Here is a 57,306-nt window from a genome sequence, read left to right as displayed (position 1 = left end):
TGCCACCACGTGGCCGCCGAGCTCACCTGCGCCGGGCCCCATGTCGACGACATGGTCCGCGGCGAGAATGGTGTCCTCGTCGTGCTCGACCACGATGACGGTGTTGCCCTGGTCACGCAGGCTCTTGAGGGTCTCTATCAGGCGGTCGTTGTCGCGCTGGTGCAGGCCGATTGAGGGCTCGTCCAGGATGTAGAGCACGCCCATGAGGCCCGCGCCGATCTGCGTGGCGAGGCGGATGCGCTGGGCCTCGCCGCCGGAAAGCGTGGCCGCCGCGCGCGAGAGCGTGAGGTAATCGAGGCCGACGTTCACGAGGAAGCGCAGGCGCGCCAGGATCTCCTTGACCACGGGCCCCGCGATGAACCGCTGGCGGTCGCTCAGCTCGAGCCCCTCGAAGAAGACGAGCGCTTCTTTGCACGAGAGGTCGCAGACCTGCTGGATGGACCTCTCCCCCACCGTGACGGCCAGGATCTCGGGCTTGAGGCGCGCGCCGTGGCACGTGTCGCACGGCACCTCGCGGATGTACTTCTCGAGGTGGGTGCGCATGGTCTCGCTCGTGGTCTCCTGGTACTTGTCGAAGAGCACCTTGCGCACGCCGGGAAACGTGGTGAACCAGTGCGTGTTGCGGCCGTCGCGCGTGAGGTAATCGACGCGGATCTTCTTGTCGCCGAAGCCGGAGAGCAGGGCCTCCTGAGCCTTTTTGGGCAGGTCGCGCCAGGGGGTCTCGTCCGAGACGCCCAGGTGCGCGCACGCCGCCGTGAGGACCTGCGGCCAGTAGTTGGAGTTGCCGAAGAGGCTACCGAAGACGCCATCGGCCACACAGAGCGAGGGGTCCTCGATGAGCGCCTCGGCGTCCACGATCTTGCGGAAGCCCAGGCCGTCGCAGTCGGGGCAGGCGCCGTAGGGGGCGTTGAACGAGAAGTCGCGCGGCTGCAGGTCGTCCATGGAGTGGCCGTGCTCGGGGCAGGCCAGGGCGAGCGAGTATTGCAGCAGCTCGCCGGGCATATGATCGGGGTCGTCGCGGTCGGGCAGCAGCCAGAACCAGACCTTGCCCTGGGAAAGCTTGGTCGCCTGCTCGACGGCCTCGGCGATGCGGCCCAGGCTGTTCTCGCGCACCACGATGCGGTCGCAGACGACCTCGATGGTGTGCTTGATCTGCTTCTCGAGGCGGATCTCGTCGCCTGTAAGCTCGTGAACCTCGCCGTCGATGCGGACGCGAGAGAAGCCCTCGCGCGCAAGGTCCTCGAAGAGCTTGGTGTACTCGCCCTTGCGGCCGAGCACGACCGGCGCGAGCACGAGGGCACGGCGGCCCTGGGCGTGCTCGAGCACGCGGTCGGCCACCTGATCGGTGGTCTGGCGAGCGATGACGCGCCCGCACTCAGGACAGTGAGGCGTACCTATGCGCGCGTAAAGAAGGCGCAGGTAGTCGTAGATTTCCGTGACCGTGCCCACCGTGGAGCGCGGGTTTTTCGACGTGGTCTTCTGGTCGATGGAGACCGCCGGCGAGAGGCCGTCGATGGAGTCGAGGTCGGGCTTATCCATTTGGCCCAGGAACTGGCGAGCGTAGCTGGAGAGGCTCTCGACGTAGCGGCGCTGGCCCTCGGCATAGATGGTGTCGAAGGCGAGCGACGACTTGCCCGAGCCGGAGAGGCCCGTGATGACGACGAGTTTGTCGCGCGGGATGTCGATGTCGACGTTCTGCAGGTTGTGCTCGCGCGCGCCGCGGATGACGATGGATTCCTGGGCCATGTGCTTCTCTCCCCACGTGTGATTTAATGGCCTGATTCTAGCACGGATGTTCGCAATTTCTGGCCGCTTTGCGCGAATGGGGCGCAAATCATCGCTGCACCACGGCAAAACGGCGGTGCCCATAGGCTGCCGTTCTGCGAAAAACAGGGATGGCGGCAGTTTTTCGCGCCCCGCCCGAGTAGGCTTCTCTTTACGCCGGACAAAACCGCAGGTAAACAGCCTGCACGAAAATCGGCTACTCGGACCAAGACCGGAAAACTGCCGCCATCCCTGTTTTTTGCGCGGATGGCGCGCCGCGGCGCACCTATACTTGCGGGCAAAAGCGCATTCGAGCAGTCGCCCGGGAGGAGCAGCCATGCCGTTTTCCATTGTTCGCAACGACATTGCGCGCGTGAGCGCCGACGTGGTGGTCAACGCCGCAAACGAACGCCTGCTCGCGGGCGGCGGCGTCTGCGGCGCGATCTTTGCCGCCGCAGGGCACGACGAGCTGCAGGCGGCCTGCGCCAAGGTTGCCCCCTGCCGCACCGGCCACGCCGTCTCGACCCCGGCCTTCGGTCTCGGCGCGCGCTGGATCGTACATGCCGTGGGCCCGCGCTGGGTGGACGGCAAGCACGGCGAGAAGGACCTGCTGGCCTGCGCCTATCGCTCGGCGCTTGCGGAGGCCGCACGCCTCGGGGCAAGAAGCGTCGCTGTGCCGCTCATCTCCGCAGGGATCTTCGGCTTCCCTCCCGCGGCGGTGCTCGGCATTGCCTGCGACGAGATCCACGCGTTTCTTGATGACGCATCGAGCAACGACATGCAGGTCACCCTGGTCGTCTTCGACCGCAAGGCCTTCGCGCTGAGCCTCGGCGAGTACGACGAGGTGGCGGCCCTTATCGACGACGAGTACGTCGACGAGCGAAGCATCCGCGACCGCGCGGCCGACCTCGAGTGCTCGATGGCGGTCTTCGTCAACGAGGCGATGCCGATGGCCGCCCCGGTCATGGGCGCCTTCGACAGCTCCGAGCTCGCCGACATGCTCGAGCACCTGGACGCCTCGTTTGCAAGCACGGTGCTCGCCCTCATCGACGCGCGCGGGCTCACCGACGCGCAGGTCTATAGGCGCGCAAACCTCTCGCGCCAGTTGTTCAGCAAGCTGCGAAAAGACAACGGCTACCGGCCCACCAAGCAGACCGCCGTGGCGCTGGCCGTGGCACTGGAGCTCTCGCTGGACGAGACTGAGGACCTGCTCGAGCGGGCGGGGCTCGCGTTCTCGCCCAGCAGCAAGTTCGACATCATCGTCACGTACTTCATCGAGCACGGCCGCTACGACATCTACGAGCTGAACGCCATGCTCTTCGCCTTTGACCAGCCGCTTCTTGGATCTGCCTAACGCACGTGCGGGCGCCGGCCGGCGGATTCGCGCAGATGTCGCTTGGCAGTTTACCTATGACACAGGACCGCCCCCTATCTTGAGGGTGTCGCGCGGGGATAGGCCCCGCCGCCCACTCAAAGGAGGCCATCATGGCAAAGGAGAACCTGACCGAGCTCGTCTTCATCCTCGACAAGAGCGGCTCGATGGCGGGCCTCGTCGACGACACCATCGGCGGCTACAACGCGCTTCTCGAGAAGAACCGCGAGGCCGAAGGCGAGGCGCTCGTCTCGACGGTGCTGTTCGACAATTCCTCGGAGGTGCTGCACGACCGCGTGGACATCGCGAAGGTGAAGCCCCTCACCCGCAAGGACTACCTGCCCGGCGGCTGCACCGCCCTCCTCGACGCCGTGGGCGGCGCCATCGCCTACCACCAAACCGTGAGAAAGATCCTGCCCGCCGAGCTGCACCCGGCGCACACCCTCTTCTGCATCACCACCGACGGCTACGAGAACGCGAGCTGCCGCTACGACTACAAGCAGGTCAAGCGCATGATCGAGGCCTCCAAGGAGCGGGGTTGGGAGTTCATGTTCCTAGGCGCCAACATCGACGTGGCGGCCGAGGCGGGAAAGCTCGGCATCGACGCGGACTGCGCCGTGGCCTTCGAGGCGTCCGTCACGGGCTGCGCCATGGCCTACGACGAGCTGTGCATGGCCAGCATGGCCGTCCGCGACGGCCGCGGCGCCAAGAATCGCCGCGCGTAGGCTGTGCGGGGCGGCCTCAGTTGCGCCTCAGTTGCACCTCACTTGCAATTGCAAGTGAGTCGAAGTGAGATTGAAACTGAGGACCAACGGAGCAGGTCATGGACGCAGAAACCTTTGAAGCCATAGTCGAGCGCCTACGCAAGCAAGGCACCGACGACGGCGAGTTCGAAGTCAAGGAAAGCGCGGCGAAGCTCTCGTCCGACATCTGGGAAACCGTGAGCGCATTCGCCAACACGACGGGCGGCGTCATCATTCTGGGGCTGAGCGAGCGCAACGACTTCACGCCCGTCGACAACTTCGACAGGGCTGCCGTTGAGGGCGCATCGGAGGCCGACTTCGGCAAGACCCTCATCGCGCGGACGTTCGACAGGGCCTACGACCTGGCCCCGCGTTCCATGAAGGGCGCCGACAACAACTGGGAACGGCTTGAGCGGCTCAATTTCATCGACGAGAAGGGGCACGTCACCAAGGCGGGGCTTCTCGCCGCCGGCAGCTACCCGCAGCAGTTCTTCCCAAGGCTCGTGGTCGATGTCGAAGTGCACCCCCGGGCTCGAGAAGGGCACGCCCGGGGCACCGCGCTTCACCGACCGAACCGTTTGCGAAGGCACGATCGGCGAGATGGTCGCGGACGCGGTTGCCGCCATCGCCAAGAACCTGCACAGGCGGTCCATTGTCGTTGGCGCCAGCAGAATCGATGAGCTCGAGATCCCCGAGGAGGTCATCCGAGAGGCCGTTGCGAACGCGTTGGTCCACCGAGACTACAGCCCCCGCCACGACGGCCAGGCGGTCTCGGTCGACATCTTCGACGACAGATTAGAGATCCTGAACCCAGGGGGCCTCTACGGCACAAAGACGCGCGAGAACCTCGCCGACGGCACCTCTTGCTGCCGCAACGCAACGCTCATGAAGCTGATGAGCCTGGTGCCCCTCCCCGCGGGAGCCGGATTGCCCGCAGAAGGCAACGGCTCCGGCGTGCCGATGATGATCCGCGAATGCGAGCAGCGCGGCATCCGAGCGCCTGAGTTTAGACCCGCGCTCGACAGCTTCAAGGTCGTGCTGGCAAGGCCGACGTATGAAGGGGGCGACTCGAAGCTGCGCGCCTACGACGGAAAAGACCTCGCCTCCGTCTTTGGTCCGGATGAGGAGCTCTCCTCCAAAGAAATCCAGGAACGCACCGGCCTGAGCATCGGCCAAGTTCGGTATAGGGTCAGGACGATGGTCGAGTCCGGCGAGCTGGCGGCCACCGCTGCCACCACCAGCAGGGACAGAAGATATCGCCTGGCATAAACGGCCGCCTGCCACGAGCGACAGTCATTGGTGACAGATGGCCAACACCGTCTGCAAAACGATGCGTCAAACCCCGAACGGCGACGAATCGCCCGTGAACGGCGAATTGATATGTGATTTCTCGTTGCAGGCTTTACAAGGTGAACGTTCACTCTATACTGAAAGTCAACCTTGCGCGACAGGATGCGACTCCGCAAACGTGAGGAACAAGCAGACCGCGGGCCCGCCCCTCGTAGGCCGTGCACGGACTCTCCCATGCCATGCGACCCGTACACGGTATCTCCGACTCCCCCGACGAGGGGCGGGAAGCGGCCATTTCTATGGCGAATCAAAGCTCCTGGCAAACTGGTTTACAATTTAGGTTCCCAAGCCGCACCCCAGGAGACCACATGCCCCAGAACCCGACACCCGCGAAGAAGCGCCTCACCATCAAGCAGATCGCCGAAATGGCGGGCACGTCGAAGACGACCGTCTCCTTCTACCTCAACGGCAAGACCGACCGCATGTCGGACGACACCCAAAAGCGCATCGCCCGCGTCATCGAGGAGACCGGCTACGAGCCCTCCCCGCTCGCCCGCGGCATGAACGCCAAGGAAAGCAAGCTCATCGGCGTCATTATCGGCGACATCACCAACGCCTTCGCCAACCAAATCGTCAAGGGCATCGACGAGGTCATCTCGGCCGAGGGCTACCGCATGCTCGTGTGCAGCTCCAACTTCAGCAAGCAAAGCGAGCTCGCCTACATCGACCGCCTGCTCGCACTGGGCGTCGACGGCTTCATCGTGCAGCCGACCGCCCAGTTCAAGGAGATCACGCGCCAGATCAGCGACGCGAAGAAACCGCTCGTCTTCATCGACTCCAAGCTCTACGACTTCGCGTCCAGCTGGGTGAAGACGGACAACTACGAGGCCTCTTACCGGGCCATCGAGGCCTGCGTCCAGAAGGGCTACCGCCGCTTCCTCGTGGTCACCGCCGAGCCCGGGCTCATCTCCAGCCGCGTCGAGCGCATGAGCGGCTTCGTCGACGCGCTGGAGAGCCACGACATCGGGTTCTCGCAACTCGTCATTGACGACGAGCGCGTGGACGAGGAGAAGCTCGGGGCGTTCCTCAAGGCAAACATCGACGGCTCGACGCCGACGCTCGTCTTTGCCCCCAACTGTTGGGCGCTGCCGGAAATCTACAAGTATTGCCGTGACTACTACGGCCTCATGCCCGAGCACGTGGGGCTCCTCGGCTTCGACAACACCGAATGGGCGAGCGTGGCCTCCCCCTCGGTCTCAGTCGTCGTCCAGCCCGCCCGCGAGGAGGGCGCCACTGCCGCGCACATCTTGCTCGACGCCATCGGCGAGAAGGGCGAGGCGGACCCGCACCAGGTACTCGACTGCCAGGTCCAATGGGGCGACACCACGCTGTAGGCGAGCCGCGGGTTGCGGGTCGCAGCGCAAACGTTTATAAACCGTTTTACCGCGAAATTATGAAGATGTCGCAATCTGCGAAGTAAACCGTCACTATTTTCCCTGCTAGTTCTTGACAAAACCGGTTTACCATTCGACACTGTTTCCAGTAACCTATTTTCACAGCAATTGATTGGAAGGATGAACATGACAAACGTTCTCGACAGCTTCCGTCTCGACGGTAAGGTGGCCCTCGTCACCGGCGCTACCTACGGCATCGGCATGGCCATCGCCGAAGCCCTCGGCCAGGCCGGCGCAAAGATCGCCTTCAACGCCCGCCACGCCGAAAAGGTCGCCGCGGCCGAGGCCCACTACAGGGAGGCCGGTCTCGAGGCCAAGGGCTTCGTGTGCGACGTCACCGACGAGGCCCAGGTCGTCGAGCTGCTCAACAACATCGAGCACGCGCTCGGCTCCAAGCCCGACATCCTGGTCAACAACGCCGGCATCATCAAGCGCATCCCCATGTGCGAGATGAGCGTCGATGAGTGGCGCCAGGTCGTCGACACCGACCTCACCGCCCCCTTCATCGTGAGCAAGGCCTGCATCCCCTCCATGGTCGAGAAGGGCCACGGCAAGATCATCAACATCTGCTCGATGATGAGCGAGCTCGGCCGCGAGACCGTCTCCGCCTACGCCGCTGCCAAGGGCGGCCTCAAGATGCTGACCCGCAACATCTGCTCCGAGTTCGGCGAGGCCAACATCCAGTGCAACGGCATCGGGCCTGGCTACATCGCCACCCCGCAGACCGCCCCGCTGCGTGAGCGTCAGGCCGATGGCAGCCGCCACCCGTTCGACGCCTTCATCGTGAGCAAGACCCCGGCCGCCCGTTGGGGCACGCCCGAGGACCTCATGGGCCCGGCCGTGTTCCTGGCCTCCGACGCCTCGAACTTCGTGAACGGCCACGTGCTCTACGTCGACGGCGGCATCCTGGCCTATATCGGCAAGCAGCCCCAGTAATCGACGCTGCCGCCGACCGCACCTCGTCACTAGTGGACAAAGGGACAATCCCTTTGTCCACTCCCATGTCAAAGGAGATATGCAATGAAGATCGCCCTCATTAACGAGAACTCCCAGAACGCCAAGAACCCCATGATCGAGGCCGCCCTGAAGAAGGTCGTCGAGCCCATGGGCCACACCGTCTACAACTACGGCATGTACGCCGACGCCGACTCAAAGCCGCTGACCTACGTCCAGAACGGCATCCTGGCCGCCGTGCTGCTTAACTCCGGCGCCGCCGACTACGTCGTGACCGGCTGCGGCACCGGCGAGGGTGCCATGCTCGCCTGCAACTCCTTTGCCGGCGTGCTCTGCGGCCACGTCGCCGACCCCCTGGACGCCTACACCTTCGCCCAGGTCAACGACGGTAACGCGGTTGCCATGCCCTTCGCCCTCAAGAACGGCTGGGGCCAGGAGCTCAACCTTGAGTACACCTTCGAGAAGCTCTTCGGCTTCGGCTCCGGCAACGGCTACCCGGCCGAGCGCGTCGAGCCCGAGCAGCGCAACAAGAAGATCCTCGACGGCGTCCGCGCTGTGACCATGCGCCCGGTCGTCGACGTCCTCGGCGAGCTCGATCAGGACCTGGTGAAGGGCGCCCTGGCCGGCGAGCACTTCCAGGAGTACTTCTTCGCCAACGCCACCGACGAGGCCCTCATCGCCAAGGTCAAGGAGCTCCTCGGCCTCTAAACACAACCTCTTGCGGCGACCCCCGCCGCAGTGGCCCCCCACTGGTGCGCGGCACGCTGGAAACAACGTGCCGCGCACCTTTTTTGCGAGCCGCGAAGCCGCAACAAAGAAATGCGCCCGCCGGAAAGCCTCCGACGGGCGCTCAATTGCATGCAACGTTTGCGGAACGACCTATGCAGCCCAGACCGTGGCCTATGCGCGCTCCCCCACCGTGCCCATGATCGCGTTGATGGTGCGGCCGAGGAAGAGCGCTGACACGATGGTCATCGCGCCGAAACCCGAGATGTCACGTAAGATCAGCAGCGACCCAACGATGGACGCGACCACGTGGCTCACGTCGAAGACGACCTGCGGGTTCACCAAAATCGGGCTCGCGATGAAGTCGACCAGATACCTTATCGAGAAGGCGAGGATCACCTCGAGCAGAATGCGCGCCTGGAACTTCCGGTGCAGGATAAGCGCTTGGCAGCCGATGTAAATCGCGTAGCGAAGCGCCGTGTGGGCCCAGTCAATGGATTCTTCTTCGGTTTTGGTGACGAGCAGGGGTTTCAAAACGAAGGGTTGGCTTCCCGGTGGTTAAAGTCCGAGCAGGTAGTCGCGGCAAGAAGCGTTGGTCGCGGGCGTCGAGTTCTCGATGACGCAGTCGATGCCGGGGTGGTTCTTGCGAGCCCAGTCGGCTATCTGTGCGAAGTCGAACGCGCCCGTCTCGCCGGCGCCGTGGCACACGAGGCGGCTGCCGGAGCCGTCGCACCAGCCGTCCGAATCCTCATTATCCACGACCTCGTAGTCCTTCGCATGAAGGACGCGAATCGCGTCGCCGTTGAGCTCGAGCATGCGGGCCACGACGTCGGTCGACTTGGCCGCAACGGTGGGGTGCAGCAGAGAAACGCCGTCGTAGATAACGCCGAGCGAAGGCGACGACACGCGGTCGAGCACATCGCGGCAACGCTCGGGGGTGTTCACGACCTCGTTCCAACCCGGCTCGATAAGCATCGGCACGCCAGCCTCCTCGGCCATGGCGCACACCTTGGCGAGACCCGCGCAGAACGCGTCCATCGCCTCAGCGCTAAAACGGTCGTCGGCCACCTTGTTGCCAGTGTTGGGGCGGCCCGTCTCGGTGCCGACGGGGCAGCCGCCGAGAAACGCCGCGAAGTGCAGGCATGCGGCGTACTCCTCAAGGTTATCGGCGAGCTGGGCCGCGTCGGGAGTGGCGAGGTTCTTGTAGCAGCCGAAGACCGCCACGTGGACGCCCGCCTCGTCGAGAACGCCGCGCAGGTGCTCGGCGAACTCGAGCGTGAGGCCCGTGCGGTCGATGCCGTAGCTCTTGAACATGACCTTACTCGGCAGCTGGATGCAAGTAAAGCCCAGCTCACCGGCCATGCGGATGCGCTCCTCGACGTTACCTTCCGGCAGGTCGTGCAGGCGGACGCCGACCGAGAAGGCCGACGTCGGGTTGGTGTTCGTCTGCGCCACGACTAGGCCTTCTTCCCGTTGATGCCCGGGGTGTAGCCGCCCCAGGGGTCCTCGGTGGAACAGCAGCCGGCGGGGCTCGAGGGGTCGACGGCGCCGTCAAGCTTGTCGTGCTTCATGACCTCGATGTAGGCGAGAACGAGCGGGGCCACGCCCTTGGCGTCGTTCTTCACAATGGGCTCGCGCATGTAGTAGTCGAAGGTGCCCTCGCGGTGGGTGTTGTTGCCGAGGCCGGCGACCAGACAGATGTTGTCGAGCGCGAGCTGGCCGTCCTTCTCGGAGAGGCAAGTCTCGCAGACGCCGTCGAACGCGCGGCGGCCGTACTCGTAATAGCGCTCAGGCAGGACGCCAAGGCGGCAGCCCTTCATGATGGCGTTGGCGAAGATGGCGCTACCGGACTCTTCGAGGTAGTTCGGGGCGATGTTGGGCAGGTTGATGACCTGGTGCCACATGCCGGTCTTCTCGTCCTGATAGGGCAGCATGGAGTCGATGAGGTCGGCGAACATCTCGCGCAGGCCGTTCTTCTCGGCCGACATCGAGGGCGGCATGAGCTCCCAGGTGTCGATAAGGGCCATGGCGAACCAGCCCTCGGCACGCAGCCAGAAGTTCTGGGAGAGGCCGGTCACGGGATCGCACCAGAACTGCTTCTTGGAGGAATCGTAGGCGTGATAGTACAGGCCATTCTTCTCGTTGCGCATCAAGCTGTGAACCACCTGGAACATGTGGTAGGAGTCTGAGCAGGCGCGACGGTTGTGGAACGAGAGCTCATACTGCATGTAGAACGGCTGGGCCATGTACATGCCGTCAAGCCAGATCTGGTTGGGATAGACCTTCTTGTGCCAGAAGACACCCTCCTTGGTGCGGGGCTGGCACTCGAGCTGGCCGTAGATGGTGTCCATGGCCAGGCGGTACTTCTCCTTGCCGGTGAGCTCGTAGAGGCGATAGAGGGTCTTGCCAGCGTTGACGTTGTCGAGGTTGTACTCAAGCGGGTCGTAGTGCTTGATGGTGCCGTCTTCCTGCACGAAGAAGTCGATGTAGCTGTCGGCGAACTCGAGGTAGCGCTGCTCGCCCGTGATCTCGTGGAGCTCGATCAGGGCCTTGATCATGCAGCCGTCGATGTAGTTCCAGGTGTTCTCCTTGCCGGCGCGGATCTTCTCGATGTTCCAAGCGGGGGCCTGGGGCGTCGAGGTCTCGATGAGCTGGCTGATGTAGCGGTCCAGAATCTGGTTACAACCCATAGTGCTTTCCCTCTCCTCGTGGCGCAGTCGCGCCGTTAGGGTGAACGTTAACCCTAACTCTACGAGTTCGCCGCATCGAATCTACTCTCAGCAAAGAAACAACGGGGCAGACGGCATATTTGGACGGTAAACGGCAGGTGTCGCCTGCCGCGGCGGTCGAAACGACGGCCCAAAAATCCACTAGTCGAGGTTATGCACGATTAAATGCGAAATCGCTGAGTACATGGGCTAATGTCAATCGTGTTTCCGCAGGTAAATACTTTGGCTGTTTGCGGGTCTACTCGTCGCATTCGAACTAAATCGTGCATAACCTCGACTTGTCGCACAAAACGCCCGCCGAGAAGCGATTCGGCGGGCGTTTTGCGGCACTTCCCCGCGTGATTTGGGCGTCAGCGGCCTCTTGCCTAGAGAATCGCGCGCAGACCGGCGGCAATGCGGTGCGCGAGGCGCTCGTAGCCCGCCGGCGAGTAGTGCAGGCCGTCCGGCATGTAACGCTCACGGTGCTCCGGCAAAAAAGGAGAGACGCCACTGCCGGTGTACAGGTCGATGACGGGCAGCGAATAGTAGTCGGCCACCTCTCGCACCGCCGCTACGTAAGACTCCTGGGTAAGGCCGAGGTGGTTCTGCTCGAAGCTGCCGGGGATATCCTTCTCGTGCTTGCCGGAGGTCTTGCACGGGGTGAGGACAACGAGGCGCGCCTCAGGCGAGCGAGCCGAGATCTCGCGAACAAGCACATCGAGGGCACCGTAGAACTCGTGCGGATCGGTGGAGCCCATCTGGCCAAGAGGCACATTGCGACTGAAGTCGTTCACGCCGCCAAAGAGGATGTAGACGTCGGCCGTGGCGTCGATGCCGTCGAGACGCTCGACGAAGGAGTCGTCTCGGTCCGCCTTGATGGCCAAGCGCGAGCCCTTGATGCCGAAGTTCTCCACCGTGGCGCCGTCGAGCAGCGCGCTCAGGTGAGAAGTCCAGCTGATGGCAGGGCCGCCCTCGCCGGTGCCGTTATCGCCCCAGGTGGTGGAGTCGCCGAAGCAGCAGATGGTCAGCTCACTCAAGTTCTTCATCGTTCGTCGTCCTTTCTTGCCTGGCCGTCGAGCCAAGCAATTTCTTTCTCCAGGTTGTTAACACCGAGGTGGTGCCCGCCCGGGCAGACCTCGTGGGCCAGGTTCTCGCCATGGCCGAGCAGGGCATACGCCGCACGGGCAACGTCAAGCTGCTCATCCACATTGGCCAAGCCACGCGGGCCATTAAGGTGATCTTCCTCGCAGCTCTGCACCAGCAGCGGGCGCGGCGCGATAAGCGACGCGATGTCGCCCATGTCGAAGAGGCGCCAGAGCCCGGGCACGTAGTTGCACGCGCAGTTGCCGTTGAGGTGAAGCAGCGCATCGGCGTATCCGTACAGATAGCCCGAGATGAAGGCCTTCTTCACGCGTGGGTCGAGCGCCGCGAGGTAGAGGGTCTGTTCTCCCCCGCCGCTGAACCCGAAGCAGCCCAGCTCGCTCATGCAGACGTCGCCGCGCGCCGCGAGGTAATCCACGAGGCGCATGAGGTCCCAGGCGTTCAGGCCCGCGACCGAGAGGCCCAGGGGCTCGGCCATCTTCGCCTGGTTGGCGCAGGTGCCGCGCAGGTAGAGCTGCTCGTCGTCTCCCTGGCCCTTCCAGTCGCGGCGCTCGCCCCATCCGCGCGAATCGGGGCACGCGACCACGTAACCCATACGCGCGAGGCGCAAGCCGTAGTCGTAGTTGAAGCGGCGAACGGCGTCGTCGGCCGCGGGGACGCCCATCACACCCGCGATCGAGTCCTTGCCCGCACCTTGGTGGCCGTGAGGAGCGATCCAGCAGAGAGCGCGTCCGTCCTCGCCGCGTTTAGGCTTGGCAGGCTCGAGCAGGTAGAACGGCATCCAAACGCCGGGCTCGGTAAGAACGGCCATCTTGGTGCGCGTAATGCCGCCGCCGACCTGCGCATGCTCGAGCACCTGCGACTCAGCGTCGCAACGCTCCAGCAGCGAGACGCCGAGAAGATCTGCCAAGCGCTCGCGGCAACGGTCGCGCCACGCGAGCCAGTCGTCCGCCGATGAGCCCTCAAACGCCGCCGACCGGCCGTCGCGCGAAAAACGCCGACGCATCGCCGGCTCGTCCTCGAAGTACGTCTTTATATGCAGGGTGCGACCGTTGTCGGAGAGCCGCGCCGTCTCGACCGCCTCGTCCTCGCCCCCCACGGGGTCCCAGCCGTCGTCACCTGCGAGCACCGCCGATCGAGAGAAGCGCTCCTCGTCGGCAGGGGCAATCGCATGTGCCCACTCGGGCCACGCCGCCATGCTCGCGGACGGCCCGTAGAGCTTGCCGCCTGCGAGCAGGCTCGCCTCGTGTGCAGCCGGCTTGTTCCAGTCCCACCAGCCCTCAGCCTTGATGTGGGGCCCAAGCCAACAGTCGAGAAGCACCGTCTGCGCGAAGTCTCGCCAAGGACGTCCCAGGTAGACGGTGTCGTCGGCTACGCCCTCCCCGGCCGTAAAGGAGCAGCCTCGAAACACGAGGCCGTACGGCTCGCCCTCGGGCGTGGATGCCGCAGTCGCGTAGCCGTTGACGTCCATGTTTCGGTTCAGCGAGCGGATCTCGCAACCGTCGAAGTACGTGCGCCCGCCGCCGAAGATGAAGTCCACGTCGCCGGCGATGAGACAGCGGCGGAAGTACTGGCGCCCCACGACGCGCGGCGCGAACTGCTTGGGGCCGATGAACCCGCCCGGCTTGACCTCGCGCGGCGGCAGCGGTCCCACGAACAGCGTGTCCTGGCGCCCGAGCAGGCGGCAAGAATCGACCACGAGGCGGTCGCCGTCGGCGTAAAGCGCAAGTCCCTGTCCGACCTCGCGGCCATCGCCCGCGTCGTTCTCGATGGTCAGGTTGCGCAGCGTGACGTCCGCCGCATCGACGAACATCGTGTACGTGCGGAAGGTCCCGAGTTTGCCATCGATGCCCGAGCCGTCGCCGGACTCCATAAAGGCGCCCAGGCCATAGACGATGCGAACGCTCTCGGCCGTCTCGCCGACGAGCGTCACGTTCGGACGGGCGATCTCGACGCGCTCGCGGTACTCGCCGGGCGCAACGCGGATCTCAACGGGCACCGAGTCGTCCGGCACCTGCTCGTAAGCCGCCGAAAGCGCCGCGCTCACCGTGGGGTACGCGCCCGGTACCCCGGCGCGCCCCGTCGCAACCTTATAGACCGCCTTTTTTGACCCCATAAGCGTTCCTCTTTTCGCTTCGCGCGCCTTTTCCATTTTAAAAATGAGATGTGCGAGTAGCCCTCTTTGCTCAATTGGGCAAACGTGGCCAAAATCGCCTTGGCTACTCAGCAAACCCAAATTTATAGTGAGAAAAGTCGCTCGTCGATGCAAAATACCTTGCAAAAAGGGCGGCATGGCGCGATTTCCTCTCGCCATGCCGCCCTTAAACCAGCGCGGTTGCCGTCTTGTGCTACGAGCGGACGACCTCGTCGACGTTCTCGAGCTGCATCTCGTCGCCATCCTGGCCCTCGACCACCACGTTGTGCAGGTCGAGCACCTTGACGTTCTGGGCGATGATGCCCTGGCGGACCATCGCGTCAACGCCGCAAGCCATGGCGGGTACGGCCGGCTCGGCATCGGGCGAGAAGGTGACGTGCACGTCCTCAAACTGCAGGCGCGTGACCTTGCTCTCGGGCAGGCCGGTGATGTAGGCGGCCGCCGCGTGGCAGTTCGTGGCCTCGATGTCGCGGAAGGTCGTCACGCCGAAGCCCGGGGTGCGCTCGTCAACGGGCAGCGCCTCGCGATTCTGGACGTAGTCGGTCTTGCCGTCCTTGTCGCAAAAGTAGAAGGAGTTCACGACGAACGGGGTGAGGACCTCGTCCATGCGGATGTGCTCGAAGGTGATGCCCTCGTTGACGGCGTCCTTGCCGCGGCCACGGCGGGTCTTCACGCGAAGGCCACGGTCGGTGCGCTCGAAGAGGCACTTGCTCACGGAGAGGTCCTTGATGCCGCCCGCGGCCTCGGAGCCCAAGACGACGGCGCCGTGGCCGTCGTGCATATAGCAGTGAGCGACCAACATGTCGTGCATAGCCGGGCGCAGCTCAGGCTCGATGCCAAGCTTGCCGCTCTTGATGGCGATGCAGTCGTCGCCCACGGAGAAGTGGCAGCCGAGCACGCGCACGAAGCCGCAGCTCTCGGGGTCGAATCCGTCGGTGTTGTGCGAGTTCTTCGGGCCCTCGATGGAGAGGCAAAGGGCGTCGATGTGCTCGGAGAGGATCGGGTGGATGTTCCAAGCGGGGCTGTTGCGCACGGTGAAGCCGGCAAGGCCTATGTTCTCGCACTCAGACAGGAAAATCATGCGCGGACGTGCGATCTCGCGGCCCTCCTCCGGGCGATAGATGTTCTTGAAATCCTTGTTCCACCAGTTGTCCTCGGCAAAGTCGGTCTGGCCGTCGATGGCGCCGCGGCCGTAGATGTTCACGTCATGGACGCCCATACCGGTGAAGGTGGAGCAGTAGGTCGAGAAGCCTTCGCCCTCCCAGCGGCCCATCGGCGCGAGGCCGCTGCCGTTGTAGCCCTCGCCCTTGTTGCCGTGAAGGGTCTGCGGCAGGTACGCGAGCGCCGCGCGGTCGTGGCGGGCGAGCAGCTGGGCGCCCTCGGCGAGCTCGATGTTGATGCCGCTCTTGAGGAAGAGGGACTTGATGCGGTAGTTGCCGGCGGGCACGAGCACGCGACCACGCTCGGGGCAGGCCATAATGGCAGCCTGGATGTTGATGGTGTCGTCGTGCTCCCCGTCGCCCTTGGCGCCGCAGTCGCGGACGTCGATGGTGAAGGACTCAGAGGGCGTAGCCACGCCCACGGTGAGCTCGCGCTCGCCGCAGACAAAGCGCACGACGTTGCGGCAGCCGGGCTTGAGGCCGTCGACGTAGGTCTCGACGCGGTTCGTCTCACCGGCGGCCTCGTCGTTGACGAAGACCTGCCAGGTGTCCTCGGTAGTAAAGTACCCGCCGTCGTCAAGCTCGATCACGGCCGCGCGGGCGCAACGCCAGATAACGCTTGTTTCCATGTCCTTCTCCTTTATTTGGATGGTTGGCCGAATCCTATCGTCGGCCTTGATAAAAAAGGCCGCGCCGCAGGCAAGCGACGCGGCCAGTTGGTTTAGGCGAGACTCGTGTTAGGCAGCGGCCTGGATGGAATCCTCCTGGTAGCCAACGTTGTTGTGGCCGAAGCACTCCTCGTACTTGAAGCCGGAGAGCTCCTCGCAAAGCTCCTTGACCTCGGGCTCGACGTCGGACATGAGGCCACCCTCCTTGACGCGCTTGACCTCGGCGCAGAGCATGTCGCACTGCTCCTTCTCGATGTGGATGGTCTTGCCAAGGATGCAGGCGACGATGAAGCAGCCGGCGCAGCCGATCAGCATGAAGGCGCAGATGGAGACGGGCACAGAGATGGGCTGCACGATGTCGGCGGAGTTACCGGAGGACTTGATGAAGCCGCAGACACCGAGGACGAAGGCCCAGGCAGAGGTAGCAAAAGCGGAGACGATCTGGTCGACGAACTTCTGAGCGGCGGAGTAGATGCCCTCGCGACGACGGAGCGTGATGAGCTCGTCGATATCGGGCATGTAGTTCAGGGGGACGTCGAGCAGGTACTGGAAGCCGACGTAGAAGAACTTCCAGATGCCGAAGATGATCGGGTAGGCGATCATGCCCACGGCAGCGTCAGAGATGCCCATGATGTGGCCGGCAGCGAAGACGTTGTAGGCAATGATGCAGGCGGCGGCGCCGAGGGTAGAGACGTACCAAGGCTGGTGGAAGCCCTTCTTGGCCATCCAGGCAACCCAGACGACGGTGCAGACGATAGCGATGATCTTACCGGGCATCTCCATGACAGCCTCATAGGACTTGGCGATGCCGAGGGAGTAGACGATGAAGAACGAGAGGCACGCGGACCAGCAGGCAGCGGCGAGCTTCATGAACGCGTAGGGAGCAAGAACCTTGCGGAAGGAACGGTTACGGAAGGTGGAGAGAACGTCGACGACGAGTTTCTTGACGGCCTGGCCAACGCCCTCGATCTTCTCCTGAGCGACCTCCTCGGGGCCACGCTCCCAAGTGGAGCAGTAGACGATGATGAGGGAAACGACCATGATGGAAGCGTTGATGGAAGCGATGATGAAGTAGGGCTGGGGGCCGGTCTCGCCGAAGAGACCGAAGCCGAAGCCGACGAGAGCGGCCATGGCGAAGCCGGAGACGTTACCGAAGATGTGCTTGAAGCCGGTAAGGTAGGTGCGCTCCTCGTAGTCGTCGGTCATCTCGATGGTGAGCGGCGCGAGGTTGGAAGAAGCGAAGGTGTACGCGATGTTGTACACGATGTACAGGAACAGGTAGTACGGGAAACCGAACGGCGTGACCGTGAAGATCAAGGGCTCGGCGATCATCATCGGAATGGCGATGAGCAGCCAGAAACGACGGCGACCGAACTTACGACCCACCGCAGTGGAGTAGAAGTTGTCGGCGATGAAGCCCAGGACCGGGGCGAGGAACGCGTTCAGGTACACGGCGGCTGCGGCGACGGCAGCTGCCTCAGCGCCCGAAAGGCCGCACTCCGTGGACAGGAACATGACCATGTAGCTGTGCGTGAAGGTCAGGGCGCCGGAGTTGAGCATGCCGCCCATACCGAATCCCAGACGGGTCCAGAACGTAATCTTTCTCTTTTTGCCGAGTTTGTTGAACATTGGGGCCTTCCTTTCCTTGTTCGGCATTGCAATTGTTTACGGGGTGAACGTTAACCTTAGTATCCACGTTTCGAAGCTGAAGGTGAACGTTCACTTCACATTTCTCTGTGAACGGTAGGTGATATGCGGCGAACGTTAACCCACACCAGTAGCGAAACTTTTTCGCATACGGAGGGCCTGCAGCGCATTCGAAGGCACATTATGCCTTTTACATGCGCGAACAGGCCCTCTTAAGAACAAAACTCAGCGATCCGCGCGGCGCCTTAGAGGCAGACGCCGTCCTTCCAGATGCTGATCTCGTGGCAGCCGCGGCGCTCGGCACTCGTCAGCTTGCCACTCGCGGTCTGCAGCACGAGGTCCCAAAGGCCGCGCGCCGCCTCGTCGATGGTGGCCTCACCCGTCGCCGCTACGCCGGCGTTGAAGTCCATCCAGTTGGCCTTGTGATCGCACAGGCGCTGGTTGGTAAAGACCTTGAGCGTGGGGGCCGGCGCGCCGAAAGGCGTGCCACGGCCGGTCGAGAAGAGAATCACATGGCAGCCGGCGGCGGTGAGCGCCGTGGTAGAGACCATATCGTTGCCGGGGCCACAGAGCATGTTGAGGCCGTGCTTCTTCACGCGGCCGGCGTAGGGCAGCACATCGACGATGGCCGCCGAGCCGCCCTTCTGGACGCAGCCGCAGCTCTTGTCCTCGAGGGTGGTGATGCCGCCGTCTTTGTTGCCGGGGCTCGGGTTCTCGTAGACGACCTCGCCGTGGCTGATGAAGTAGTCCTTGAAGCCGTTGAGCATGTCGGAGGCGGCGTTAAACACGTCCTCGTCGACGCAGCGGTCAAGCAGGATCGACTCGGCGCCAAACATCTCGGGCACCTCGGTGAGCACAGAGGTACCGCCGCGGGCCACGACCATGTCGCTCACGCGGCCGATGGTCGGGTTGGCGGTGATGCCGGAGAGACCGTCGGAGCCGCCGCACTTGAGGCCGATGACGAGCTCGCTCGCGGGGATAGGCTCGCGGGAGGCCTTCTTGGCAAGATCGGCGAGCTCAGCGAGAATCTTGTGGCCCTCGACCTGCTCGTCGGCCACGTCTTGGCAGGTGAGGAAGCGCACGCGCTCGTGGTCGTACTCCCCCAGCTCGTCGAGAACCTGCTGGTGGGTGCAATTCTCGCAGCCGAGGCTGAGGAAGAGCACGCCCGCGGCGTTCGGGTGACGGGAAAGCGCCACGAGCAGGCGGCGCGTCTGCGCGTGGTCGGCGCCCGTCTGGGAGCAGCCGAAGGGGTGCGGGAAGTAATAGACGCCCTCGAGCGTGCCGTCCACGAGGTCCTGGGCGCCCTCGCACATGGCGTGGGCGACCTCATTCACGCAGCCGACCGTGGGGATGATCCACAGCTCATTGCGGGTGGCCACGGAGCCGTCGGCGCGACGGAAGCCGTCGAAGCACTCGGGCTCCACGGCCTCGAGCTCAGGGTGCGTCGGGTGGTAGCTGTACTCGACCTCGCCCGAGAGGTTCGTCTTCACGTTGTGGGTGTGCAGCCACGAGCCGGCGGCCACGTCGCAGGTCACGTGGCCGATGGGCAGGCCGTACTTGATGACGTCCTCCCCTTCCGCGATGGCGCGGACGGCCATCTTGTGACCCTGCGGGATGTCCTCGGCGGCGATCACGGAGCCGACACAGGGAACGTCCACGGAGGTGCCGGCGGGCAGCGGCGCCAGCGCGACGATCACGTTGTCGACGGGGTTAATCTGGATGGTGTTCATCTTCCCTCTCCCAATAAAGCGCAGATAAACAGCCGATTATTCGACGAGCGCGGCGGCGTAGGCGGCCTTGGCGCCCTGGGTGCGGGCAACGGCGAGCTGACTCGCGACGAAGTCCTCGAGGCCAGCGATGGCGGTCAGGTCCTCGCCCCACATCTGCTCGTTGGTAAGGACGCCGTGCACGAGGTCGGCGTCGGCATCGCCTTCGTGCTCGGCGTAGTAGTCGAGCACGAAGGCGTCGTCCTGGGCCACGTAGGCGGCGCCGTCGGGGCGGCGAAGGTGCAGGCCGTCGGCCTCGCGGCCGCTCATGCCCGTGGTGTAGAAGGCAATGAGGGTGGCCAGGCTCGTGGCGAGGCAGCGCGGAAGCTTGCCCTCGGCGGCCACGTAGTCTTTGAGGGTCGGCAGGTCGCGGGCGCGCCACTTGGCCGTAGAGTTGAGGCAGATGGAGAGCAGCTGGTGGTCGATGAAGGGGTTGTCGAAGCGGTTCTGCACGGCGGAGGCGAACTGCTTGCAGTCCTCGACGTCCAGGTCGGCGGCGAGCGTCGGGATGACCTCGCTATAGAGCATCTTGTTCATGAAACCGCTCACAACCTCGTCGTGCATGCAGTCGCGCACGATGTCGAAGCCGCCGAGCCAGGCGCCGGGGACGAAGCAGGTGTGGGCGCCGTTGAGGATACGGACCTTGCGCTTCTTGTACGGGGTCACGTCGGGGGTCACGAAGACGCCGGGCAGGCCCGCCTTGACGAACGGGAGCTTCTCGGCCAGGGACTCGTCACCCTGGATGCCCCACATCTGGAAGGGCTCGCGGACGGCCAGGAACGGGTCGTCGTAGCCCAGGCGCTCGGCCACGCGGGCGGCCTCGGCGGCGTCGCGGATGCGGCCGGGGACGATGGTGTCGACGAGGGTGGTGCAGAAGGTGCACTCGTTGTCTAGCCAAGCGTCAAAGTCGCTCTCCCAGCCCCAGTCCTCGATATGTTTCTTCACAATGCGCAGAAGCTCAGCGCCGTTATGGTCGATGAGCTCGCAAGAAAGGACGATGACGCCCGGCTTGCCCGCGGCATAGCGCGCGTGCAGCACCTGGGCGAGCTTGGCGGGGAAGCTCGCGGGCGGCTCATCATCGGCCTTGCAGGTATCGTCGTAGGCAATGCCGGCCTCGGTCGTGTTGGAAACAATGATCTCGAGGTCGTCGGAAACGGCGAGCTTCATGATCTCGGCGTAGTCCTCGGCACGGTAGGGGTTCACGCAGCGGGAGCAGGAGCTGATGAGACGGGTCTCATCGACGGTCTCCCCGTCCTGCTTGCCGCGGACGAGCACGGTGTAGAGATCGTCCTGGGCGTTGATGCCGTCGGCGAAGCCGTAGTTGCCGCTGATGGGCTGCACCATAACGATGCGGCCGTTCCAGCCGGTGAGCTCGTTGGCGATGTCGAAGTAGCGGTCGACGAAGGCGCGGAGGAAGTTGCCCTCGCCAAACTGTAGGACCTTCTCGGGGGCGTCAGCGGGAAGAACGTATCCGGTGTAGCCGATCTTCTCGAGCGTGGCGCGGCTCAGGGTATCCATGTGGTTATCTCCTCTGTGTTGGAAAGTCGGGGTCGAATTCGTGGCTTACGGCGGAATTAGGCCTGCTCAAGCGGCATATTGAAGTAACGGACGGCGTTGTTGTAGCTGATGTCCTTGACAATCTCGCCCAACAGCTCGAAGTCGGCGGGGTACTTGCCGGCCTCGACCCACTCGCCCAAAAGGCCGCAGAGGACGCGGCGGAAGTACTCGTGACGCGGGTAAGAAAGGAAGCTGCGGGAGTCGGTGAGCATGCCCACGAAGTTGCCGAGGACGCCCTCATTGGCCAGCGCGGTCATCTGGTCGCGCATGCCGGTCTCGTTGTCGTTGAACCACCAAGCGGAGCCGTTCTGCATCTTGCCGGCGACGGGGGCCTCCTGGAAGCAAGCCATGACGGTGTCGATCATCCAGTTGTCGGAGGGGTTCAGGCTGTAGAGGATGGTCTTGGGCAGGCCGGACTTCTCCTGGATGGAACCGAGGAAGTCGGCGAGCTGGTCGGCCGGGGTGTAGTTGGAGATGCAGTCATAGCCGGTGTCGGGGCCGAGCTTGGCGAACATGGGCTTGTTGTTATCGCGCTTGCAGCCGAAGTGGAGCTGCATGGCCCAGCCGAGTCGCACGTACTCGCTGGCGAGGAACTGCATGAAGGCGGTCTTATACTGCAGGACCTCGTGCTCGGTCAGGGGCTCGGCGGCCAGGCCCTTCTGGAAGATGGCCTCGACCTCGGCCTCGGTGGCAGGGGCGTACATGACATAGTCGAGCGCGTGGTCGGAGGCGACGCAGCCAAGGGTGGCCACGAAGTCGTAGCGCTTGGCGATGGCAGCCTTGAGCTCGGCGTAGTTGGTGACGGGCAGCTCAGCCACGCCGGAGAGCTTCTTCATGTAGTCGGCGAACTCCTGGCCGCGCTCGATGCGAAGGGCGGCGTCCGGGCGCATAGCCGGCACGACCTTGACGTCGAAGGTGTCGTCGGCGGCGATCTTCTGATGCCACTCGAAGGAATCGGCGGGGTCGTCGGTGGTGCAGATCATGCGGACGTTGGAGCGGCGGATGAGCTCGCGGCAGCTGAACTCGGGCGTGGCGAGCTTGGCGTTGGCGAGGTCCCAGACCTCCTGGGCGGTCTTGCCGTTGAGGACGCCCTCGTAGCCAAAGAAGCGCTTGAGCTCGAGATGGCTCCACTCAAAGACGGGGTTTCCCACGCAGCGGCCGAGGGTCTCGGCCCACTTCTGGAACTTCTCGCGGTCGTCGGCATCCCCGGTGATATAGCGCTCGTCCACGCCATTGGCGCGCATGAGGCGCCACTTGTAATGGTCACCACCGAGCCAGACCTCAGTGATGGACTTGAAGGACTTGTTCTCCCAGATCTCCTGCGGGGAGATGTGGCAGTGGTAGTCGACGATGGGCATGTCCTGCGCGTAGTCGTGGAAGAGCTTCTCGCCGGCGGCGGTGCTCAGCAGGAAATCCTTGTCGTCCATGAAGTTCTTCATCGCTCGTTCCTCCCCGCGCCCGGCGGGCGCAACGGTTTTGGTGTTCGGCCGTATGGTAGCAATTAATGGGTGAACGTTCACCCGTAAGTTGGATAAACGTTCACTCAGCGGCAAAACCATGCCGTTGGGGGGAGACGCCGCCACAATCGCTACACGAAAGAGAACTGCGCTTCTGGTTATGGGAGGTGTCGCGGGGCCGAACCGGAAAACCCTGCAGCTGGGGTCACTTTTAGCCTCGAAAGTGACCCCAGCTGCAGGGTTCTTTATGACGTTCCGGACAACAGCCCGAACGGCCGCCCAAAAGGGCGAGAAACTAGGCCTCGACGCCGGCCAGACGACAGTATTGGTCGAGGTTGCTGCGGAAGACGAGCTCGACCGAGCCGCGCTGGACGCTCTGGGCAGGCGCCTCGCCCTTGAGCAGGCAGTTCCCGAGCATCTGCGCGCCTCGGTAGGCGATGCCTACCGGGTCCTTGTACACGATGTTCGTAAAGACGCCGCGGCGCATGGCCTCTGCGTTCTCGGGAAAGAGGTCGCTCGCGATGACGGAGACCTTGCCCGCCAAGCCGAGCTCCATCAGCGTGTCGGCCGTGACCTCGGAACCCACGGCAAAAACGCTGCAAACGAGACCCGGCACGTCGTCGGCCGCAAGAAGCGAGTGGAGTTGGGTGCGCAGCTCATCGACCTGGGCATGGGCGCCGTGCAGGTCGTAGACCGCGTAATCGAGCCCCCGCTCGTCAAAATAAGCGTGGAAGGCGCGGGCCACGTCGGCGTGCGAGTCGGTGTGGGGGTCGCCCGCGAGCAGCAGGACCTTCTTTGCGCCGCGTACGCCAGGCAGGAGGTTCACGGCCTGCTCGGCCATAAGGTTGCCGGCCTCCGCATAGGCCGCGACGGTCGCGCCAAGCCGGCCCGTATGCGGGCGGTCGCCGTCGACCAACACGAGCGAGGCGCCCGCCTCGGCGATGCTCGTCACGAGCTCACAGGTACCGTCCTCGACAGGCGCATAGGCGATCACACCGTCGGGAACCCGCCCCTCCTCACACTCGGCGAGCACCTGCGAAAGGACTTTTTGGTAGCTGCCAATCTCGAAGGGGCGCAGCTCGAAGACCATACCGTGGTCACGGGTCTCGGCGGCATAGCGCTCGATGCCACGCCAAAGGTAGGCGAAGTAGAAGCTGCCCTCCTGCTCTGAGGACGGCAGGCACACGACGACGCGCAGGTCGCGGCGGCGCAGGATCGAGGCGCTCTCGTTGCGGCGATACCCCATCTCCTCGGCACACTGCATGATTTGCGCGCGAACGGCGTCGGACACGCCGGGTTTGTTGGAAATCGCCTTGTGTACGGTATTCACCGAGACGCCGACCTTGGCGGCGATGTCTTTCATGGTCACGCGAGAGCTGCTCATGGAAATACCTCGGGGTACTGGGCTTTGGTAAGAACGGTTCAATATCTTAGCGTTAGCCGCATGTTGGAGCACCTGTATTCGAGCATCATTCGCGCACGAAGGGCGACGAGCCGGGCATTGCGCCGGCGACGAGTTTACGTTGTCCGATGATATGCCCATGTGGGAGTACTTATCGAGCAGGAAGGAGGTAGCCTTGGTCAAGCGCATCTATCGCGGATCGGCCGCGCGCATCGAGCAGCCCGTGTTCGGCGCGGGCAACCCGTCAAACGACTACGGCTTGGGGTTTTATTGCACCGAGAGCCTGGATCTCGCGCTGGAATTGGCCGTCGACGACGAGCGGGGCGGGTTCGCGAACGCCTACGACATCCAAATGGACGGGCTCGACGTGCTCGACCTCAGCGCCGGGGGCACCTGCTGCGACCTGCAATGGCTCGCCGTCCTGCTCGAGAACCGGACCTTCGACACCGCGTCCGTCCTTGCGCGAGAAGAAAAGGACTTCCTGCTCGCGAACTTTCTTCCCGACTACCGCGACCGCGACGTCATCGTCGGGTACCGCGCCGACGACAGCTACTTTGCCTTCGCGCAGGACTTCATCAGCGGTGGCATCTCGTATCGCCAGCTCGGAAACGCCATGCGCCTCGACGAGCTCGGGCTGCAGTTCGTCGTGAAGAGCCGCCGCGCGTTCGAGCGGCTCGAGTTCGTGGAGGCCGTTGCCGCGCGCAGCGATGAATGGGCGGCATCGAGGCGCGCCCGCGATGCACAGGCGCGCCACGCCTACCTCGACGCGGAGCGGCACCGCAGGCAGCGCGGCGACCTGTTCATCGCGCAGATCATCGACGAGGAGATGAGGCTCGATGACCCCCGCCTACGATGAGGTGTACCTCGCGGGGGCCAGGCAGGCGCTCGGACGGGCGCTCGACTACGCGACGTGCGACTGCGGAATGGAACTCAATACGTTCTACCAGGCGTTTCTTGCTTCACGGTATGCGGGTATGCTCGAGCGCGGAGACTTCAGGGTAACCGCCGGCATGTCAGGCATCGAACTCGCGCGGCGAATCGCGGCGGAGGCGGGCCTGGAGACGAGCGGGGCGGCCGCACTCCCCGACCCGTCCGAACGAACCGGCCGCGGCGCCGAGTACTGGGCCGGCTGGGCGCTCGCCTGGTATCAATGGAAGACCACTGCGACCTTCGCGGAAATCGACGGCGTCGTGCCTATCGAGCGCGTCGTCGGCCTCTATTCGCCCTACCACGAGATGGACATCACCGCGTTCGGCGCCAAGATGGACGCCCTTCATCGAGAAGCCCGGCCAGAAACGGAGCTCAAGCGGCGCAGGCGCATGGTCGGTCTTACCCAAAAGAATCTCTCGGAGCGCTCAGGCGTCCCGCTGCGGAGCATCCAGCGGTACGAGCAGCGGCAGAAAGACATCAACAAAGCAAGCTTCGACACCGTGGTCGCACTCGCCGTCGCTCTGTACTGCCCAAACCCGCTGCAGCTCATGGAGCGCGTGCCCGCCGCGCCGGACCAGCGCTAGGCCCAAGGCAAGGCCTGTCCCAAAACTGCAGCGGTTTGGGGACTGTCCCCTTTCCGCAGCGGTTTGGGGACTGTCCCCTTTTTGCAGGGGCGCTAGCCCTTGGGCTTCCAGCGGCGGCGGGTGGCGTGGGCACTGCCCTTGCGTGCGCCGGCCTTGAGGCGGGCCATGACGTCGTCCGCGCTCGTGCCCTCCAGACGCGTCTTCACCTCGACGAGCTGGTCGCGGGCCGCGGCGGCGCGCTCGAAGTCCATCTCCTCGGAGGCACGTGTCATCTCGGTCTGGAGCCCCGCCGCCAGCTCCTCGAGCTCCGCGCGCGTAAGCTCGCCCAGGTCGAGCACGTGGCGATCCTCGGGCGCGCCCTGCTCATCGGCCCCCTCCCCCGACGCCGTGTAGAACGCGCCGTGCCCCAGCTCGTCGCCGCGGCTGCGCTTGCGCTTGCCCACGTTGTCGTCGGCCTCGGCGATAAACGCGCTGATGTCGTTGATGGCCTTGTGCACCGTCTTGGGCACGATGCCGTGCTCGGCGTTGTAGGCCTGCTGCAGCTCGCGGCGGCGCGCCGTCTCGTCGATGGCCACGCGCATGGAGTCGGTGATCACGTCGGCATACATGATGACCTGGCCTTTTGCGTTTCTTGCCGCGCGGCCCATGGTCTGGATGAGCGAGCGGCGGTTGCGAAGGAACCCCTCTTTATCGGCGTCGAGGATGGCCACGAGGCTCACCTCGGGGATGTCTAAGCCCTCGCGCAAAAGGTTGATGCCCACGAGCACGTCGATGCGGCCCTCGCGCAGGTCGCGGATGATCTCCACGCGGTCGAGCGTCGCCGTGTCGGAGTGCATGTAGTTCACGCGCACGCCCTCGTCGAGCAGGTGGTCTGTCAAATCCTCGGCCATCCGCTTGGTGAGGGTCGTGACCAGCACGCGTTCCTTCTTGGCCACGCGGGTCTTGATCTCGTCGATAAGGTCGTCGATCTGCCCCTCGATGGGCCGCACCTCCACCTCGGGATCGAGCAACCCCGTCGGGCGGATGATCTGCTCCACGCGCTGCTGCGAGGCGGCCTCCTCGTAGTCGCCGGGGGTCGCGCTCACGTAGATGAACTGCGGCACGCGGCCCTCGAACTCGTCGAAGCGCAAAGGGCGGTTGTCCAGCGCCGACGGCAAGCGAAAACCGTGCTCTACCAGCGTGATCTTGCGCGAGCGGTCGCCTTCGTGCATGCCGCGGATCTGCGGCACCGTCACGTGGCTCTCGTCGATGATGCACAGCATGTCGGACGGGAAGTAGTCGATGAGCGTGTAGGGCGGCTCGCCCGGCTTGCGACCGTCCAGGTGGCGCGAGTAGTTCTCGATGCCGTTGCAGAAGCCCATGGTCTCGAGCATCTCGAGGTCGTAGGCCGTGCGCTGAGAGAGGCGCTGGGCCTCGAGCAGCTTGTCGGCGGCCTTGAGCTCGGCCACACGACCCTCGAGCTCCTCGGATATGGTCCTGAGGGCGCGCCCGACCTTGGGCCGCTCCGTGACGTAGTGCGACGCCGGCCAGATGGGGATCGCGTCGAACTCGCGCACGACCTCGCCCGTCACGTTGTCCACCTCGGCGATCAGCTCCACCTCGTCGCCAAAGAAGCTCACGCGAAGCGGGTTCTCGGCGTAGGGCGGAAAGACGTCCACGGTGTCGCCCCGGACGCGGAACGTGCCGCGGCCGAGGTCGTAGTCGTTGCGGTCGTACTGGATGTCGATAAGGGCCTTTATGAGGTCGTCGCGCTCAAGCGGCTCGTCCTTGCTCACGTTTGGCGCGAGGCCCGCGTAGTCCTGCGGGCTGCCGATGCCGTAGATGCAGGAGACCGACGCGACCACGATGACGTCGCGGCGCGAGAGCAGGCTCGAGGTTGCCTGGTGGCGGAGCTTCTCGACCTCCTCGTTGATAGAGGAGTCCTTCTCGATGTAGGTGTCCGTCTGCGGGACGTAGGCCTCGGGCTGGTAATAGTCGTAGTAAGAGACGAAGTAGACGACGGCGTTGTTGGGGAAGAACTCGCGCATCTCGGAGGCGACCTGCGCGGCCAGGGTCTTGTTCGGCTCCATGATGAGGGTCGGGCGGTTCAAGGCCTCGATGGTCTTCGCCATGGTGAAGGTCTTGCCGGAGCCAGTGACGCCCATGAGCGTCTGATAGCGCAGGCCGTCCTCGACGCCTTGGGCGAGCTTGGCGATGGCCTGGGGCTGGTCGCCCGCCGGCTCGTAGGGGGAAGAGACGCGGAGGGCCTCGCCCCCGCCCTTGCGCCCGAAGCGCTTGAGTTCGCCGCCGAACCGCTCGTCTGCCATGCCGCGCCCCTCTCGTCCCCTGAACTCGTGCAACTGTACCAGCAATTCGAACAGCCGGGCCCGTGCGGCTGCGGCTTGGATAGAATAAGGGCATCTGGTTCGCATTGTGAGGTTGTTTTGGCAGATAAACGCAGGCATATGGCTCTTGACGCAATCCGCGCGCTCCTGGCACGCGCGGGGCGGCGGGCACAGGCCGGCGAAGGCAGTGCGGCGCAGGACGACGGCGCGGCGGGCGTGAGCAGCGAGGCGCAGGCCGTGGGCGCCGTCGGCAAAGCCGATACCGACGGCGCGGGCACTCTCGGCAAAGCCGAGGCCGCGCCCGCCCACGAGGTTGCGGCTGCACCCGAGGCCGCGACGGCCGAGCCCGAGGCCACGCCCGCCCACGAGGCTGCCCCGAGCCCCTGGGACGAGACCGACGTCCTCATCCTGCGCAGCAACGACGTGATCGCGAGCCTCGCCGACCTCGTGCGCCACGGCGACGCACCCACCGAGCTGCACGAGGCCGTCGAGCGCACAGGCCTTCTGAGCTGGAAAAACGCCCCTCGCGCCGAAGCCAAGCGCCTGCGCCGCAGCGGCCAGTGGCGGCTTTGGGCGGACGACGGCATAAGCGACGAGGCCTACGACCAGATGGTGGCCACGGAGCTCGCCCTCAACCTGGCGGACGACATCCGTTACGGGGTCGATTGCCTGGGCGACGACGCCGGCTTCGGCGAGCGCGCCGAGGCGCTCCTGCGTGCCGTGCTCCGCATGGAGCCACTCGGCATCCCCGACGAGGCGACGAGTTTCTTTGCGCAAGGCGCCGAGGAGGGCGGCGAGTGGGCCGCGCGCCTCTCGCTCGCCGAGTTCGCCCAAAGCCTGCCCACGCCCCTGCGCGTCGACATGGAACTGCAGGTCAACGTGGCAGACGGCATCGCCGTGGCCGATATCGAGGTCCCGCGGCCGGACGTGTTCGCGTGCGTCTCGGGCGACGCGTCCGCCCGCGCGGCGCACGCTCGCAGCTATGCGATGCGCCTGTGCCTCGCCCTCGGCCGCGGCGCGTTCGGCGCGAGCGGCCGCATCGAGCGCGTGGTGGTCAACGGCCACGAGCACGGCACCCGCACGCCCGTGATCAGCGTGGACCTCACCGCCGGCGGCCTCGAGCGCCTGGCTGCGGAGGTCGCGGACGCGCCCACAGGCGAGCTCCCGCGAGGCCTCGGCATCCGTTGGTTTGCCAGCGCCGACGGCCAACTCTGCCCTGTCGACCCCTTCATGGCCGTATGGGATGAGGGCGTAGCACCCCTCTCGCGCTGGAGCGGATTTGAGCTGACCAACAAGCCCGTAAGCGACTCACTTGCCAAAGCGACCAAAGCGAACACCTACGATGACCTGGCCATTAACGAGAAGTCCGTGCGCATCAAGGCATGGAACGAGGCGACGGGCTGGCTGGGATACAGCACGCGCCGCGCCGTCGCCGCCTTCGAGGCGAGGCGCCGCCGCGCGACCGACCTCACGGTCGCGGACGCCTGCGAGCGCGTGAGCCGGGCGCTCGTCTCGGGCGATGTGGACGTGTTCGACCGCCAGTCGATGGCGCTTCTCTTTGTTGAGGGAGGCGAGCTCACGCGCGCCGTTACCGACGTGGCCTGCCAGCTGAACGCGCGGCCCGGGCACACGGAAGAGGAGCTCGTCTGCGCCCTGCGCCGCCTCGACGAGGCGCTCGAGCCGGCGCAGCAGACCGCCCGCTACGAGGACGACACGCGAAACGTCTTTCGCTTCTTCAACTCGGTGCCCGAGCGCATCGTGTACAACCAGACCGTCGACGATCACGGCCGTGAGCTGCGGCTCGTTCCCGACGAGTACTATGCCGCGCACACCCAGGCCACCGTGATTCTCACCGCCTTGGGCCGCCACGAAGAGGCGCTCGCCCACGCCAACGAGCTCGTGCGCGTGGCGCCCGTCACACCCGACGCGACCCTCACGCGCGTCCGCGTGCTCGAGGAGCTCTCGCGCATCTACGAGGCCGAGGCCGCGCTCAAGGAGGCCATCGGCTTCGCAAGCTGCCTGCACGACCTGGCCGTCTGCGTTTATCGGCTGGCATTTATGGAGTGGAAGCTCGGCCGCGGGCAGCTAAGCGTGGCCTGCTACCAGCGCGCCGCCGAGCTGCACTCGAGCGTGCGCGAGCGGGCGGTCAAGGAGCTGCGCGACGTGCTCCGCGCGGGCGACGGCCTGCATCGCATGACCAACGAAGAGGCGCACCGGGCGATTCTGGACGCTGGGCTGCCGCTGGGCGACGTCGAGCGGATCCGCACGATGGCCCGCGACGCGGCCGTGGCCTGCGCGGATGCCGGGCTGCTCGGGGCAGCGCGCCCGCTCGTCGGCGTGCTGCTCGAAGCCGAGCAAGACGACGTCCTCATGGACGTCTACGGCTCGCTCGTCCCCGTGCACCCCGGCAACTAGCGCCTCGCGGCGTCGGGCGCGCCCCGAATTCGCGCCGTCCAGCAACCAGCTCCCCTTCCGCGCCCCGAATCGGCGCCACCCAGCAACCGGCCGCCCCTTCGCGCCCCGAATCGGCGCCATCCAGCAATCCCACGTTACTGGACGGCGCGGTTTCGGGGCTCGCGGCGGGCGGGCGTTGCTGGACGGCGCAGTTTTGGGGCTCGTGGCCCGCGACACGCCCACCGGAGCCCTACCCTGCGCCCTCTTTTTTGCGGTTGTGGCCTTGCGGCAGCTCGGCGAGCCCGCCAATTGACGGCTGTGGCTACTCTTGGCAGCAAATAGCCCTCTTCTTTACGTTTGTGACCACGACCGATAGCCACAAACGCAAAGAAGAGGGCAAGGTACGAAGTCCCGTAGCCACAACCGTCAAATCCCTGGCTCCTCAGGCGACGCGAGCGCAGAGCCCGGCCCCCCCGCGGCCGCCAACTCCTACTCGGTGCCCGCCCGTAGGGTCAGGCCATTGGGATAGCTCTTCTGGTAGCCCTCGTAAGCGGCCTTCACGCGCTCGAAGTAGTACTTCGTCTCGGAATAGCCCACATTCTCGGGCACCGAGCCGCCCTCCTCGAGCCACTTCTGCACCGCGCCGAGGCCGGCGTTGTACGCGCAGATAACCTCGTCTTCCGAGCTCAGCTCGTTCTGCAGAATGCCTAGGTAGGCGCAGCCATACTCGATGTTTACCGCACCGTCGGTCAGATCGCCCGCATCATAGGCCGCCCCGTCCACGAGCCCGCGCTCGGCAAGCTCCGCGGCCGTCGTCGGCATGACCTGCATGAGGCCCACAGCGCCCGCGCCCGACTCCGCCGCCTCATTCCAGTTGGACTCGCACTTGGCCACCGCGGCCACGAGCAGCGGGTCGACGCCGTGGCGCGCGGACGACTCCTCGATCTGCTCGGCGTACTTGACCGGATAGAAGACCTGCGCAACCAGCGTCGTCGGTGACGCCGCGAGCGTGGCCGACGCGGCCAACGCGATCACCAGCACGAGCATGGGCAGCACGCGAAACCAGCGTAAGAAGCGCGTCGGGTCCTTCTTACTCGCCATCGTTCGCCTCCCATCCGTTGGCCTCGCGGGCCACCCACCAAGCATCGATTCGCGCAGCCAAGTCTGACGGGCCGCCCGTGTTGTCCAGAATCGTCGTCGCATGCTCGCGCAGGTACCCGTCGCTTGGCTGGTTCGCGACGCGGCGGTCGAAGTCCACAGCTTCCATCCCCCGCCCAATCGCGCGAACGCGCCGCAGCTCAAGCGGGCAATCGACCACCAAGACCTCGTCGGCGAAGTCGAGCATCGACTCCATGCGGTCGAGCAGCGGCACCTCAACGACGCAGACGGCGGGCGAGGTCTGCCCGCACGGTCCGCCCTCGAGCGCATGGACGAGCAGCTCGCGGATGTATGGCAGCTCAATCGCCTCGAGGCGGGCCGCGGACTCGGCGTCCGCGAAGGCCCTCTTGGCAAGAAGCCCGCGCATCAGCGCGCCCGACGCCGCGTCGACGAGGTCCTCGCCGAACGCGTCGGCCACCTCGGCCACACACGGGCTGCCCGGCTCGAGCACCGCGCGCGAAAGCCGGTCGAGGTCGATCCGCCACGCGCCGCGCCGCTCGAGCGCGCGGCCGACGGTCGATTTTCCCGAGGCGATTCCCCCGGCGAGAAATACGGTGTACATTGCGTTGCCCTTTGCTACGGTTAAGGTGTGTTCAGAGCGTTGCGGTACCGGTCTAAAAAACGACCCGCCGGCGAACCGACGGGCCGTTGAATGTATGGTGGGCGTTACAAGATTTGAACTTGTGACCTCTTCCGTGTCAGGGAAGCGCTCTCCCCCTGAGCTAAACGCCCGAAGCTTGGGGTGCGCGTTTTGCGCAAGGAGTAATATATCGAAGCCTGCGCGCCGATGCAAGCTCTTTTTGAAAAAAATTCTCTCACCCGCCGACAATCGCGCGCAGTCGGCGCAATGGCGGCGCGGCAGCATAACGTGCCGCTCCCCCGCGCGGTAAGATGTGACCCGTCAAAACACATCGCCTACGAGGAGGAAACATGGACGAACAGCAGCTCAAGCGCGACGTCGACGCCTACGTCGACGAGATCTGGGAGGACGCCGTAGAGGACATCCGCACCCTGGTAAAGATCGAGTCCGTCGAGGACCGCGCGCACGCCGAGCCCGGCAAGCCCTGGGGCCCGGCCGCAAACGTGGCGCTTGTTGCCGCCGAAAGAATCGCCGAGCGCCTGGGCCTTGCCGTCACCGACCTCGACGGCTACATCGGCTACGCCGACCTCGCCGGCGCCTCAGACGCCTGCATCGCCACCATCGCCCACACCGACATCGTGCCGCTCGGCCTCGGCTGGAACTTCCCCGCGCTCGACGTCACGCGCAAGGACGGCTACCTCATCGGCCGCGGCGTGCTGGACGACAAGGGACCCTTCATCCTGTCGCTTTACGCCGCGCACTTCTTCGCGCGCCGGGTCGAGGCCACGGGCGAGAAGCTCCCCTACACCCTGCGCTGCATCATCGGCAACAACGAGGAGACCTCCATGGGCGACGTGCCCGTCTACCTCGAGCGCTGCGGCGAGCCGGCGTTCTGCTTCTCTCCCGACGCCGACTTCCCGCTGATCTGCGGCGAGAAGGGCATCACCCAAGGCCAGTTCCGCACCGCCGAGGCCGCGGCCGACGGCAGAATCGTCGAGCTCGACGGCGGCACCGTGGCCAACGCCATTCCCGGCCTCGCGACCGCCCTCGTGCGTGCCGACGCCGCAGCGCTCCCGGCAGCCGAGAACATCGAGGTCGAGCCTGCAGGCGAGGGCCTCGCGCGCATCAGCGCCCACGGCATCGGCGGCCACGCCTCGATGCCCGCCGGCACCGCGAACGCCATTGGCCTTCTTGCCCGCTACCTCCTGGACGCCGGTCTCGTGGACGACGCCAGCCGCGCCTTCGTCGAGCTGCAGCGCGAGCTCACCGAGGACACCGACGGCACCCACACCGGCATCGCCTCGTGCGACGACAAGTTCGGGCCTCTCACCTGCATCGCCGGCACCGTGCGCACCGTCGACGGCCACTTTGTGCAGACCATCGACTCGCGCTACCCCACGAGCACCACGGGCGACGCCATCGCCGCGCGCATGGGCGAGCTCGCGGCCGCCCATGGCTGCGCCTACACCAAGCTCGAGGACAAGGTCCCCTTCTACATCGACCCCGAGTGCCCCGAGATCTCGACCCTGCTGACCACCTACAGCGAGTACACCGGCAAGAAGGCCGAGGCCTTCTGCATCGGCGGCGGCACCTACGCGCGCAAGTTCAAGCGCGCCTGCGCCTTCGGCCCGCACGAGAACAACCCCGACGAGCCCGCCTGGGTCGGCATGGAGCACGGCGCCGACGAGGGCATCTCGGAGGCCGACCTCAAGCGCGCGCTCAAGATCTACATCGTGAGCATCGCCCGCCTCATGCAGCTCGACCTCGAAAGCAAGTAAACAAGCACGGCCCGCGGACGCCGGAGGCCGGCGACTGAACGAACGCCTCGGAGCAGCCCCCACAAGACGATTGACGGCCGCCTCGGAGCAGAACGGCGACGGATCTCTACAAAGGAGAGGATGTGGCTCACCACAAGCAGGAGTCCTACGCGCTGATAAACGCCACGCTGCTGGACGGCAGCGAGGGCATGGAGCCGCAGGCGAACATGGCCGTCATCACCGACGGGCAGAAAATCTCGTGGGTCGGTCCTTCCACCTGCGCGCACGTGCCGGCCGGCACCAGCACCATCGACCTCGCGGGCGCCTACCTCATGCCCGGCCTCATCAACATGCACGTCCACCTCTGCGGCTCCGGGAAACCCATCTCCAGCGGCAACGCCGGCAGCATCATGGGCAAGCTTGACAACCCGGTCGGCCACCTCGTGATAAAGAAGATCCTCAGCGGCAGCGCTCAGCAGCAGCTCGCGAGTGGCGTGACCACCATCCGCGACGCCGGCGACCCGCTCTACGGCGACCTCATGGCGCGCGACGCCGTGGAGTCCGGCCGCATGGAGGGCCCGCGCATCGTCGCCGCGGGCACGGGCATCACGGTGCCGAGCGGGCACGGCGCGGGGCTCTTCGCCCAGGTGGCGAACTCGCCTGCGGAGGCCGCCGCCATGGTGCGCGACCTCTTTGCCCGCAACGTCGACGTCATCAAATTGTTTATCACCGGAGGCGTGTTCGACGCCACGGTCGCAGGCGAGCCGGGCGTCGTGAAGATGTCGCTCGAGATGGCGAGCGCCGCCTGCGCCGAGGCTCACCGCCTGAACCTGCCCGTCATGGCGCACGTCGAGTCCACCGAGGGCGTCCGCCTCGCGCTTGCGGCCGGCGTGGACACCGTGGAGCACGGCGCGGCCATGGACGACCAGATCCTCGAGCTCTACCGCGGCTCCGCGCGCACTCAGCTCCCCGGCCGCGCACCGTCTGTGACCTGCACGATCTCGCCTGCGCTGCCTTTCTGCAAGCTTCCGCCCGAGAAGACCCGCTCCACCGAGGTGCAAAAGATCAACGGCGACATCGTGTGCGACGGCATCGTCAGAAGCGCCAAGCAGGCCCTGGCCGCCGGCATCCCCGTGGGCCTCGGCACCGACTCGTCGTGCCCGTACGTGACCCAGTACGACATGTGGCGCGAGCTCGCCTACTTTGCCAAGTACGTCGGGGCGAGCAACGCGTTTGCCCTGCACACGGCCACGCAGGTAAACGCCCGCCTGCTCGGGCTCGGCGACGTCTGCGGCGCCGTGGCGGCCGGCTACGACGCCGACCTTATCGTCTGCGAGAAGAACCCGCTCGACGACCTCTCGGCCCTGCGCGACGTGAGCCGCGTCTTTGCCCGCGGCCATCTTGTGCGCCGCGCCCGCGTGAAGCACCTCGCTGAGCTCGACGCCGAGCTGGACGCCATCATGGCCATGCCCGCGTAGCCTGCCTTTTGCGGACACACCTTTTGCGGACAGAAGGGACAGTCCCTTTGTCCGCAAAAGGTGTGTCCCCTTTCCGCAGCGGTTTGGGGACTGTCCCCTTTCCGCAGCGGGGCGGTTACCGGCCGAGGCCCGCAAGGACGAACCAAACGACGGTAAGAAGCGAGAACGCGAGGCCCAGCAGCGCTATGGCCTCCCCCTTCGTGTGGTCGCGGAAGAACGCGACGTTCTCCTCGAGCCAGCGTTTGTTCATGAGCACATAGGCGATGAGCGTAAAAAGCCCCGGCATCCACAGCAGGTACCCCACGATGTTGAACACGGGATGATCTTCCATGTTCGTGTCGGGCGAGAAAGGCAGCGTGACGCACATAACGGTGAACAAGGCCCAGATGGGAAGCACGATGACGTTGCGCGGGGTAATGAGACGGGCGGTCTTCTTGGCGAGCGGGGCGTCGGGTTCGGGCTCCGCCGCATCATCGTCGGCCTCGTTGCGCGCGGCCTTATCGGCAGTCGCTCGCGCCGCCTCGAGCAGGGCGTCGCGCAGCTCGCGCACCGACTGGTAGCGCTCCTCGGGGTCCAGCGCGCACGCCTTGGCGATAACCTTGCGCCACACGGCGTTGACCTGCGATCGGTTGAACTCGCGGGCGCGGTCCTCGGGCTCCGGGTCGCGCGCGACGAGGCAAAAGAAGGCCAACATGCCGAGGGCGTACACGTCGCTTCTCACATCGGTCTGGCCGAAGCCGAACTGCTCGGGCGGGGCGTAGGCGCGCGTGCCGAAGTGCGTCGTGTCGGCGGTCGCGTCGACCTGCCACTCCCGCGCGATGCCGAGGTCGATAAGCACCGGCGTCGCGGGCTCGGCCTCGGGGCAGATGACGTTGCCCGGGGTGATATCGCGGTGAATAACGGGCACGTCAAAGCCCTCATGGAGCTCGATAACCGCGCCGCATACGGCGGGCATGAGAAGTCCCGCGAGCGCCCATCGGTCGGCGGCGCGGGCCGACTCGACAACCTCGCGCAGGCTCGCGCCGGCCACGTGCTCCATAAGGACCTCGGCCATGCCGTCCTTCTCGGCGATGCTCACGACGCGCGGGAGCTGACGGAAACGTTTGCCGGCGCTCTGGGCATCATACAGGATCCGGTAGACGCCGCCGAGGCCGGAGTCCTTCTGTATAAGCTTGCGAACGTAGGGCCCGAGCTCGCCGCCGCCGGAAACTCGCAGGTAGACGAGCTGCGTCGTCTCGGCAGCAGAGACCTTGAGGACCTCTTCCACCCGATAAGCGCCCGGGGCCTTCGCGGCCTCGGGCGCCTCGAGCCGAGCTGCCAGCTCGTCGTGGATCGAATCTGTGGTCTGGGCGTCCATGCCCCTTATGGTAGCGGACAGCTCAGGCGAGCGGCGGCTGCGCGTGGCCGCTAGCAAAGCGTCTCTTCGCCGAAGCGGTAGAGCTCCTCGTTCACCTTCTGCAGCGAGCAGCCGCGGTCCAGACAAAAGATGATGATCGCGTCGCGCCGGTCCTTGCTGTAGAGGCCGCTCACGCCGGCCGCCTCGAGCGCGCGGTCGCATTCGCGCAGGCTGAGCGCCATGGCAAAGGCAATCTGCAGGACCTTATTGCGGCTCGGGTTGCGCGCCCCGGTAAAGATCTGGTAGCCAAACGTCTCGTTGAGGTTGGCCATGCGCACGACCTCGGAGCGCTTGAGGCGCTTCTCGGCGAGCAGACCGTTGAGGTAATCGCAAAGGCTGCGGTGACCGAGCCCGTTGCCCTCGACGAACTCGTCGAGGCTCGGCGCCTCAAGCAGCTCGCCCAAGAGCTCCTCAGTGAGTTTCTCGGCCATCGTCGCCTCCAAGTCGCAGTTGCCTACCAGGCGCTGACCTCGCTGAACTTCCACGTCGCAATCTCGTCGGCGCTCTTGAGGGTCGAGGCCTCGAACTTCCAGGTGCCGCCGTCATCCAGGTTGCTCGTGTTGGCAAAGGCGGTGCCGATCTGGTTGCCGTCGGCGTCGAATAAGGTATAGCTTACCTGCACGTAGTTCTGCTTGGCGCCGGACTTGTTCGTGTAGATGCCGACGATCTTGCAGTTGTAGGCGTCCGTGACGAACTCCTCGCCCTCGATGGAGTACTTCGCGGCGTCGCCGGAGGCGGGCTCGGTGCCTGTCGCGGCCGCGTCGGTGCCGGTCACGCTGGAGCCGCTGGAGCTCGAGACGGCGCCCTTGGTCGCCTCGTCGATGGCCTTCGAATAGGCGCTCTGGGTAGCGAGCACGATGGCGCAGGCTATCACGCACACGAGCAGCGACGCGATGGCCATAGCCTTGCCCGACTTCTTGCCGCGCAGGGTGCCAACAAGGCCGACGATGCCGAACACGATGCCGATGAGGACAAAGAAAAACGAGAAGTTGTTGACGATGGGCACCCACGAGCTCACGAGGCCGATGATGCCCAAAACAAGGGCGACGATGGCCGCGGCGGACTTGGGCTGGGGCTGCGACATGCTGTTTTGATCGCTCATAACGCTTCCTTCTTTCCTTAAGGCATGCTGACAACGCCCATGATAAGAAGCGCGCACTGCGATTTCATTAGCTCGGAGCTAAGGTCTTTTGGCCGCGCAGCCGTGCGGCCGCGCCGAGTAGAATGTGGCTATCGCACCCAACCAGAAAGGAACCACCATGGACGAGGTCCTCGCTTATCTGAAGGCAAACCCTACGTACTTCCTGGCCACCGTCGACGCCGAGGGCAACCCGCAAGTGCGCCCGTTCGGCACCGCCACGCTCTTTGAGGGCAAGATCTACTTCCAGACCGGCAAGGTCAAGGCCGTGAGCCGCGAACTGATGGCCCACCCGCGCTGCGCCATCTGCGACATGGGCAAGGACGGTTCCTGGCTGCGCATCGACGCCGACGCCGTGGAGGACGACCGCAACGAGGCGCGCCAGGCGGTTCTCGACGACAACCCCGGCCTCAAGAAAATGTATGCCGCCGACGACGGGAACACGCAGGTCTTCTACTTTGCCAACGCCCACGCGACCATCAGTTCCTTTACCGCCGAGACCAAGACGTTCGAGTTTTAGGGGGTCGCTGGCAAGCTGCTGGCTCAACCGCGCGTTTACCGTTCACGGGACTCGAACATCGTTAATTGATAAACGAGCCGCAGGAAGCGCCCGGAATCGTATGGCTAGGAACACGCGCGACACTTACGCCTACCGAAAGGAGTGCATCATGGCAGACGAAAAGATTGAGGAGCACGAGGAGAAGGCCGAGGAAGTCGTCGCCGACGTCGAGGCCAAGGTTAAGGAGGCCCTCGGCAAGTAGTCGAGGCCTTTGAGCCAAACCTCAGGGCGGGTCCCAGCGATGGGGCCCGCTTTTTTTGTTGCCGCGCGAGGGTGCGCGGGCCGCGTGCGCCCCGAACCGAAGCCATCCAGTAATCAGCAGGGGCCACGAGCCCCAAAATCACGCCATCCAGTAATCCCTTGTTGCTGGACGGCGCGTTTCCGGGGCGCGGGCGGCGGCGCGGTTGCTGGACGGCGCGTTTCCGGGGCGCGGGCGGCGGCGCGGTTGCTGGACGGCGCGTTTCCGGGGCGCGGGCGGCGGCGCGGTTGCTGGACGGCGCGTTTCCGGGGCGCGGGCGGCGGCGCGGTTGCTGGACGGCGCGTTTCCGGGGCGCGGGCGGCGGCGCGGTTGCTGGACGGCGCGTTTCCGGGGCGCGGGCGGCGGCGCGCTTATTACAGCTCGTGCCAGACGGGCTCAAAGTGCTCGAACGTGCAGAAACGCTCGTAGCCCAGCGCGCGCAGGCGCTCGCGGCACTCCCCGATGTGCGCCGCGAGGTGCGCAGGCTCGTGCGAGTCGCTGCCGATGGTCAACACCCGCCCGCCGAGGTCGCGGTACAGGCGCAAGATCTCGCAGCAAGGCTGCAGGTCGGGCAGGCCGTAGCGAAAACTCGACGTGTTCAGCTCGATGCCCTTGCCGTCGACAATCACCTGCTCAAGAATGGCCGCGATCACGTCGCGCGACGCCTCGAAGGACAGAATGCCCGCTGGGTCGTAGCGTTTGATCAGGTCGAGGTGCCCGAGGACCGAATAGCCCCTGAACCCCTCGACCACGGCGAGCATCTCCTCGTAGTAGGCCTGGTTATACTCGGCTTGGGTACGGCCCTCCTGGAACTCGCCCGTCCAGAACTCTTTGTCGCCCACCTCGTGGATCGAACAGATAACGAAGTCCATGCGCTCACCCCACGTGTCTACCAGCGCTTGGTTGCGCCGAATCGTGTGGCCCTGCACGCCGAGCTCGAGGCCGGCCTTGATGGCCAGCTTGCCTGCGAACTGCTCGCGCGCCTCGTCGATGGCCGCGAAATAGCGCGGGTAATCGACGTTGAGCACGGGCTGGTCCATCTCAACGCGCGCCAGCGAATGGTCGCGCTCGTACTCATCGACGTCGGGTTTAACGCCGTAATCGACGTGGTCGGTAAAGCACAGCTCGTCGAGGCCCAGGCCGACAGCGTCGCGGCAGACGTCGAGCATCGGGTAGTCGGAGTCGTCGGAAAACTCGCAATGCACGTGGTAATCGGCGTACATAACACCTCGATTCTTGAATAAACCCCTGTTTAAGGCCGTCGCACCTTACTACTTGGCCGAGAGCCGCGCGTTTGCCCGCTCGGAAAGAAGCACCATGGCGACTAGCACGACCACGAGGAGCCACGGCACGAACGCCGCACCGCCGGCGGCGACCAAAGCCGCGCAGAGCGGCGGTGCGAAGGTGGAGCCCACGTAGGCGCAGGCCATCTGCAGGCTCACCATGGACTGCGAGGCGTTCTCGCCGAAACGCTCCGGGGTCAGCGCGATGATGCTCGGGTAGATGGGCGCGCAGCCGAGGCCTATAAGCGCGAGCGCGACCGAAAGCATGACCTCGCCTTGCCCCGCGATCAGAGGCGCGATGCCCGCCACGGCGATTCCCTGGCCCAGGCGGATCATGTTCTTGCTGCCCACGTGCGGAGCGATAAAACCCGAGATCAAGCGGCCAACCGTAATGCCCATGTAGAAGAAAGAGGCCATCGTGGCCGCCTGCGCCTCGGTGATGCCGCGCGCCAGGACAAGGTGGCTCGAGGACCACAGGCCGCAGACGTACTCGAAGGCGCTGTAGCAGCCGAACGAGAAGATAGCGGACTTGGCGCCGGGCAGGCGGAAGGCGTCGGCGTAGGTGAACCTGCCGGCCGCGGCGCCAGCGGTGCCCTCGCCGGCCGCAGCCGCCTCGTCCTCGGCCACGGCGCCCTCCCCCGCCCGCTTCCACAGCGGCAGCGAGAAGACCATGACGCCCGTGATAACCGCCTGCATAAGCCCGACGGCCAGGTAGCCGCCGTGCCAGCTCATCGGCCCCGCAAGCGCCCGGCCCATGATGACCGGGCTCACGCTCGTGCCGATGCCCCAACAGCAGTGCAGCCAGCTCATGTGGCGCTCGCCGTAGTGGATTGCCACGTAGTTGTTGAGCGCCGAGTCGATGGAGCCCGCGCCCAAGCCGTACGGCACGGCGAGCAGGAGCAGCTGCCACAGGCTCGCGCTGGCCGAGAAGCCGAGGATGGCCAGGGCCGTCAAAGCGACGGAGCCCGCGACCAGCTTGCCCGTGCCGAGGCGGCGGACCAGCGGCGCCGTGGCCAGGCTCGAGACGACGGTGCAGGCGGTGATGATCATCGTGATGGCGCTCTGGGCGGCCACGGGTGCGCCCAGCTCAACGTACATGACCGGCCATGCGGAGCCGAGCAGCGAGTCCGGCAGCCCAAGCGAGACGAATGCGATGTAAATGACGACGAGGAGCAGTGAAGCCATGGGACTATTTCCTAACGAGATTTGACGCTGCAAAACTATTTGCAATAATACCGACAAGAATTTTAGAGATTAACCCGTCATTCGGACGAAAACTATACGGAAACGGACAAGCATGATTTACGCAGGGCCGCGTTGCAAGATGATTATGTCGGACAACGGCAACGAGGTCGCCTCGCACGGCGACGAATCGTTCCCCATCCTCGGCTACGACGAGACCTTGAGCGCCGCGCCGGGCGGCGGCGTGCCGTGGCACTGGCACGCCGACTTCGAGGCAATCCTGGGCGTTGAGGCGGACCTGACCGTCCACGTTGGCGAGAACTCGCTTGAGCTGGCGCCGGGCGACGCGGTCTTTGTGAACACGAACCGACCGCACGCCGTGGAGACCACGGGCACGGGCAGGCTGCGCTCAGCGGTTTATTCGGGCACGCTGGTGAGCGGCGGGCGCGACACGGCGATTCATCGGCGCTATGTGCAGCCAATCGTCGATGCCGATGGCCTTGACCTGGTTGTTTTTCGCAAGAACGATAAAGGCGACGCATCCGCGACCGCGCACCTGGCGCAGGCAATCGACGCACTGGAGAAAGAAGGCGACGGCTTCGAGATCGAGGCGCGCGAGCATCTCTCGCTGTTCATGGTTGAAATCTGGAAGCGGCTGGATGCCCCGAAGACGCGGCCCAAGGCGAAGTCGGTAAGCTCCGAGCGCGCGGCGCAGATGTGCGACTACATCGCCGAGCACTACGCGCAAGGCATTACCGCTGTCGACATCGCCGCAGCAGGCGGGGTGAGCGAGCGCGAGGCCCTGCGCTGCTTTACGCGCGAGTTCGGCGTGGGGCCCTCTCGCTACCTCATGATAAAGCGCCTAAGCTGCGCCGCTGAGCTCTTGGCAGGGACCCCGATGCCCATTTCCGAGGTGGCGCGGGCTGTGGGCATCCAGAGCCCGAGCAACTTCGCGCAGCTCTTCCGCCGCGATTATCACTGCACGCCGCGCGAATACCGCCAACACCTGCGGGGATAAGGCGCCGTGCAGCCCCTTTGCGGACAGAGGGGACAGTCCCTTTGTCCGCAAAGGGGCTGTCCCTGTGTCTTATGCTTGCCGGCGGATCTTCCAGGCCTGCCAGGTGCAGGCGCCCATGTAGACCAGGTCGAGCAGGATCTCGACGGCGGCCGTCCCCAGCTCTTGGTGCATCACGACGCCGATCACGACGAACGCCGCGTCGGCAAGAGACACAAGCCCGCTTATGACCAAAAACGGGGTGACACGCTGCGGCCGGTTGGAGCCCCAGATGCCGAGCATCGCCACGCCGATGTTGATCGCAGCGGTAACACCGTACGTTATGAGCGCGCGCTCGTAATCGGCCATGGCCACGCCGAGCTGCTCCGCGAGCTGACGGCCGCCCTGCGCGAGAAGGCCGATGGCCATGACGCCGGTGAACGTGCCGATGAGCGCGCCTTTTACAAGGATGACCTCGGAGAGCAGGTGAAGCGTCCGCTGGTCCGCGTTGAGCAGAAACACCTCGCCCGAGACGCCGCGCTCGTGCTCCTCGGCCACCTTGTCGGCGAGCTGCGAGCACACGAGCACATAGGTCACCGTGCTGAGCAGAACAAACGGGTTGAACAGCAGAAACGTGCCCATCCCCCAGCCCCAAACGATGGCGACCAGGGTGACGAGGCCGACGGAATAGCAGAGGTTGCGGTAGGGCGCCACGCGCGAGGAATCGTCGGCCGCGCGCAGCCCGAGCCAAGCCGTGACCAGCAGCAACGCCGCAACCCCGAGGATGATCCCGCCGTAGGAATACGCGAGCCACGAGAGCTCGTCGGCGAGGCCCAGGCGGTCGCGATACCAAAAAGCGAGGACGCCGCCGACGACCACGACGCCGCCGATGATTGCCATGACGATGGAGACGACTCGCAGCGTAGCCTGGGCGGGCGTGCGGGGGATGGATGGGCGAACGTCAGACATGGGGCTCCTCTCGCTTAGACACAGGCAGGATTATTGCCCAAAGGCTCGCGGCTATTACCCAAAAACCTCGCGGCTATTGCCCGAAGGCCTCGCGGCTATTGCCCAAAGGCCTCGCGCTCGAAGTCGGACTTCTCGGCTAGGAAACCCGCGTCGGAGAGCGCCTGCCAGATCTCGTCCAGGACCTCCTCGGAGTCGGCCGTCACGTGGTGGAAGTGGTAGCCGCTGGTGATGAGCATAAGCGGGCTCGACTTGCCGGAGCGGATGGCCTCCATATAGGCCTTGACGTCGCGGCGGCTGGCGATGCCCAGCTCACAGGAGAGCCGCCCGTAAACGCGGTGGTTGACCAGCACATCCTCCACATGACCGCCGAGGTCGACGATGAGGTTCAGCTCCTCGGGCGTCTGCTCGACGCTGTGGTGGCACTTGATCAGGCGGCTCGGGCGCGTTGTCTTGCGCTCGAGAACGTAGCCGCGGTTGGTCGACTGGATGGGCCAGCCCTGGCTGCGCAGAAGCGCGATGTCCTGCACCACGACCTGGCGAGAGACCCCGGCCTGCTCGGCGAGCGCGGTGCCCGAGAGCGGCGAGACGGCCTCGCTCAGGGTGCCGAGGATCTGCTCGCGTCGCTGGTTGCCGGGGATGCTCATGCAAGGACCTCCAGATGCTTGAGGGACAGGTCGAGAATGCCCGCGGAGTGCGTGAGCGCACCGCAGGAGACGATGTCAACGCCCAGGTCAGCATAGGTGCGGGCGTTTTGCGCCGTGACGTTTCCGCTGGCCTCGACGATCGCGCGGCCGTCGATGAGGGCGACGGCGGCGGCCATGGTCTCATGGTCCATGTTATCAAGCATGATGACGTCCGCGCCGGCGGCGATGGCCTCGCGCACCATGTCCATGGTCTCGCACTCAACCTCCACGCGCGCGGTAAAAGGCGCCGTTGCGCGGGCGGCGGCCACGGCGGGCGCGATACCGCCCGCGGCATCGATATGGTTGTCCTTGAGCATCACGGCGTCCGAGAGGCCGAAGCGGTGGAGCCCGCCGCCGCCCAAGCGCACGGCCTCGCGCTCAAAGATGCGCAGGCCGGGCGTGGTCTTGCGGGTGCAGACCAGGCGCGTCTTGGTGCCCGCGAACTCGGCGGCAATGCCGTGGGTATACGTGGCGACACCGCTCATGCGCTGCAGGAAGTTGAGGGCCACGCGCTCGCCCTCGAGAAGGACGCGGACGTCTCCGCGCACCTCGGCGAGGTGCTGCCCGGCCGTGACCTCGTCGCCGTCGGAAACCTCGGCATCCACGACGGTTGCGGAATCTATGAGCTGGAAGACGCGCGAGAAGACCGAGAGGCCCGCGATGACGCCGTCTTGCTTGGCAACGAGCTGCACCCGGCCGTAGCGCAGCTCGGGCATGACGGACATGGTGCTCACGTCGCCGAAGGGCATGTCCTCCTCCAGCGCAGCGCGGATAGCTGCGTCCATCCTGGCTTGAATCATCGGGTCGGTCATCGCAGGTGTCCTCTCGTTAGTGATGAAGCATGTCCTAGATCGCGCCGCACTGCAGCGCCACGTCGGTCACATCGCGCGAGCCCGCCACGAACCGGCTGCGCGCGGCAGCGGCTGCGGCGAGCCGGGCGGCGGTGTCGGCGGCGAAGCGGTCGCGCATGATCTTGTCGGCGGCGCGCTGGGCAAAGACAAGGCCCTCGAGCAGGCTGTTCGAGGCCAGGCGGTTGCGCCCGTGGACGCCGTTGCAGCAGGTCTCGCCCGCGGCGAAGAGGTGCGGCAGCGTTGTCTGGGAGTCGGAGTCCACGTGGATGCCGCCCATGAAGTAATGCTGCGCGGGCACCACGGGAATGGGCTCGGTAAAGATGTCGTAGCCCTCCGCGCGGCACTGCTCGCAGATGTGGATGAAGTGGTGCTCGAGCTCCTCGCGGGCCACGCGCTCGAAGCTTAGCCACACGTAGCTCGAGCCCTCGGCCTCCATCTGGCGCAGGATATGACCGCTCACCACGTCGCGCGGCTGGAGCTCGTCGCAGAAGCGCTCACCGGCGGCGTTGAGCAAGATCGCGCCCTCGCCGCGCGCGGACTCGCTGATAAGGAAGCTGCGTCCGGGCTTCTCGGTCCAAAGGGTCGTGGGGTGGATCTGCACGAAGTCCATGTTCTCCAGAAGCACGCCGTGCTCGGCGGCCACGCGGCAACCGTCGCCGGTGAGGCAGGGGTAGTTGGTGGAGTGCTTGTACAGGCCGCCCACGCCGCCGGTGGCCAGCACCGTGGCGTCGGCGTTTATCTGCAGCCGCCCGCCCGCGGCGTCCTCGGCAACGATGCCGCGGCACACGCGCGCGCCGGCCGCGTCGAAGCCCTCGAGAATGTCCGTCATGCAAGTGTTCTCCAGGACGGTCGCGTTCGGCAGCCCGCGCACGCAGGCGAGCAGGTGCGTGGTGATCTCCTCGCCGGTGATGTCCTCGTGGTAGACGATGCGCGGGCGGGAGTGGGCGCCCTCGCGGGTGTAGTCGAGCTCGCCTGAGGCCGTGCGCGCGAAACGGACACCGCGCTTGACCAGGTCGTCGATGATCGGGCGGCTCGCGCGGATCATCATGTCCACGGACTCAAGGCGGTTCTCGTAGTGGCCAGCGCGCAGGGTGTCCTCAAAAAACGACTCGTAGTCGTCCTCGTCGCGCAGCACACAGATGCCGCCCTGCGCGAGCATGGAATCGCACTCGTCCACGGTCGTCTTGGCAAGAAGCACGACCTTGAGCGCCCGCGGCAGGTTGAGCGCGCAGTACAGACCCGCCACACCGCAGCCCACAATGACCACGTCGGCATCAATCACCTTGCAACTCATCAAAACATCTCCTTACACCTGCATAGGGGACAGTCCCTTTTGCAGGTTCTCCCAGCGACCTGCAAAAGGGACTGTCCCCTATGCAGGTTATTTGGCGTAGTCGAGCATGAGGTCGAGGGCACGGGAGGAGCTCTCGGCCACGTCGTCGGGCGGAAGCGCGACCTCACCCGTGCCGTCGCGCAGGCACTCGAGGACCTTCTCGGCGGTGACGCGCGCCATGTTGGGGCAGACGGGGCAGGTCGCGGGGAACCAGAAGCGCTTGCCACTGCCTTCGGTTAGGCGCTCGAGCTCGTGGATCACCCCGTGAACCGTGGCGATGATGAAATCCGTGGCATCGCTCGCCACCGCCTCGGCGACGATCTGCGAGGTGGAGCCCACGAAGTCGGCCTCCTTGAGCACCCAGTCGCCGCACTCGGGGTGCGCGAGCACACGGGCGCCGGGGTGCTCGGCGCGCGCCGCCTGGACCTCGGCCAGCTCGATGGCCTCATGCGTGGGACAAAAACCGTCATTCAAAATGACGTTCTTCTCGGGGACCTGCAGCGACACGTAGTGACCGAGGTTCATGTCCGGGATAAACAGAACGTTCTTTTGCGGCAGCGCGCACACGATGGCAACGGCGTTGGACGACGTAACGCACACGTCTGACCAGGCCTTCATTTGGCTCGTGGAGTTGACGTAGCAGGCCACCGCGAGGTCGTCTCCGTACTTTGCGCGCGCGGCGTCGATCGTCGCCTTCTGCACCATGTGCGCCATCGGGCAGTCGGCCGTAGGCTCGGGCATGAGCACGCGCTTTTCCGGCGAGAGAAGCTTCGCGCTCTCGGCCATAAAGTGCACACCCGCAAAGACCAGCGTCTTGCAGTCGAGCGTCGCCGCTTTCTTGGAAAGAAAGAACGAGTCGCCGATATAGTCGGCCAGCTCCTGGGCGTCCGGCGTCACGTAGTAGTGGGCCAGAATAACGGCATCCTGCTCGCGTTTTAGGCGCTCCACCTCGGCGCGCATCTCGTCTGTGACCATGCGTTTCCTCTCCCCCATTGAGCAAATGAGCCTGCCATAGTATGCCACGTGCCTTTACAGGTGACAAGACACTTAACAAGACAATAAATGCGCCCACAAAGAAGGCCGCCCGAACCCGAGCGGCCTTGCTCGCTACTGCGTGATGGCCTCGATGGCCTCCTCGACCCGCAAGACGATGTTTTTCGCCGTGCCGCCGATTCCCTGGACGGTATCAACGAAGGAGCCCGCTGCATCGCCGACGCCGTAAGCGACGTCCTGGATGGTCTGGGCGACGCCGACCGCGTCCGAGACGGGCGACGAGCTCGAGGACTCACCCTCGGTCGTGGTGCCAGACGTGCCGTTTGACCTGCCCGAATTCGTCGTCGTGGTCGTCGTGGTCTGCGTCGCGGCGGTCGTGCCTTGCGCCTGCGCCGCCTTCTGCGCGGCGTTTCTCGCCTCCGTGTACACGAAACTCGCCACAAAGAGGACAACCAGCAGCGCGAGCAGGACGCCCGCGACCTTGAACCCGATGCGGCTCCCGCGGTCGAGCGTCGCCTCATAGGCCGCCGTGCGCGCCCCGGCGACCTGCCCCGCCTCGGCGTACTGCGGCGGCGAGGCGACCGGCTGCTGGACGTAACCGGTGTTCTGAGCTTGGTAATCGTTGCTGTAATCCATGGTCCCCCCACGTCGCGTTGTTCTGGCTCTATGGTTACCCACGCGCCGCCGCACCGCACGCCGCGCCACCGAAAGCACATGTGCCGTCTTTGTGTAGCGCAGGCAATTGGTTGAGCGACCGAGGTTTCGGGTAGAAACTTTCACAGAAAGTAGTTTCTATTAGAAGGGTTTTTGCTTTGAGCGACTCAACCCGCACGGGCTCCGTCGAGCACGACCTCGCGCATGACCTTTTTGAGCAGTTCGGACGCCTCGGGCACAACATGCACCCCAAGATGCACAACGCCGTGCGGGGCGAGATGGCGCTCGTGCACGTGCTCTGCACAGAAGGCCCGCAGACGCCCGGGCAGATCGCACGCCGCATCCGCCTCTCCCCTGCTCGCGTGGCCAATGTGCTGCGCGCGCTCGAGGAAAAAGGCTGGATCGAGCGCGAGCACTCCGCGGCCGACCGCAGGCGCGTCACCGTGAACGCGACCGAGGCTGGGCGTGCCGAATACCGCGCCCGCTGCACCGCGTTCGAATCCAGCACCGAGGAGTTTCTCGCCAAGCTGGGCGAGGACGACGCGCGCGAAGCCGTGCGAATCTTGCGCCGCGCGAACCAGATCCTCGAGGAAGAAAGAAACGGAGGCGAGCGATGAAGGTCATCAAGCTCTTCCGCAACCACATCCTGGCGTTCGTCATGGCCATGGTGCTTATCGCCGTGAGCTGCTACGCCGACCTGACCCTGCCCACCTACATGTCCGAGATCGTCGACGTGGGCATCCAGCAGGGCGGCATCGAGAGCCCCGTGCCCACGACCATCCGCGAAGACGCGCTCGCCGACCTCGAGCTCTTTATGGGCGAGGGCGACATCGCGGCCGTCGAGGCGGCGTACGGCCCCTCCGACGCCGCCGGCGTGCGCACGTACACGGGCATCGAGGCCGACCGCGCCGAGGACTCCGCCCTCGCGCAGGCCATGAGCCTGCCCGAGGCCGTCGCGCTCTCGCTCTCGCAGGGCGCCGACGCGAGCGCGCTCGGCTCCACGGGCGTGCAGGGAACTATCACCATGGACGACGTCCGCACGGCCTACGACGCCGAGATTATCAATAAAGACCAGCTCACGGCCGCGTCCGAGGCTATGGCGGACGCCATGGGCTCCATGAGCGGCTCTATTGTGGAGCAGCGGGCCATCAGTTACGTCAAGGCCGAGTACGAGGCGCAGGGGCTGGACCTCGGCGACGTGCAGAACTCCTACCTGGCAAACATGACGCTCAAGATGTTTGGTCTGTGCGCCGTGAGCCTCGTGGCCACCATCCTCACCGGCGCCGTGGCCTCTCACACCGCAAGCGTCATCGCCCGCGACCTGCGCCGCCAGACGTTCGCCCGCGTCATGAGCTTCTCGCCGGCCGAGGTCGGCAAGTTCAGCCAGGCGTCGCTGATCACCCGCTGCACAAACGACATCCAGCAGATCCAGATGGCCGCGACCATGTTCATCCGCATGGTCATGATGGCGCCGATCATGGCGGGCATCGCCATCGTCCGCGTGCTCGCGACCTCAACGGGCCTCGAGTGGACCATCGGGGTGGCCGTCATCGCCGTGTGCGCCGTCATCGGCGTGCTCATGGGCCTCACGCTGCCCAAGTTCCAGAAGATGCAGACGTTCATCGACCGCGTGAATCTCGTCGCGCGTGAGATGCTCGACGGCATCATGCCCATCCGCGCCTTCGGGCAAGAGGCCCACGAGCTCGAACGCTTCGACGAGGCCTCCAGCGACCTCATGAACACGCAGCTCTTCACCAACCGCGCCATGAACTTCATGATGCCGCTGATGATGCTCATCATGAACAGCGTCACCGTGCTCATCGTGTGGGTCGGCGCCGGCGGCGTGAACGACGGCGTCATGCAGGTCGGCAGCATGATGGCGTTCATCTCCTATACGATGCAGATCGTCATGTCGTTCATGATGCTCACCATGATCTCGGTCATCCTGCCGCGCGCCGAGGTGGCCTGCGAGCGCGTGGAGCAGGTGCTCGAGACCGAGAGCTCCATCAAGGAGCCGGAGCACCCCGAGCTGCCGGCGGCCGACGCGCCGCGTGGCCAGCTCGAGTTTTCCGACGTCGCCTTCCGTTACCCCGACGGCGACCAGGACGTGATCGAGCACGTGAGCTTTACCGTCGGCGCGGGCCAGATGCTCGGCATCATCGGCTCCACGGGCTGCGGCAAGTCGACGCTCGTGCAGCTCATCCCGCGCCTGTACGACGTGACCGAGGGAGCCGTGCTTCTCGACGGCGTGGACGTGCGCAAGATGCCGCTCTCGGAGCTCCGCCGCCGCGTGGGCTACGTGCCGCAGCAGGGCATACTCTTTTCGGGCACCGTCGAGAGCAACCTCAAGTTCGCAGGCGACGGCGTGTCCGACGACGATATGCGCGAGGCGGCGCGCGTGGCGCAGGCCACGGAGTTCGTCGAGGAGCGCGAGGGCGGCTTTACCGGCGAGATAAGCCAGGGCGGGTCCAACGTCTCGGGCGGCCAGCGCCAGCGTCTGTGCATCGCCCGCGCCCTTGCAAAGAACCCCGAGGTCGTGGTGTTCGACGATTCCTTCTCGGCGCTGGATTACAAGACCGACGCGCGTCTGCGCGAGGAGCTCGCGCGCACGCAGAAGGACACCGCGCTCGTCGTTGTGGCGCAGCGCATCGCCACCATCATGCACGCCGACCAGATCGTCGTGCTCGATGAGGGGCAGGTCGTGGGCCAAGGCACGCACGAGGAGCTGCTGCGCAGCTGCCCGGCCTACCTAGAGATCGCGACGTCGCAGCTCTCGGCAAAGGAGCTGGGGCTTGATGAGGGCGACGCGACGGCGACGGCGACGGCCGCGGCGGCCACGCCTGCGGCGGACGCACCAGCAGCCGCAACGCCCGCGCCCGCGACGCCCGCACCCGCGGCCATGCCCGCAACGACCACGGAAGGAGGTGAGCGCTAATGGCAGACGAGATGAGCAAGACCGAGGTGCCGAAGCGCCGCCAAGGAGGCCCTAGACGAGGCCACGGCGGCCCGATGGGTCGCCCGACCGAGAAGGCCAAGGATTTTAAGGGCACGCTGCTCAAGCTGCTCGGCTACATCGGCAAGCATAAGGTGGCCGTAATCTTCGCCATCGTGTTCGCTATTGCCTCCATCGTCTTTAACATCGTGGGCCCGAAGGTCTTGGGCCAGGTAACGACCAAGCTCTACGAGGGCCTCACCGCCAAGGTCGCGGGCACCGGCAGCGTCGATTTCGACTGGATCGGCCGCACCCTGCTGCTCCTGCTCGGCCTCTACCTCGCGAGCTCCGCGTGCAGCCTGCTGCAGGGCTGGCTCATGACCGGCGTCACGCAGCGCATCTGCTACCGCATGCGCAAGGAGATCGCCGAGAAGATCGCCGTTGTGCCCATGAGCTACTTCAACGGGCACAGCAAGGGCGACGTGCTCTCCCGCATCACGAACGACGTCGATACACTGGGGCAGAGCCTCAACCAGTCCGTGACGCAGCTCATCACGAGCGTCACGCAGATCGTCGGCGTTCTCGTCATGATGATCTCCATCAGCCTGCCGCTGACGGGCGTCGTCGTGGTCACCCTGCCCGCCGCCGCCCTGATCATGGGCGTGATGATGCACTTCTCGCAGCCGTATTTCCGCGCACAGCAGAAGGTCTTGGGCGAGGTCAACGGCATCATCGAGGAGGACTTCGCCGGCCAAAACGTTATCCAGGTCTTTGACCGCGCGGCCGACGCCGTGGCCGAGTTCGACGAGAAGAACGACCAGCTGTTCATCTCCGGCTGGCGCTCGCAGTTCCTTTCGGGTTTGATGATGCCTCTCATGAGCCTCGTGGGCAACGCGGGCTATGTGGCCGTGGTCGTTGTGGGCGCTCAGCTGGCGCTTTCCGGCTCCATCGGCGTCGGCGACATCCAGAGCTTCATCCAGTACGTGCGCAACTTTACGCAGCCGGTGCAGCAGATCGCCAACGTGAGCAACACGCTGCAGTCCATGGCCGCCGCCACCGAGCGCGTCTTCGAGTTCCTCGCCGCGCCGGAGGAGGAAAACGCCGCCGCGCCGCAGGTGCCCGCCGCGCGCGAGGGCCGCGTGGAGTTCGACCACGTGCGCTTCGGCTACGCGCCCGACAAGACCATCATCCACGACTTCAGCTGCGAGGCCCTGCCCGGCCAGACCGTGGCCATCGTGGGTCCCACCGGCGCCGGCAAAACGACGCTCATCAAGCTACTGCAGCGCTTCTACGATGTGGACGCGGGATCGCTACGCGTCGAGGGCATCGACGTGCGCGACTGGGACCGCGCCGAGCTTCGCCGCGAGTTTGCCATGGTACTGCAGGACACGTGGCTCTTCTGCGGAACGATCCGCGACAACATCCGCTACGGCCGGCCCGACGCCACCGACGAGGAGGTCGAGGCCGCCGCGCGCACCGCACGTTGCGACAGCTTTATCCGCACGCTGGCCGGCGGCTACGACTTTGTGATCAACGAGGAGGGCACCAACATTTCCCAGGGACAGCGGCAACTAATCACCATCGCGCGCGCCGTGCTTGCCGATCGCCCGGCGCTGATCCTCGACGAGGCCACGAGCAACGTGGACACCCGCACCGAGGAGCTCATCCAGCGCGCCATGGACGAGCTGATGCGCGGCCGCACGAGCTTTGTCATCGCGCACCGCTTGAGCACCATCCGCAACGCCGACGCCATCCTCGTGCTGCGCGACGGCGACATCGTAGAGAAGGGCACCCACGCCGAGCTTCTCGCCGCCGGCGGATTCTACGCCGAGCTCTACAACTCCCAGTTCGAGGAAGCCGCATAAGACGGGGGGACAGCCCCTTTGCGGACAAGTGGGGCAATCCCTTTGTCCACGTTCTTGGTGGACAAAGGGATTGCCCCCTCTGTCCGCAAAGGGCGGCCCCGTCTTATGCAGGAGACGGGACGAGGACGTCATATCGGACGGCCTTGCCGCAAATGCTGTAGGCGGGTTTTATGCCCGCGAGCTGGGGGCCCTTGGCGGGGCGCTTGATGATGACCTTGCTGGGATGGATGGCGAGCGCGGCGTTGACCAGGGCTTCTTCCTCCTCGCACGGCTGCTCCAGGTGATGCAGCAGCTGGAATTTCTTCTTTACTGCAGCGGATTTGGTGCGGGCGGGAAACATCGGGTCGAGGTAGACGACGTCTGGCGTAAAGTCGATCGCGGACAGGCCCTCGATGGAGTCGCCAGGCACAAGATGCATCCGGGACACGATACTTGCGAGCTGTGGATCTGCGGCCGCGCGCTCCAGCGCGTCGGCAAGCAGCGCCGCGATCGTCTCGTCGCGCTCAAAGAGGGTGACCTCAAAGCCGGCCGCGGCGAGCAGTAGCGAATCCTCTCCCAGACCAGCCGTGCAGTCCGCGGCTGCGGGAGCCGCGACGCCTTTTGTTCGCGCGGCGCGCACTAGCAGCTCTTTTTGGAGGCGGCCCGGCTTGAGTCGCGGCAGCATGCGCGAAAAATCGCCGCGCAGTTCCATACCGTCACCGGCGAGCGCGAGGCCCCGCTCGTCGCGGCGCAGCGCAACGCCGGAAACACCCTCACTCGGCTTCGCTGTGCCCATATTGACCTCCGAACTGCATAGTTTTGCCGCTCGTGCGACGTAAACGGTGTTGCCGTGCAAGGTTTTGCCGCTCGTGCAACGTAAATTCGAGACCTTGATTCGCAATCAGCTGCAAAACCGCAGGAAAGCAAAGCCCAAAGCCGCCGATTTTTCGATTTCGGCAGCAAAACACGTCGCACGAGCGGCGAAACTTTGCAGCCAAACCCCGAAAACGTCGCACGAGCGGCAAAACCTTGCAAGCCGAACGCTAGTCGAGCTGAATCTTCTCGACGCCCTCGCGGGAAGTCTCGCGGTACAGGGTGAACTTGCGGCCGATGACCTGCACGACCTCGGCGCCGAGCGCCTCGGCGAGGTCTTCGGCGGCCTCGTGCGGGGTCTGGGCGCAGGTGTCCAGCACGGAGCACTTGATAAGCTCGTGCTTCTCGATGTACTCGTTTGCCTGCTCAACGGTGTTCTCGGTCACGCACGACTTGCCCACGATGACGACGGGCTCGAGGTGGTGCGCGAGGCTGCGGAGCTGCCTGATCTGACGTCCGGCGAGTGCCATGTTCTACCTGCTTTCGTTGGCGCGACCGGCGAGCCGTCGCGCATTGATTCAAATTAGCCGTACTACCCTATCAAAAACCGCAGCTATAACTATTTGTGATACGGTTCACCACGCGAAATCTTGCATGCGCGGTACAGCTGCTCGAGCAAAACGACGCGCGCCAGGTTGTGCGGCAAGGTGATGGGCCCGAACGAGAGGGTCTCGTTCGCGAGGGCGCGCACCTCGTCCGAGACACCGTCCGAACCACCGATAACGAACACGATGTCGCTCTTTCCGCCGATCGCGAGCTCGTCCAGGCGCCGCGAGAAGTCCTCGCTCGAGCGCTCCTTGCCCTCGATGGCTAGCAAAATAACGTGCGATCGGTCGCCGATTGCGGCAAGAATCCCCTGGCCCTCGCGCCGGCGTGCAGCATCCACGCCGCCGGCCCGCGCCGGGTCGATGTCGGCGATCTCGCGCACCTCGACCTTGCCGTAAGCGCCCAGACGCTTGACGTACTCCGCGCACGCGGCGGCCCAGAACTTCTCCTTGAGCTTGCCGACGGCCACGACCGTATACTTCATTTCGGATTCCCATCCCTCGCGCGACCGGGCAGTCACGTGCGTATTTCCTAGCAGTAAAAGCCATTCTACGGGAGATGCAAGGGCGCCGCGCCTGCTACAATCGCTAACCAGAAACTTAAAACCTTTGGCGCCGAGGCGCCGCGAGGGGGTAATCATGGCTTGCTTCATCGTTGGCGGCGCCGAGGCCGTCGCCGTCACCGGCATCCGTTCCGCCGTCAAGAAGCACGAGATTGAAGCCGGCATCGTCGACGAGCAGGGCAACCAGCTCACGAGCGTGGCCGAGAACGGCTACAGCATGACGACCAAGCTCGGCTGGCTGCAGACCATGCTCGCCGGCGGCGCAGCGCTGCTGTGCGTCGAGCACATTTGGCACGGCGAGGTCACCTTCGCCTTCCCGTTCCTCACCGCGATGAGCAACGCGACCGACACCGCCGTCATGCTGCACGAGATGGCCACCGTGGGTGTCGGCATGGCTGCCCTTGTGACCTGCGCCTGGTTCGCCAGCTGCGTCATTGCCGACGCCGTTGCCAAGACGAGCGCCCGCGCCGCCCTGGAGGCCTAAACCTTGACGCTTATCATCACCGCCGTTGCGGCCATCGCGGCCGCCGGCGCCTGGTACGCAACTCGCAGCGAGCACGCCGACCTTCACCTCGGCGTGCTCGCCCTTATGTATGCGGGCGCCGCCCTCATGTGGTGCGTCGACGGCTTCGCGAGCCTGGCCGAGAGCGGGCCCTTCGTGGAGCTGTCGGATGCCGACGTCATGGCCGACGACGCCAAGCTGGGCGCGCTTATCGTGGTCTGCGGACTTGCCATCTGGGGCGTTTACCTGCTGGTTCGCCGCCGACGCACCGCCTGCGCCTAACACTTGGACTCAACTCCACGCCACAAACCCGCCATTTCGTGCTGCACGTGGCGACAGGTTCCCCGTGCAGCACAGAGAACCTGTCACCCGGTGCAGCACAAAATGAAAGGTTCGCCGAACCTCGGCCCAACGCCGTTGGGTCAACGGAAGCTTTCGCCTGCCGAGAAGTCATCGCCGCCCATAAACCCGCTGGTAGAACGAGTGAGTCTATGATAGGCCCTCAAGGAGGACGCGATACTTCAAAACGATAAGATCTGAACGACCCAGGGCGACAACCCCTGATATCTGCTGCTTAGCTAGGCGAACCGCCACGGCCTTATCGCCGAGGAGAACCAGGGCGGCGACACGTTCTTCGGCGAGCCGGCGCTCGACCTCAACGATTGGTTCGCGTGCGACGAGAAGGGCCAGGGCTACGTCAACATCATGAACACCGCCCAGCTAATCCAGCATCCGCAGATCCACTTTATGTTCCCGACGTGAATGCTCTCGGACCTCTTCGGGAAGCTCCCCGAGGTCGGCGACATAGACAAGCCCAAGTTCGTCTTCTTCAACGAGCGCGGATGGTCTTCAACGACATGCCCACCGAGCTGAACAAGGTCATCAAGGCCGTCAAACTGATTCGCTCCAAGGGCGTCGGCGTCTACTTCATTACGCAGAGCTCCTCCAACATCCCCGACTAGGTGCTGGCCCAGCTCTCCAACCGCGTTCAGCACGGCCTGCGCGCCTACGCTCCCGCCGAGCAGAAGGCCGTCAAGGCCACGTCCGAGGCTTTCCGCGCGAACCCGAACTTTAAAAGCGAGGACGCCATCGTGGCCCTCGGCACCGGCAAGGCCCCGACGAGCTTCCTGGACGAGAACGGCAAGCCGAGCGTCGTGGAGAACGCCAAGGTCTTGCCGCCGCAGTACCTGACGGGCGCTGCAAGCGACAAGACCAAGGAGGCTGTTCAAGCCGGCTAGACCGAGCTGCAGGCCACCGAGGCCGCCAAGCAGCTCCTGCGCGGCCTCTTCGGCACCCGCCGCTACTAGCGCCACGCCGCGACCTACCATTTGGGGACTGTCCCCTTTCCGCAGCGGTTTGGGGACTGTCCCCAAATGGTAGGGGCGCGGTAGAATGGGCGGGTGGCTGGTACGTACCAACATATCTCGCATGGGTTCGACCCCGTATACGATGCGCGCTCGCGCGTGCTCGTGTTGGGGTCGTTTCCTTCTGTGCAGAGCCGCGCAAACGAGTTCTACTACGGCAATCCGCAGAACCGTTTTTGGCGCGTTATCGCAGCGTATGTGGGGTGCGAGGCGCCCGATACCATCGCGTCGAAGAAGCGGATGCTCCTTGATGCGGGCATTGCGCTGTGGGACGTTATCGCCGAGTGCGACATCAAGGGTTCAAGCGATGCCAGCATAAAGAACGTTGCCGCCAACGACGTGGCGCGCGTGCTGGAAGAGGCGCCGATCCACGCTGTCATCTGCAACGGCGCGACCGCCGGGCGCCTTTATCGCAAGTACCTCGAGTACCGCACGGGCATCCCGGCGACCGTGCTGCCCTCCACAAGCCCGGCGAACGCCGCGTGGAGCCTCGAGCGCCTATGCGAGCGCTGGTCGGAGGCCCTCACACAGGCGCGTCTTGCCGAGGCGGAGGCGACGCTGGCAAGAAACCTCGCCCGCCGAGGGGTGCCTGCGGCCACCGACTTCGGCACACACCGCTCCATGCAAGGCAACAAGGGCAAGGACACCAAGCCCGAGCTGCTCGTTCGCGAGCGCCTGCGCGAGGCAGGGCTCACGGGATACCGCCTGCAGTGGAAGGTTCCGGGGCGCCCGGACATCGCGTGGCCGGGGCGCAAGGTCGCGGTGTTTATCAACGGCTGCTTCTGGCACCGCTGCCCGCGCTGCAACCCCTCCACGCCCAAGAAGAACGTGGAGTATTGGGGCAAGAAGTTCGCGCGCAACGTGGAGCGCGACGCCGAGAACCTGACCGCACTGCGCGAGGACGGCTGGACCGTGCACGTGCTGTGGGAGTGTCAGCTCAAGAAGAAAACGCGCGAGGCGACATTTGCGGAGCTCATGCCCGAGCTGGCCCGCGAGCTGGATAAACCGCTGGACTAGGCTGCACCGCGGCTGCGGTTTGGGGACAGACACCTTTTCGCACACGAACCTTGGTATCAGCGAATTGGCCCAAAGATTCGGCAACGGGCTCGAAGCCGCGACGCGTGTGCGAAAAGGTGTCTGTCCCCAAATCGCAGCCGCGGCGCGTGTGCGGAAAGGTGTCTGTCCCCAAATCGCAGCCGCGGCGCGTGTGCGGAAAGGTGTCTGTTCCCAAACCGCAGCTAGGCCACGTCGAAAAAGCCGGTATGGCACAGCCACCATATG

The 57,306-nt window shown here is 65.2% G+C and carries 49 protein-coding genes, 1 tRNA gene and 1 pseudogene (1 of these 51 only partly in view); 21 read left to right on the top strand and 30 right to left on the bottom strand.

The features are described 5' to 3' along the window. Positions 1–1,746, bottom strand: partial view of an excinuclease ABC subunit UvrA gene (uvrA, locus tag U5709_RS10525; protein WP_321973359.1) — the 5' portion only. 1,131 nt of this gene lie to the left of the window's left edge; 1,746 of the gene's 2,877 nt are visible here — the first part of the coding sequence; its start codon is at positions 1,744–1,746; its stop codon lies off the left edge, out of view. Positions 1,747–2,101: 355 nt separating this feature from the next. Between uvrA and U5709_RS10520 the strand changes: the two genes are divergently transcribed. From U5709_RS10520 to U5709_RS10490, 7 genes are all read left to right on the top strand, one after another. Next, on the top strand, positions 2,102–3,118 hold the full coding sequence (locus tag U5709_RS10520) for a macro domain-containing protein (protein WP_321973358.1): 1,017 nt from the start codon (positions 2,102–2,104) through the stop codon (positions 3,116–3,118). 131 nt (positions 3,119–3,249) lie between these two features. Continuing rightward, positions 3,250–3,861 carry a hypothetical protein gene (locus tag U5709_RS10515; RefSeq protein WP_321973357.1) on the top strand — a complete coding sequence of 204 codons (612 nt, stop codon included), beginning with the start codon at positions 3,250–3,252 and terminating at the stop codon, positions 3,859–3,861. A 98-nt stretch (positions 3,862–3,959) separates the two neighbouring features. After that, positions 3,960–4,559, top strand: coding sequence for a helix-turn-helix domain-containing protein (locus U5709_RS10510; RefSeq protein WP_321973356.1), 600 nt, complete (start codon positions 3,960–3,962; stop codon positions 4,557–4,559). Beyond that, positions 4,480–5,148, top strand: coding sequence for an ATP-binding protein (locus U5709_RS10505; protein WP_321973355.1), 669 nt, complete (start codon positions 4,480–4,482; stop codon positions 5,146–5,148). Before U5709_RS10510 ends, U5709_RS10505 begins: the two co-directional genes overlap by 80 nt. Positions 5,149–5,537: 389 nt before the next feature. Beyond that, positions 5,538–6,563 carry a LacI family DNA-binding transcriptional regulator gene (locus tag U5709_RS10500; RefSeq protein ID WP_321973354.1) on the top strand — a complete coding sequence of 342 codons (1,026 nt, stop codon included), beginning with the start codon at positions 5,538–5,540 and terminating at the stop codon, positions 6,561–6,563. Between the two features lie 186 nt (positions 6,564–6,749). Next, positions 6,750–7,559, top strand: coding sequence for a gluconate 5-dehydrogenase (locus U5709_RS10495; RefSeq protein ID WP_321970543.1), 810 nt, complete (start codon positions 6,750–6,752; stop codon positions 7,557–7,559). 84 nt (positions 7,560–7,643) lie between these two features. Continuing rightward, positions 7,644–8,285: an RpiB/LacA/LacB family sugar-phosphate isomerase gene (locus U5709_RS10490; RefSeq protein ID WP_321970544.1), complete on the top strand. Its 642-nt coding sequence runs from the start codon at positions 7,644–7,646 to the stop codon at positions 8,283–8,285. A gap of 192 nt (positions 8,286–8,477) precedes the next feature. Here U5709_RS10490 and U5709_RS10485 read toward each other — a convergent pair whose 3' ends face one another. The 11 genes from U5709_RS10485 to U5709_RS10435 form a co-directional block, all read right to left on the bottom strand. Beyond that, positions 8,478–8,837 carry a hypothetical protein gene (locus U5709_RS10485; RefSeq protein ID WP_321970545.1) on the bottom strand — a complete coding sequence of 120 codons (360 nt, stop codon included), beginning with the start codon at positions 8,835–8,837 and terminating at the stop codon, positions 8,478–8,480. A gap of 24 nt (positions 8,838–8,861) precedes the next feature. Beyond that, entirely contained in the window at positions 8,862–9,758 is an 897-nt protein-coding gene (locus tag U5709_RS10480) for a sugar phosphate isomerase/epimerase family protein (protein WP_321973353.1), read from the bottom strand. Positions 9,759–9,760: 2 nt separating this feature from the next. Next, positions 9,761–10,993: a glycoside hydrolase family 105 protein gene (locus U5709_RS10475; RefSeq protein WP_321970547.1), complete on the bottom strand. Its 1,233-nt coding sequence runs from the start codon at positions 10,991–10,993 to the stop codon at positions 9,761–9,763. Positions 10,994–11,397: 404 nt separating this feature from the next. Further along, positions 11,398–12,057 carry an SGNH/GDSL hydrolase family protein gene (locus U5709_RS10470; RefSeq protein ID WP_321970548.1) on the bottom strand — a complete coding sequence of 220 codons (660 nt, stop codon included), beginning with the start codon at positions 12,055–12,057 and terminating at the stop codon, positions 11,398–11,400. Beyond that, positions 12,054–14,228 carry a pectinesterase family protein gene (locus tag U5709_RS10465; RefSeq protein ID WP_321973352.1) on the bottom strand — a complete coding sequence of 725 codons (2,175 nt, stop codon included), beginning with the start codon at positions 14,226–14,228 and terminating at the stop codon, positions 12,054–12,056. The genes U5709_RS10470 and U5709_RS10465 overlap by 4 nt, the downstream gene beginning before the upstream one ends. A 232-nt stretch (positions 14,229–14,460) precedes the next feature. Next, a complete protein-coding gene (locus tag U5709_RS10460) occupies positions 14,461–16,056 on the bottom strand; it encodes a glycoside hydrolase family 28 protein (protein WP_321970550.1) in 1,596 nt (531 codons plus the stop codon). Positions 16,057–16,164: 108 nt separating this feature from the next. Then, entirely contained in the window at positions 16,165–17,724 is a 1,560-nt protein-coding gene (locus U5709_RS10455; protein WP_321970551.1) for an MFS transporter, read from the bottom strand. Between the two features lie 263 nt (positions 17,725–17,987). After that, entirely contained in the window at positions 17,988–19,472 is a 1,485-nt protein-coding gene (locus U5709_RS10450) for an altronate dehydratase family protein (protein WP_321970552.1), read from the bottom strand. A 36-nt stretch (positions 19,473–19,508) separates the two neighbouring features. Then, positions 19,509–21,026 (bottom strand): tagaturonate reductase, encoded by a 1,518-nt coding sequence (locus U5709_RS10445; RefSeq protein ID WP_321970553.1) that lies wholly within the window; start codon positions 21,024–21,026, stop codon positions 19,509–19,511. Positions 21,027–21,082: 56 nt separating this feature from the next. Further along, positions 21,083–22,504 (bottom strand): glucuronate isomerase, encoded by a 1,422-nt coding sequence (gene uxaC / locus U5709_RS10440; protein ID WP_321970554.1) that lies wholly within the window; start codon positions 22,502–22,504, stop codon positions 21,083–21,085. A gap of 313 nt (positions 22,505–22,817) precedes the next feature. Further along, on the bottom strand, positions 22,818–23,906 hold the full coding sequence (locus U5709_RS10435; protein WP_321970555.1) for a LacI family DNA-binding transcriptional regulator: 1,089 nt from the start codon (positions 23,904–23,906) through the stop codon (positions 22,818–22,820). Positions 23,907–24,099: 193 nt separating this feature from the next. On the opposite strand from U5709_RS10435, the gene U5709_RS10430 reads away from it, so the two are divergent. Together U5709_RS10430 and U5709_RS10425 are read left to right on the top strand one after the other, a co-directional pair. Continuing rightward, complete coding sequence (locus tag U5709_RS10430; RefSeq protein WP_321973351.1) at positions 24,100–24,780, top strand: DUF3990 domain-containing protein; 681 nt, start codon at positions 24,100–24,102, stop codon at positions 24,778–24,780. Beyond that, the gene (locus U5709_RS10425; RefSeq protein WP_321973350.1) at positions 24,761–25,438 is read left to right on the top strand and encodes a helix-turn-helix transcriptional regulator; all 678 of its coding nucleotides are present in this window, start codon (positions 24,761–24,763) and stop codon (positions 25,436–25,438) included. The genes U5709_RS10430 and U5709_RS10425 overlap by 20 nt, the downstream gene beginning before the upstream one ends. Positions 25,439–25,530: 92 nt before the next feature. Here U5709_RS10425 and uvrB read toward each other — a convergent pair whose 3' ends face one another. Beyond that, complete coding sequence (uvrB, locus tag U5709_RS10420) at positions 25,531–27,744, bottom strand: excinuclease ABC subunit UvrB (protein ID WP_321970558.1); 2,214 nt, start codon at positions 27,742–27,744, stop codon at positions 25,531–25,533. Positions 27,745–27,882: 138 nt separating this feature from the next. Between uvrB and U5709_RS10415 the strand changes: the two genes are divergently transcribed. Further along, positions 27,883–30,177 (top strand): tetratricopeptide repeat protein, encoded by a 2,295-nt coding sequence (locus tag U5709_RS10415; protein WP_321973349.1) that lies wholly within the window; start codon positions 27,883–27,885, stop codon positions 30,175–30,177. Between the two features lie 468 nt (positions 30,178–30,645). Here the strand turns inward: U5709_RS10415 and U5709_RS10410 are convergent, their stop codons facing one another. From U5709_RS10410 to U5709_RS10400, 3 genes are all read right to left on the bottom strand, one after another. Beyond that, entirely contained in the window at positions 30,646–31,257 is a 612-nt protein-coding gene (locus U5709_RS10410; protein ID WP_321973348.1) for a lytic transglycosylase domain-containing protein, read from the bottom strand. Further along, positions 31,247–31,876, bottom strand: coding sequence for a dephospho-CoA kinase (gene coaE / locus U5709_RS10405; protein ID WP_321973347.1), 630 nt, complete (start codon positions 31,874–31,876; stop codon positions 31,247–31,249). The genes U5709_RS10410 and coaE overlap by 11 nt, the downstream gene beginning before the upstream one ends. 95 nt (positions 31,877–31,971) lie before the next feature. After that, positions 31,972–32,046: transfer RNA gene (locus U5709_RS10400), tRNA-Val, on the bottom strand. Positions 32,047–32,244: 198 nt separating this feature from the next. On the opposite strand from U5709_RS10400, the gene U5709_RS10395 reads away from it, so the two are divergent. Further along, on the top strand, positions 32,245–33,672 hold the full coding sequence (locus U5709_RS10395) for a Sapep family Mn(2+)-dependent dipeptidase (protein WP_321973346.1): 1,428 nt from the start codon (positions 32,245–32,247) through the stop codon (positions 33,670–33,672). 122 nt (positions 33,673–33,794) lie between these two features. Next, positions 33,795–35,129 (top strand): amidohydrolase family protein, encoded by a 1,335-nt coding sequence (locus U5709_RS10390; RefSeq protein ID WP_321973345.1) that lies wholly within the window; start codon positions 33,795–33,797, stop codon positions 35,127–35,129. Positions 35,130–35,244: 115 nt separating this feature from the next. On the opposite strand, the gene U5709_RS10385 is transcribed toward U5709_RS10390, so the two are convergent. From U5709_RS10385 to U5709_RS10375, 3 genes are read right to left on the bottom strand one after another with little or no spacing between them, the layout of a single operon-like run. Continuing rightward, complete coding sequence (locus tag U5709_RS10385) at positions 35,245–36,486, bottom strand: serine/threonine protein kinase (protein ID WP_321971876.1); 1,242 nt, start codon at positions 36,484–36,486, stop codon at positions 35,245–35,247. A gap of 50 nt (positions 36,487–36,536) precedes the next feature. Further along, positions 36,537–36,956: an XRE family transcriptional regulator gene (locus U5709_RS10380; RefSeq protein ID WP_321973344.1), complete on the bottom strand. Its 420-nt coding sequence runs from the start codon at positions 36,954–36,956 to the stop codon at positions 36,537–36,539. Positions 36,957–36,979: 23 nt separating this feature from the next. Beyond that, the gene (locus U5709_RS10375; protein WP_321973343.1) at positions 36,980–37,627 is read right to left on the bottom strand and encodes an FxLYD domain-containing protein; all 648 of its coding nucleotides are present in this window, start codon (positions 37,625–37,627) and stop codon (positions 36,980–36,982) included. Positions 37,628–37,784: 157 nt separating this feature from the next. On the opposite strand from U5709_RS10375, the gene U5709_RS10370 reads away from it, so the two are divergent. After that, positions 37,785–38,183, top strand: coding sequence for a pyridoxamine 5'-phosphate oxidase family protein (locus U5709_RS10370; protein ID WP_321971873.1), 399 nt, complete (start codon positions 37,785–37,787; stop codon positions 38,181–38,183). Positions 38,184–38,834: 651 nt separating this feature from the next. On the opposite strand, the gene U5709_RS10365 is transcribed toward U5709_RS10370, so the two are convergent. Continuing rightward, positions 38,835–39,683 carry a histidinol-phosphatase HisJ family protein gene (locus U5709_RS10365; protein ID WP_321971872.1) on the bottom strand — a complete coding sequence of 283 codons (849 nt, stop codon included), beginning with the start codon at positions 39,681–39,683 and terminating at the stop codon, positions 38,835–38,837. A 48-nt stretch (positions 39,684–39,731) separates the two neighbouring features. Further along, the gene (locus U5709_RS10360; protein ID WP_321971871.1) at positions 39,732–40,928 is read right to left on the bottom strand and encodes an MFS transporter; all 1,197 of its coding nucleotides are present in this window, start codon (positions 40,926–40,928) and stop codon (positions 39,732–39,734) included. Between the two features lie 139 nt (positions 40,929–41,067). On the opposite strand from U5709_RS10360, the gene U5709_RS10355 reads away from it, so the two are divergent. Continuing rightward, positions 41,068–41,943: an AraC family transcriptional regulator gene (locus tag U5709_RS10355; RefSeq protein WP_321973342.1), complete on the top strand. Its 876-nt coding sequence runs from the start codon at positions 41,068–41,070 to the stop codon at positions 41,941–41,943. A 69-nt stretch (positions 41,944–42,012) separates the two neighbouring features. Here U5709_RS10355 and U5709_RS10350 read toward each other — a convergent pair whose 3' ends face one another. From U5709_RS10350 to U5709_RS10325, 6 genes are all read right to left on the bottom strand, one after another. Next, the gene (locus U5709_RS10350; RefSeq protein ID WP_321971869.1) at positions 42,013–42,888 is read right to left on the bottom strand and encodes a hypothetical protein; all 876 of its coding nucleotides are present in this window, start codon (positions 42,886–42,888) and stop codon (positions 42,013–42,015) included. 95 nt (positions 42,889–42,983) lie between these two features. After that, positions 42,984–43,532 carry a transcription repressor NadR gene (locus U5709_RS10345; protein ID WP_321971868.1) on the bottom strand — a complete coding sequence of 183 codons (549 nt, stop codon included), beginning with the start codon at positions 43,530–43,532 and terminating at the stop codon, positions 42,984–42,986. Beyond that, positions 43,529–44,383 carry a carboxylating nicotinate-nucleotide diphosphorylase gene (gene nadC, locus U5709_RS10340; RefSeq protein ID WP_321973341.1) on the bottom strand — a complete coding sequence of 285 codons (855 nt, stop codon included), beginning with the start codon at positions 44,381–44,383 and terminating at the stop codon, positions 43,529–43,531. Before nadC ends, U5709_RS10345 begins: the two co-directional genes overlap by 4 nt. A 34-nt stretch (positions 44,384–44,417) precedes the next feature. Next, entirely contained in the window at positions 44,418–45,716 is a 1,299-nt protein-coding gene (locus U5709_RS10335; protein WP_321971866.1) for an L-aspartate oxidase, read from the bottom strand. 87 nt (positions 45,717–45,803) lie between these two features. After that, positions 45,804–46,730, bottom strand: coding sequence for a quinolinate synthase NadA (gene nadA, locus U5709_RS10330; RefSeq protein ID WP_321971865.1), 927 nt, complete (start codon positions 46,728–46,730; stop codon positions 45,804–45,806). A 132-nt stretch (positions 46,731–46,862) separates the two neighbouring features. Then, positions 46,863–47,384, bottom strand: coding sequence for a hypothetical protein (locus U5709_RS10325; protein WP_321971864.1), 522 nt, complete (start codon positions 47,382–47,384; stop codon positions 46,863–46,865). Between the two features lie 176 nt (positions 47,385–47,560). On the opposite strand from U5709_RS10325, the gene U5709_RS10320 reads away from it, so the two are divergent. From U5709_RS10320 to U5709_RS10310, 3 genes are read left to right on the top strand one after another with little or no spacing between them, the layout of a single operon-like run. After that, positions 47,561–48,019 carry a MarR family winged helix-turn-helix transcriptional regulator gene (locus U5709_RS10320; RefSeq protein ID WP_321973340.1) on the top strand — a complete coding sequence of 153 codons (459 nt, stop codon included), beginning with the start codon at positions 47,561–47,563 and terminating at the stop codon, positions 48,017–48,019. Then, positions 48,016–50,337 (top strand): ABC transporter ATP-binding protein, encoded by a 2,322-nt coding sequence (locus U5709_RS10315; protein ID WP_321971862.1) that lies wholly within the window; start codon positions 48,016–48,018, stop codon positions 50,335–50,337. Before U5709_RS10320 ends, U5709_RS10315 begins: the two co-directional genes overlap by 4 nt. Beyond that, positions 50,337–52,199: an ABC transporter ATP-binding protein gene (locus U5709_RS10310; RefSeq protein WP_321973339.1), complete on the top strand. Its 1,863-nt coding sequence runs from the start codon at positions 50,337–50,339 to the stop codon at positions 52,197–52,199. Before U5709_RS10315 ends, U5709_RS10310 begins: the two co-directional genes overlap by 1 nt. A 103-nt stretch (positions 52,200–52,302) precedes the next feature. Here U5709_RS10310 and U5709_RS10305 read toward each other — a convergent pair whose 3' ends face one another. The 3 genes from U5709_RS10305 to rlmH all read right to left on the bottom strand — a co-directional run bounded on the left by U5709_RS10305 (position 52,303) and on the right by rlmH (position 54,081). Then, a complete protein-coding gene (locus tag U5709_RS10305; protein ID WP_321973338.1) occupies positions 52,303–53,079 on the bottom strand; it encodes a class I SAM-dependent methyltransferase in 777 nt (258 codons plus the stop codon). A 142-nt stretch (positions 53,080–53,221) separates the two neighbouring features. Further along, positions 53,222–53,521 carry a ribosome assembly RNA-binding protein YhbY gene (gene yhbY, locus U5709_RS10300; RefSeq protein ID WP_321971859.1) on the bottom strand — a complete coding sequence of 100 codons (300 nt, stop codon included), beginning with the start codon at positions 53,519–53,521 and terminating at the stop codon, positions 53,222–53,224. 89 nt (positions 53,522–53,610) lie between these two features. Further along, complete coding sequence (gene rlmH / locus U5709_RS10295) at positions 53,611–54,081, bottom strand: 23S rRNA (pseudouridine(1915)-N(3))-methyltransferase RlmH (protein ID WP_321971858.1); 471 nt, start codon at positions 54,079–54,081, stop codon at positions 53,611–53,613. 154 nt (positions 54,082–54,235) lie between these two features. Here rlmH and U5709_RS10290 point away from each other — a divergent pair, with 154 nt between their 5' ends. The 4 genes and pseudogenes from U5709_RS10290 (at position 54,236) to U5709_RS10265 (ending at position 57,042) form a co-directional block, all read left to right on the top strand. Continuing rightward, positions 54,236–54,643: a hypothetical protein gene (locus U5709_RS10290; RefSeq protein WP_321971857.1), complete on the top strand. Its 408-nt coding sequence runs from the start codon at positions 54,236–54,238 to the stop codon at positions 54,641–54,643. 3 nt (positions 54,644–54,646) lie between these two features. Further along, on the top strand, positions 54,647–54,943 hold the full coding sequence (locus U5709_RS10285; RefSeq protein ID WP_321971856.1) for a hypothetical protein: 297 nt from the start codon (positions 54,647–54,649) through the stop codon (positions 54,941–54,943). A gap of 318 nt (positions 54,944–55,261) precedes the next feature. Beyond that, a pseudogene (locus U5709_RS10700) lies at positions 55,262–55,899 on the top strand (helicase HerA-like domain-containing protein). 162 nt (positions 55,900–56,061) lie between these two features. Beyond that, positions 56,062–57,042, top strand: a complete 981-nt coding sequence (locus U5709_RS10265) for a DNA-deoxyinosine glycosylase (protein ID WP_321973337.1) — start codon at positions 56,062–56,064, stop codon at positions 57,040–57,042. Positions 57,043–57,306 lie beyond the last annotated feature (264 nt).

Source organism: Paratractidigestivibacter sp., from assembly GCF_963660155.1.
GTDB lineage: Bacteria > Actinomycetota > Coriobacteriia > Coriobacteriales > Atopobiaceae > Paratractidigestivibacter.
Note: the sequence above shows the minus strand (reverse complement) of the source record. Positions and strands in the feature narration are given on the sequence as shown.

Bases quoted from the DNA above. Each gene is read 5' to 3' on its own strand.
- U5709_RS10520 (WP_321973358.1), top strand. From the start codon at position 2,102: ATGCCGTTTTCCATTGTTCGCAACGACATTGCGCGCGTGAGCGCCGAC.
- U5709_RS10515 (WP_321973357.1), top strand. From the start codon at position 3,250: ATGGCAAAGGAGAACCTGACCGAGCTCGTCTTCATCCTCGACAAGAGC.
- U5709_RS10510 (WP_321973356.1), top strand. From the start codon at position 3,960: ATGGACGCAGAAACCTTTGAAGCCATAGTCGAGCGCCTACGCAAGCAA.
- U5709_RS10505 (WP_321973355.1), top strand. From the start codon at position 4,480: ATGGTCGCGGACGCGGTTGCCGCCATCGCCAAGAACCTGCACAGGCGG.
- U5709_RS10500 (WP_321973354.1), top strand. From the start codon at position 5,538: ATGCCCCAGAACCCGACACCCGCGAAGAAGCGCCTCACCATCAAGCAG.
- U5709_RS10495 (WP_321970543.1), top strand. From the start codon at position 6,750: ATGACAAACGTTCTCGACAGCTTCCGTCTCGACGGTAAGGTGGCCCTC.
- U5709_RS10490 (WP_321970544.1), top strand. From the start codon at position 7,644: ATGAAGATCGCCCTCATTAACGAGAACTCCCAGAACGCCAAGAACCCC.
- U5709_RS10475 (WP_321970547.1), bottom strand. From the start codon at position 10,993: ATGGGTTGTAACCAGATTCTGGACCGCTACATCAGCCAGCTCATCGAG.
- U5709_RS10470 (WP_321970548.1), bottom strand. From the start codon at position 12,057: ATGAAGAACTTGAGTGAGCTGACCATCTGCTGCTTCGGCGACTCCACC.
- U5709_RS10465 (WP_321973352.1), bottom strand. From the start codon at position 14,228: ATGGGGTCAAAAAAGGCGGTCTATAAGGTTGCGACGGGGCGCGCCGGG.
- U5709_RS10460 (WP_321970550.1), bottom strand. From the start codon at position 16,056: ATGGAAACAAGCGTTATCTGGCGTTGCGCCCGCGCGGCCGTGATCGAG.
- U5709_RS10455 (WP_321970551.1), bottom strand. From the start codon at position 17,724: ATGTTCAACAAACTCGGCAAAAAGAGAAAGATTACGTTCTGGACCCGT.
- U5709_RS10450 (WP_321970552.1), bottom strand. From the start codon at position 19,472: ATGAACACCATCCAGATTAACCCCGTCGACAACGTGATCGTCGCGCTG.
- U5709_RS10445 (WP_321970553.1), bottom strand. From the start codon at position 21,026: ATGGATACCCTGAGCCGCGCCACGCTCGAGAAGATCGGCTACACCGGA.
- uxaC (WP_321970554.1), bottom strand. From the start codon at position 22,504: ATGAAGAACTTCATGGACGACAAGGATTTCCTGCTGAGCACCGCCGCC.
- U5709_RS10435 (WP_321970555.1), bottom strand. From the start codon at position 23,906: ATGAGCAGCTCTCGCGTGACCATGAAAGACATCGCCGCCAAGGTCGGC.
- U5709_RS10425 (WP_321973350.1), top strand. From the start codon at position 24,761: ATGACCCCCGCCTACGATGAGGTGTACCTCGCGGGGGCCAGGCAGGCG.
- uvrB (WP_321970558.1), bottom strand. From the start codon at position 27,744: ATGGCAGACGAGCGGTTCGGCGGCGAACTCAAGCGCTTCGGGCGCAAG.
- U5709_RS10415 (WP_321973349.1), top strand. From the start codon at position 27,883: ATGGCTCTTGACGCAATCCGCGCGCTCCTGGCACGCGCGGGGCGGCGG.
- U5709_RS10410 (WP_321973348.1), bottom strand. From the start codon at position 31,257: ATGGCGAGTAAGAAGGACCCGACGCGCTTCTTACGCTGGTTTCGCGTG.
- coaE (WP_321973347.1), bottom strand. From the start codon at position 31,876: ATGTACACCGTATTTCTCGCCGGGGGAATCGCCTCGGGAAAATCGACC.
- U5709_RS10395 (WP_321973346.1), top strand. From the start codon at position 32,245: ATGGACGAACAGCAGCTCAAGCGCGACGTCGACGCCTACGTCGACGAG.
- U5709_RS10385 (WP_321971876.1), bottom strand. From the start codon at position 36,486: ATGGACGCCCAGACCACAGATTCGATCCACGACGAGCTGGCAGCTCGG.
- U5709_RS10380 (WP_321973344.1), bottom strand. From the start codon at position 36,956: ATGGCCGAGAAACTCACTGAGGAGCTCTTGGGCGAGCTGCTTGAGGCG.
- U5709_RS10375 (WP_321973343.1), bottom strand. From the start codon at position 37,627: ATGAGCGATCAAAACAGCATGTCGCAGCCCCAGCCCAAGTCCGCCGCG.
- U5709_RS10370 (WP_321971873.1), top strand. From the start codon at position 37,785: ATGGACGAGGTCCTCGCTTATCTGAAGGCAAACCCTACGTACTTCCTG.
- U5709_RS10365 (WP_321971872.1), bottom strand. From the start codon at position 39,683: ATGTACGCCGATTACCACGTGCATTGCGAGTTTTCCGACGACTCCGAC.
- U5709_RS10360 (WP_321971871.1), bottom strand. From the start codon at position 40,928: ATGGCTTCACTGCTCCTCGTCGTCATTTACATCGCATTCGTCTCGCTT.
- U5709_RS10355 (WP_321973342.1), top strand. From the start codon at position 41,068: ATGATTATGTCGGACAACGGCAACGAGGTCGCCTCGCACGGCGACGAA.
- U5709_RS10350 (WP_321971869.1), bottom strand. From the start codon at position 42,888: ATGTCTGACGTTCGCCCATCCATCCCCCGCACGCCCGCCCAGGCTACG.
- U5709_RS10345 (WP_321971868.1), bottom strand. From the start codon at position 43,532: ATGAGCATCCCCGGCAACCAGCGACGCGAGCAGATCCTCGGCACCCTG.
- nadC (WP_321973341.1), bottom strand. From the start codon at position 44,383: ATGACCGACCCGATGATTCAAGCCAGGATGGACGCAGCTATCCGCGCT.
- U5709_RS10335 (WP_321971866.1), bottom strand. From the start codon at position 45,716: ATGAGTTGCAAGGTGATTGATGCCGACGTGGTCATTGTGGGCTGCGGT.
- nadA (WP_321971865.1), bottom strand. From the start codon at position 46,730: ATGGTCACAGACGAGATGCGCGCCGAGGTGGAGCGCCTAAAACGCGAG.
- U5709_RS10325 (WP_321971864.1), bottom strand. From the start codon at position 47,384: ATGGATTACAGCAACGATTACCAAGCTCAGAACACCGGTTACGTCCAG.
- U5709_RS10315 (WP_321971862.1), top strand. From the start codon at position 48,016: ATGAAGGTCATCAAGCTCTTCCGCAACCACATCCTGGCGTTCGTCATG.
- U5709_RS10310 (WP_321973339.1), top strand. From the start codon at position 50,337: ATGGCAGACGAGATGAGCAAGACCGAGGTGCCGAAGCGCCGCCAAGGA.
- yhbY (WP_321971859.1), bottom strand. From the start codon at position 53,521: ATGGCACTCGCCGGACGTCAGATCAGGCAGCTCCGCAGCCTCGCGCAC.
- rlmH (WP_321971858.1), bottom strand. From the start codon at position 54,081: ATGAAGTATACGGTCGTGGCCGTCGGCAAGCTCAAGGAGAAGTTCTGG.
- U5709_RS10290 (WP_321971857.1), top strand. From the start codon at position 54,236: ATGGCTTGCTTCATCGTTGGCGGCGCCGAGGCCGTCGCCGTCACCGGC.